This is a genomic window from Streptomyces adustus, assembly GCF_009377175.1.
In the GTDB taxonomy this organism is placed as follows: domain Bacteria; phylum Actinomycetota; class Actinomycetes; order Streptomycetales; family Streptomycetaceae; genus Streptomyces; species Streptomyces adustus.
Genome location: NZ_VJZD01000045.1, coordinates 1 through 48231, shown reverse-complemented (window position 1 = coordinate 48231; position 48231 = coordinate 1). Strand labels below are relative to the sequence as shown.

The following is a 48231-nucleotide window of genomic DNA, read 5'->3' as shown; positions in this document are numbered from 1 at the left end:
GCCCCCGCCACCGCGACGACCGGACGCCCCGCCTCCGTGCACGCTCTCGCCGTCATCGCCGTACGGGAGCGTCCGCTGGTACTCACCGCTGGCGCCGACGGCCGGCCCCGCGCCTTCGATCTGCGCGAAGGCACCCCCTGCGGACCGGCGTTCACCCCCGCGACCACGCCGGTGCAGGCCCTGGCGACCACGTTCCTCGACGACGGACCGGTCCTCGTGTCGGCGGGCACCGACGGCCTGCTGAACCTGTGGGACGTGGAGAGCGGCGCGCGTCGGGGCCTGCCACTGGCCGGGCACGTCGGCGGGGTCAACGCGCTGGCCTGCACGACGGTGGGCGAACGACCGGCCGTACTGTCATGCGGCGACGACGGCAGCCTGCGCTCATGGGACCTGGCGACGGGACTCCCGCTCGCCCCGCCCGTGCAGGCCCATCAGGGCTGGGCCACCGCGCTGTCCTGCACCATGACCGACGACGGCGTTCCGCTCGCCGTCACAGGAGGGCAGGACGGCGCCGTACGCCTGTGGGACCTGTCGGACCCGCAGCACATACGGGGGTACGGGGACCCGCTGCCTGCCGTCGGCGGGGTGAACGCGCTCGCCTGTGGTGCGGGACCGGACGGACCCCTGGTGGTCTCGGCGGACGACGGCGCCGTCCGCGTCTGGAGTCCGACAGCGCAGGACGCCGTCGTCAGCATCGGTGTGCCGGGCGCGGTGCAGTCGTTGCTGGCGTGCGGCGACCGGTTGGTTCTGGGATGCGAGTGGGAGATCGTCGTGCTGCGCCGCGTCGGCTGACCTCCGGAGACCGCAGGGACGCGATCAGCGCACGCGGGCCAGTTCGGCAGCCACCTCGGGCACGGCCAGGTAGCGCGTCGCCTTGTGGGAGGCGACCAGGCCCAGGCTCACCTCATGATGGGCGTCGATGCCCGGGAACGCGGCGGGCAGGTCGCGGGGGATCGCCACGACGTCCCCGATGTCGGCGATGTTCACCCACCGTCTCACGCCCGGCGGTCGCTGCCCGATCCGCTCCTCGTTGCCCGGTCCCAGGGACAGGCGGTCGCGGATCGCCCCGGGCAGGCCCAGCGGCGAACCCAGCGTGATCAGCAGATCGAGCTCCACCGGACGGTGCCACAAGGTCTCGTAGGCGACCACGCTGCCCAGCGAGTGCGCGATCAGCGCCCTGGGTCGTCGGCGCTCCAGGACCGCGCTGAGCTCGTCTCGCACGTTCGCACGCCGCTGCGAGGCGGGATGGTCCAGGTATGTATCGGCCTCTCGGCAGAACAACACCACCACCCGTCTGGCCAGGTCGCCGTGACGGCGGGCGATCCACTCGGCGATCTGGCGCACCGGCAGCCCGGCCCGGCCCATGAGGACCTCGTCGGGGGCGCCGAGCGCTGCTGCCCAGTCCGCGAGCATCTGCCGGCCTGTCGCCCCCAGGAGTTCCGGGTCCTCGGCCGTCGCTCCCTGAGCCGTGCCCAGATGCAGCAGATGCGCGTAGTAGGCGGCTTCAAGGCCGCCTTGCTCGTAGGAACGGCCGTCGTAATCGGTGCCCAGTGCCGCACCCCATTCGGCGGCCAGCGCCTGCGCGGCCCCTTCCGCGCTCCCGGCCTGCGCAAGGTAGCGGTAGCAGCGGATCCCGTGAATGCCGACGATCATCGAACCCCCGGACAACGCTCGCCTGACCTCGTGGGGTCCAGCGTAGGACAGCAACTACCGCTCCATCGGCAGAATTTGATTCTCGACCGGCGATCTCGGGCGCCCGAGAAAACCGCCGGCACGCTGGGACCATCGCCATCCATCTTGAATGCTGAGATGGTTATGTCCACCATGTGATTACCCTCTTGGGATGGGTCCCGCGTTCTGCCACGATCCCTATCAACCAGGTAGGAAAACTAGGAATCGGGGGGTGGCCGTGGGAGCGCTCAGCTGCGCAGACCGGGTGCTGTCCGTGCTGACTTCGCGTCGTCACATCGACTTCGCCCGTACGTCCAGCGCCATCTGTCGGACCGTCTGAGACCTCAACGCGTCATGCCACACCTCCTTGATCGCCCCTCCTTCCCTGAGAGGACACCTCCGTGTCTGCCGCAAGACCGCTTACGACTCTGCGCACCCTCGCCGTCATGGCCACGCTTCCGCTCCTGCTCACCGCATGCGGCTACGGCTCCGCATCGACCGACGACAGCAAGCAGGCCCCGGCTGCCGCGGCAGGCGCCAAGAAGCTCTCCGCCGACGAAGTGAAGATCGGCTACTTCCCCAACCTGACGCACGCCACCGCTCTGGTCGGCGTCCAGGAGGGCCTGTTCCAGAAGGAGCTCGGCGGCACCACGATCAAGGCCTCGACCTTCAACGCCGGCCCGTCCGAGATCGAGGCGCTCAACGCCGGTTCCATCGACATCGGCTGGATCGGCCCCTCCCCCGCCATCAACGGCTACACCAAGTCGGGCGGCAAAAACCTGCGGATCATCGGCGGTTCCGCCTCCGGCGGCGTGAAGCTGGTCGTCAACCCGAAGAAGATCAAGTCCCTGGACGACGTCAAGGGCAAGAAGATCGCCACGCCTCAGCTCGGCAACACCCAGGATGTCGCGTTCCTCAACTGGATCGCGGACCAGGGGTGGAAGGTGGACGCCGAGAGCGGCAAGGGCGACGTCTCCGTCGTCCGCACCGACAACAAGATCACCCCGGACGCCTACAAGTCCGGCTCCATCGACGGCGCCTGGGTTCCTGAGCCGACCGCCTCGAAGCTGGTTGCCGAAGGCGCCAAGGTGCTGCTCGACGAGTCGACGCTGTGGCCCGACAACAAGTTCGTGATCACGAACATCATCGTGTCGCAGAAGTTCCTGAAGGAACACCCGGATGTCGTCGAGGCCGTCCTGCGCGGCTCGGTGAAGACGAACGCGTGGATCAACGCCAACCCCGAGAAGGCGAAGACCTCCGCCAACTCTGCGCTGGAGAAGCTGTCCGGCAAGGCGCTGCCCGCCGACGTCATCGACCCGGCCTGGAAGTCCGTCACGTTCCTCGACGACCCGCTGGCCTCCACCCTCAACAGCGAGGCCGAGCACGCGGTCAAGGCCGGTCTGCTGGACAAGCCCGACCTGAAGGGCATCTACGACCTCGCACCGCTCAACAAGGTCCTCAAGGCCGAGGGCAAGACCGCGGTCGACGACGCCGGTCTCGGCGCCAAGTAACGACCACCGGTCCCGACGAGTTCCCAGGAGGTGACGACCATGGCCGCCACATTCACCAGCACGGTCGAGGACACCACGGCGGTGACGTACGCCGCCCGTATCGAGCACGTCTCGAAGTCCTTCCCCGTCCGGGGCACGCCCGGCGGATCGCAGCTCGTGCTGGACGACATCACGCTCGATGTCGCACCGGGCGAGTTCGTCACCCTCCTGGGGGCCTCGGGCTGTGGCAAGTCCACCCTGCTGAACCTGGTCGCGGGACTGGACCGGCCGTCCGCCGGCTCGATCGGCACGGACGGCCGGCCCGCCCTGATGTTCCAGGAGCACGCCCTGTTCCCGTGGCTGACCGCGGGCAAGAACATCGAGCTCGCGCTGAAACTGCGCGGGGTCGCCAAGCCGGAGCGCCGTCAGGAGGCGGAACGGCTGCTGGGACTCGTACGGCTGGAAGGCGCGTACGGCAAGCGGGTGCACGAGCTGTCGGGCGGCATGCGCCAGCGCGTCGCGCTGGCCCGGGCGCTGGCCCAGGACAGCCGACTGCTGCTGATGGACGAGCCGTTCGCGGCGCTGGACGCCATCACCCGGGACGTCCTGCACGATGAACTGACGCGCATCTGGCAGGAGACGGGACTGTCGGTGCTGTTCGTGACGCACAACGTGCGTGAGGCGGTACGACTGGCCCAGCGCGTCGTGTTGCTGTCCTCGCGGCCGGGGCGGATCGCCCGGGAGTGGACGGTCGGCATTCCGCAGCCGCGCCGCATCGAGGACAGCGCGGTCGCCGAGCTGTCCGTCGAGATCACCGAAGAACTGCGTGGGGAGATCCGCCGCCATGGCCAGCACTGACACCGGCGCCGACACCGAGAAGGACGGCGCCACGGCACTCGGGGACCGCCGGACGTCGAGTGATCTCGCGGGAGTGGAGGCCGGGCTCGACGCCCTGGACTCCGTGCAGGCCGGTGGTCCTGCGCCGCTGCGCGAGACGCTGATACGCAAGGTCCTGCCCCCCGTCACCGCCGTGGCACTGGTGCTGGTCGTCTGGCAGGTGCTGGTGTGGGCGCACGTCGCCCCCGACTACAAGCTGCCCGCGCCCTCCGACGTGTGGGGCGAGGTGCACGACGCCTGGACCCAGGGCACGCTGCTCGGCTACATCTGGACCAGCGTCTCGCGCGGTCTGCTCGGCTTCCTGCTGGCGCTCGCCATCGGTACGCCACTCGGCCTGCTGGTCGCCCGGGTGGCGTTCGTCCGGGCGGCCATCGGTCCCATCCTGTCGGGCCTGCAATCGTTGCCGTCGGTGGCCTGGGTGCCGCCCGCGGTGATCTGGCTGGGCCTCAACGACTCGATGATGTACGCCGTGATCCTGCTCGGCGCGGTCCCGTCCATCGCCAACGGCCTGGTCGCGGGCATCGACCAGATCCCGCCGCTGTTCCTGCGGGCCGGCCGGACGATGGGCGCGACCGGTCTGCGCGAGGCGCGGCACATCGTGATGCCGGGGGCGCTGCCCGGCTATCTGGCGGGACTCAAGCAGGGCTGGGCGTTCTCCTGGCGGTCACTGATGGCCGCCGAGATCATCGCCTCCTCACCTGATCTGGGCGTCGGCCTGGGCCAGTTGCTGGAGAACGGGCGCAACAACTCCAGCATGTCGCAGGTGTTCCTGGCCATCTTCCTGATCCTGCTCGTCGGCATCGCCATCGACCTGCTGATCTTCAGCCCGCTGGAGCGGTGGGTACTGCGCAGCCGTGGCCTGCTGGTCACCCGCTGAGCGAACGGATCACGAGCGACACGGAGTGCGCGCCCGACCCGTCGGCCACGCGCACTCGGCACCGGCCCGCACAGGCGTCATCGCCGCACGCGGGCCGGTTTCGTCGTGTGCGCAGGAGGCGGGTTCTGCCGACGTCGGGGCGCGGGTGAATCGGGTGAGCGTGATCGCGGTACAGAAAGTGCCGCCGAGATTGATCTCGGTGGGCCGGCACCCGACCTGTCGTGGCGCCGTCGCGGCAGGCGTCACGACAGCTCGGGTGCGCTCTCCCGGGCGGGATCCTCGGATGCCGGGTGGTCCGGACCGCCGTTCGGAGCGGCGGCACGCAGCGCCGCTTCGACCCGGCGGTTGCTGGTCATGGATGCCGTGACGGCCGTCATCGTCAAGAGGAGGCCGGCGGCGGCGTAGAGCGGGGTGCGGATGTCGTAGGTGGTGGCCAGCCAGCCGCCGAGGAAGGCCCCGACGGGCGCGGCACACATGGCCAGCATGCGGGAGGTGGAGGCGACGCGGCCCATCAGGTGGCCCGGGACTATCGCCTGCCGGAGGGAGGGCCCGAGCACCATCGTGGCGCCCATGCCGGCCCCGCAGACGGCGAGCGCCAGCCCGGCCACGTACGGGTTCGGGGCAGCGGCCAGGCCCAGGATGGCAAGCCCTTCGACGGCGGCCGTACAGGTCAGCGCGGTGCCGGTGCCGAGTCGTCGGCCGAGGTAGGAGGCGATGCCCGCACCGAGCAGGCCGCCGGTGGCCTCCGCCGTGAGGAGCAGACCGAAGCCATAGGTGTCGATGCCGAGGCGGTCGTGCGCGAAGAGGGCGAGGACGGTCTCCACAGCGAGGAAGGCGACGTTCCCGACCGCCGGGCGCAGCGCCAGCCCGAGCAGCACCCGGTCCCGGAAGACGTACGAGGCCCCGGCCCGCGCCTGCCGAAGCAGCGACTCGCGGACCTCCGGCACGGGCCGGGGCATGGCGGGCAGCGTACGTACGAGCAGCGCGGAGAGCAGGAACGACACCGCGTCGGTGAGCAGCGGAACCGCCCGCCCGAGCGCGAGCAGCGCACTGCCCGCAGGTGGCCCCGCGAAACCGGACATGGCGGTCTGGGCGCCGCGCAAGCGGGAGTTGGCGCGCTCCAGGAGTGCGGGGTCGCGGCGGAGCAGCTCCGGCAGATAGGCCGTGGCGGCCGTATCGAAGAAGAGTTGGCCGAGGCCGAGCAGGAAGGCGACGGCCGCGAGCAGCGCGACGCTCAGCACGTCGAGCGCTGCCGCCGCCGCGGGTATCGCGAGCAGCACCGCACGTGCCGTGTCCGCGACCCACATCGTGCGTCGGCGATCCCAGCGGTCCACCAGCGCACCGCCGAGCACCCCGAAGAGCAGCCACGGCAGCGTCCCGGCGGCGGTGACGACGGCGAGCGCCATCGGATCCCGCGTCAACGTCAGCGCGATCAGCGGCAGCGCGGCATGCGTTACCCCGTCGCCGAGCGAGGAGATGGTCTGCGCGGTCCACAGCCGTCCGAACCCGGTCGGCAACTTCCGGCTGTCCGAGGTCACTTGGCGCCCTCCTCGGCCTGTCGGCGCGGTGCCGGGTGGAACAGGGCGAAGACGAGTGACGCGTCCGGCAGCGACGGATCGGACAGCGCCTGGTACTCGTCCGCCAGTTCCTGCAACCGCGCTCCCAGCTGGGCGAACTGCTCCTCGGTGAGCCGCAGATGCGCCATCCGTACGTGCCGCTCGCCAGCTGCGGGCGCTGCTTCCAGGTCCGCCACCGCGTGCCGCATCAGCACATCCGGCCCTCCCTCGCCCGGATCCGGCAACACGATCGACCGCGCGGCCATCGCGTAGTACCGCTCGGTGACTCCCCGGACCTTTCGCGTCCGTACCACCTTCACCAGGCCGGCCCGCTCCAGCAGCCGTACGTGATAGCTGGAACTGCCCTTCGCAAGGCCCACCCGCTCGGCGAGCTGCGTGATCGTCGCAGGCTCGAAGCGGAGCGCGGCCATGATCCGGTGACGCGTGAGATTGGAGACGGCGCGCAACTGTTCGTCAGTGGTGACGTGAAACGTCTCGGGAACATCATCGGCAGGCATGCAAGCAATGGTCAACAGTTCTTGACCATTGCGCAAGGGGATTCGCGCGGACTCCCGGAATCCGCTGTCCGCCCCGGCCGTTCCATCGCCTCGATCACCAGGTTCCTCGGCGCTTCCCCGGGCACCCGTCGCGGGCAGGCCGCGGCCCTGGCAGATCTTCCCGTCCGTACGACGAAACCCCAGGTCAGATGGACATCTGGTCATGTGTCAGGTGGCGCAACACTCCGGCAACACCGCTTTCCCTACCAGATAGGTATGGTCCGAAGCATGTCACCCGCCGACCGTGTCCGAGACCGCGCCGACCAGGGCGCGAGCACCGTCGCCGCCCACCGTGCGCGGCGGCGGCTGCGTGCGGACCGGGCACGCCAGCTCGCCGACCTGATCCGCCACCAGCTCCTGGCCGGGAGGTTCCCGGACGGCGCGCTTCCGCACGAGACGACCCTCGCCGCGGACTACCGCGCCTCGCGCAACACCGTTCGCCAAGCCCTCGACCTGCTGCGCGCGGAGGGCCTGGTCGAACGCCTCCCCGGCGTCGGCACGGTCGTCGTGGCCCAGAAGTTCCCCCACGGACTCGACCGTCTGATGGGCCTCGCGGAAACCCTGCGCGAACACGGCCAGGTCACCAACGAGGTCCGCACCGTGGGCCCGGTCCCCGCCCCGTCCCCGGTGGCCGACCGCCTGCACGTCCCACCCGGCACCGACGTCCTGTACATCGAACGTCTGCGTCGGCTGAACGGCCTGCCCCTGTCCCTCGACCTCACGTACATCCCGCTCGACATCGGCGCCGCCCTGCTCGGCGAGGACCTGGAGAACACGGACATCTTCCGGCTCCTGGAGACGCTCACCGGCACCCCTCTCGGTCATGCCGAGATCAGCCTGGAGGCGGTGAACGCCGACGCCCACTCCGCCGCCGTACTTCAGGCACCGCGCGGTGCGGCCGTGCTGATGCTGGAACGTCTCACGTACCTCGCCGACGGGCGGCCCGTCGACCTGGAATTCATCCGCTTCCGCGGCGACCGCATCTCGATGAGCGGTCTGCTGCACCGCTCCCTGTAAACACCCTGCTCGCGCACCTACCTGGAGACAGCCATGCCCTTGGCGCCCCAGCGGGCCGACGTGCCCGTGACCATCGACGAGTCGAAGTGCATCGACGGCTGCACGCTCTGCGTGGACATGTGCCCGCTGGACTCCCTCGCCATCGACGACAGCAGCGGCAAGGCGTACATGCACGTCGACGAGTGCTGGTACTGCGGCCCGTGCGCGGCCCGCTGCCCCACCGGAGCCGTCACGGTCAACATGCCATACCTGCTGCGGTGAAAGGCCGAACTCCCATGAAACGCATCGCACTTGCCGCAGCCGCCGGCCTGCTGCTGGCACCGCTGACCGCCTGCGGCGGCGACGCGGCGGGCGCTGACGGCTCCACCGTCACGGTCACCGTCGGCTACCAGTCCAAGACCATCAACACGGTCACCGCGGGCACCCTCCTGCGCTCGCTCGGCTACTTCGAGAAGCAGCTGAACTCCCTCGGCGACGGCCGGACTTACAAGGTCGACTGGCAGGACTACGCCACCGGCGCCCCCATCACCGCCCAGATGACCGCGGGGAAGATCGACATCGGTTCGATGGGCGACTTCCCGCTGCTCATCAACGCCGCCCGAGGCAAGCAGCTGAACCGCCCCACCCATCTGGTCTCCGTCACCGGCTACAACCTGCGCGGCGGCCTCAACACCATCGTCACCGCACCCGACTCCAAGCTCACCTCCCTGAAGGACCTCAAGGGCAAGAAGGTCTCCACGAGCGTCGGCTCCGCCGCCGACGGCACCCTCGTACGGGCCTTGCAGCGCGCCGGCATCGACCCGAACGACGGCATCGACAAGCTCAACCAGCAGCCCGCCGTGGGCGCTTCGGCCCTGGCCGCGGGCAGCGCGGACGCCCTCTCGCAGTTCGTCGCCTGGCCGGGCCTGCTCACCTACCAGGGCAGGGCGAAGGCCCTCTACGACGGCGCCCAGCTGAACCTGCCCACCTTCCACGGCGTCACCGCCCGCGAGGACTTCGCCAAGAACCGTCCGGCCGTGCTGGAGGCCTTCCTCAAGGCACAGGCCGAGGCCACGGACTACCTCGACACCCATCCCGTGGCCGCCGCCGAGAGGGTCGCCAAGGCCACCGGCCTGCCCGCCGAGGTCGTCTACCTCTACAACGGCGCCCACGGCATCTCCACCTTCGACCCGGCCGTCAAGCCGCAGCTCGTCTCCGCACTGAAGCAGGACGTGTCGGTCCTGAAGGCGGCCGAGCTGACCGGCGACATCGACGTGGACTCCTTCGTCGACGACCACTACGTGAAGAAGGCCCTCGGGGCGTCGTACGCGAAGCAGCTCGCCGCCGTCCCGCCCGCCGCCGCGAGCGAGACATGGCCCAAGGGCGCCCAGGAGACCAAGGCCTTCGCGTCCCCGGCCAAGCTGCTGGCTTACGTCGCCGCGCACCCCGGCGGCATCCGCGCCGCCTACGTGCCTGACGCCACCACCGGCACCCTGTGGTTCGCCGACAAGGCGCTCTGGGTGGCCGACGGCGACAAGCTCGTACCGTTCGTCGCCCCGGCGACCGCGCAGGCGTATGTCTTCGCGCACGCCGGTGCCCGTGTGATCACCTACGCCGAAGCCCTGGAGCGTGCCGCATGAGCCGGCCCGCGCCGCGAACGGGCCGCAATCGGCGACCATTCAAGCCGATCGGCCGGTACGCGCTGCGGGTGGGCGCCGTCGCGGCCGCCCTCGGCCTGTGGCAGCTGCTGACCGTCCTGGACGTCGACCTGTGGCTGCGCTTCTCGCAGTTCCCCACGGTCACCGACGTGGCCGACGCCTTCGCCGACCGCCTCAGCGGGGCGGACTACTGGAGGGACCTCACCGACAGCCTGACCCGCATCGTCACCGGATTCCTGCTGGCGGCCGTGCTGGGCGTGGCGGTCGGCGTGCTCGTGGCCCGCTCTCGGCCGGCCGAGGACCTGCTGGGCCCCCTGCTGGAAATGGTCCGTCCGATCCCGGCGATCGCCCTGGTGCCGGTGGCGATCCTGCTCTTCCCCTCCAACGAACAGGGCATCGTCTTCATCACGTTCACCGCGGCCTTCTTCCCGGTCCTGGTCTCCACCCGGCACTCCGTGCGGGCGCTGATCCCCGTATGGGAGGAGGCCGTCCTCACGATGGGCGGCGGCCGGTGGCACATTCTCGGCTCGGTCGTCCTGCCGGGCGCGCTGCCCGGCATCTTCGGCGGTCTGTCGGTCGGCATCGGCGTCTCGTGGATCTGCGTGATCTCCGCCGAGATGATCTCCGGTCAGTACGGCGTCGGCTACCGCACCTGGCAGGACTACACGATCGTCTACTACCCCGGCGTCTTCGTCGGCATGGTCACGATCGGCGCCCTGGGCTGGCTCACCTCCACGGCCGTCGAGCTGGTGGGCCGCCGTCTGACCCGCTGGCTGCCTCGCACGTCGTACATCCCCGCAGCCCGGCCGACCACGCCGCGCACGCCCGCGCACGCCCGCCGGGCCCCCGCCGCCGTACGCACCGCACAGCCCTCCGACACCGAGGAGGCACGCGATGAGCACCTCGTCTGAGACCAAGCCCGAACTGCGTACGGTGGACCGGGCGCCGTCGTCCCCACGCGGTACCCGGCTCACCCTCCACGCCACAACGCTCGGCCGCCCCCACGCCCCCGTCCTGGCCGACGTCGACCTGGACATCGCGCGCGGAGAGATCCTCACCGTCGTCGGCCCCTCCGGATGCGGCAAGTCGACCCTGCTGCGCAGCCTGGCGGGCCTGCTGCCCCCGCTGGCCGGAGAGATCGACCAGGACGGGCACCGTCTGGCCGGCCCGTCCGCCGAACGCGCCCTGATCTTCCAGGAGGACGCCCTCCTGCCCTGGCGCACCCTGCGCGCCAACGTCGAACTGCCGCTCGCCATCCGCCGCGTCCCGCGCTCCCGACGCCGCGTCGAGGCCGAGGAGTGGCTGACCCGGGTCGGACTCGCCGACCACGCGAGCCAGTTGCCCCACCGCGTCTCCGGCGGACAGCGCCAGCGCGCCCAGTTGGCCCGCGCCCTGGCCGGGCATCCGCGCGCCGTCCTCATGGACGAGCCGTTCGGCGCCCTCGACGCCCAGACCCGGGCCGGCATGCAGGACCTGCTGGTCGAGGTGCTGCGGGGCACGGGCGCGACCGTCGTCTTCGTCACCCACGACGTGGACGAGGCCCTCTTCCTCGGCGACCGCGTGGCCCTGCTCGGCGCCGGCCGCCTGCTCGCCGTGAGGGACGTACCGCACCCGCGCGAGCGCACGGCCCACGACGACGCGGCCCGCGTGGCCCTGCGCCGCGACGTCCTCACCTCGCTCGGCACGTGAAAGGCACCCCGGTGAACCCTCGCGCGAACACCTCCTCCCAGACCCTCCCGATCCCCGCCCTCACCGATGCCGAGGAACTGACCTGCGACGTCCTCGTCATCGGCGGCGGCACCGCCGGCACCATGGCGGCCCTGACCGCCGCCGAGCACGGCGCGAGCGTCCTGCTGCTGGAGAAGGCGCACGTGCGCCACTCCGGCGCCCTCGCGATGGGCATGGACGGCGTCAACAACGCCGTCATCCCCGGCCGCGCCGAACCCGACGACTACGTCGCCGAGATCACCCGCGCCAACGACGGCATCGTCGACCAGTCCACCGTCCGCCAGACCGCCATCCGCGGCTTCGCCATGGTGCAGCGGCTGGAGTCGTACGGCGTGAAGTTCGAGAAGGACGAGCACGGCGCGTACGCGGTCCGCCAGGTCCACCGCTCCGGCTCCTACGTGCTGCCGATGCCGGAGGGCAAGGACGTCAAGAAGGTCCTGTACCGGCAGCTGCGGCGGCGCGAGATGCGCGAGCGGATCCGCATCGAGAACCGGGTGATGCCGGTGCGGGTGCTGACGGCGGGCGAGGGTGAGGACCGGCGGGCGGTGGGGGCGGTCGGCTTCAACACGCGCACGGGCGCGTTCGTGGTGGTCCGTGCGGGCGCCGTGATCCTGGCGACCGGCGCTTGCGGCCGGCTCGGACTGCCCGCCTCCGGCTACCTCTACGGCACCTACGAGAACCCCACCAACGCGGGCGACGGCTACGCCATGGCCTACCACGCAGGCGCCGAACTCACCGGCATCGAGTGCTTCCAGATCAACCCGCTGATCAAGGACTACAACGGCCCCGCCTGCGCCTACGTCGCCAACCCCTTCGGCGGCTACCAGGTGAACCGGCACGGGGAACGCTTCGTCGACTCCGACTACTGGTCCGGCCAGATGATGGCCGAGTTCGCAGCCGAGATCGCCGGCGACCGGGGCCCGGTCTATCTGAAGCTGAGCCACCTGCCGGAGGAGTCGATCTCGGCCCTGGAGTCCATCCTTCACTCCACCGAGCGCCCGACGCGAGGCACCTTCCATGCCGGCCGGGGCCATGACTACCGCACCCACGACGTCGAGATGCACATCTCGGAAATCGGCCTGTGCGGCGGCCACTCGGCCTCGGGCGTACGCGTAGACGACCATGCCCGTACGACCGTGCCGCGCCTGTACGCAGCCGGCGACCTGGCCTGCGTACCGCACAACTACATGATCGGCGCGTTCGTCTTCGGGGACCTGGCCGGAGCGGACGCGTCCCGGTACCGGGCCTACGAAGGCGAGTTGCCCGGCGACCAGTTGCGCGAGGCGCACGAGCTGATCTACCGCCCGCTGCACAACCCGGACGGTCCACCGCAGCCCCAGGTCGAGTACAAGTTGCGCCGCTTCGTCAACGACTACGTCGCCCCGCCGAAGTCCGGCACCCGTCTCTCCCTCGCTCTGGAAGCCTTCGAGCGGATGCGGGACGACATCGCCGCGATGGGCGCCCGCAGCCCGCACGAACTCATGCGCTGCGCCGAGGTCACCTTCATCCGCGACTGCGCGGAGATGGCCGCACGCGCCTCCCTGGCCCGCACCGAGTCCCGCTGGGGCCTCTACCACGACCGCATCGACCACCCCCGGCGTGACGACACGTCCTGGTTCCACCACCTCGATCTGCGCAAGTCCCCGTCCGGCGCCATGGAGTTCACGGCCCGCCCCGTGGCCGCCTACCTGGTCCCGGTCGACGGCTTCACCCCGGCCGGCGGCCCCTCCCGGCACCTGGGCGAGGTCCACGCCGAACAGGTGGCGACGGCAGGGGCCCGGGAAACGGCGCCGATGGCATTGCGGCAGGAACCCACCGCGGCCGACCCGGCCGACCACCCCCGGGCCGGCGCGGACGCGCAGGCCGCACCTCGCCTGCTCGAACTCCTCGCTCTCGCCGAGAACGAGCCTGATCTCTCCATGCTCGCCGCCTACTTGACGGACCCCGACGCCGGCGTGCGACGGATGGCCGTCACGGTCCTGACGGAGACCGTGCCGCCAGGCACGGGACCGGCACTGGCTTCGGCGCTCACCGATCCCGACGCAGGCGTCCGCGCCGCCGCAGTCGCCTCACTGCGCGAACTGGCCGAGACACTGCCACCGGAACCGGCCCTGCGCGACGGCCTCGCCGCCGCCCTGTCCGCGGCCGACCCGGCCGTGCGTGCCGCCGCACTGGACGTGCTGCGCGCCCTGCGGCTCGGTGACGCCGAGCTGTTCGCGCTCTCCCTGTCGGATGGCGACATCGCCGTACGCATCGCGGCCGTCCGCGCGCTGGTGTCGGTCGACGCCGGCGTCGAGGTGGCCCGCGCAGCGACCGTCGAGCCCTCCCGCGAGGTCCGCGTCACGATCGCCAAGGCCCTCGCCGCCATGGACACAGGCTCGGACATCGCCCGCTCGGCCCTCGCCGCGCTCGTCGACGATCCCGACGCCCTGGTGCGGGGGGCGGCCTACGAGGCTCTGGGCACGACGGGCTGCCCGCCGGCCCTGGCCACCCGCGCCGAGGCGGCCCTGTCGGACCCGGCCTGGCAGGTCCGGGCCGGCGCCGCCACCGCGCTGTCCGCCGCAGCCTCCGACCTGGCCGTCCCGGCCCTCGCCAAGGCCCTCACCGACCTCAACGCCGACGTCCGCAAGGCCGCCGTACTGGCCCTGACCCGGCACCGCGCCATCGAGGACGCCCGAGCCGCCCTGGCCACCGCGACGACGGACTCGGACGCGGACGTCAGGGCCTATGCGGCGCGGACGCTGTGAAGATCAACGGGCGCAAGCGGGATACGGCGACCATGCCGACGACCGCGAGGCCTGGGCCCTCGACCGCCTCAGACTCACCCTGCCTGTCGGTCGAGGGCAGCCGCTGGAACCGCTCCTGAGGTCCGTACCCCGATCAGCTCCCGCCGACGAACCCGTTACGGACGAAACCAAGGTCGACGGGCGTCGCCGGTGCACCGACTTTCCGTACGTCAGCGAGCAGCTCGGGCAGCTGTGGCGGCCACAACGGCTCACGGCCACCGGACAGATCAGCCGGCGACCACCATCGCCACCGCAGAATCCTGTCTGCGGCATGCGCGGCAACAAGGTCGCCGGCTGGATCCCGGCGGGGACCATGCGTGAGGAAGATGTGCTCGTGCTGGCGAACCCGCACTCCAGCCCTGGTGAAGTCGTGTTCCCACAGGCACAGCAGGGTGCCGTCGATCTCCACGTCGGTCCATCCGGTCTCCTCGCGCAACTCGCGCTCAGCGGCCTGCAGTGGCGATTCGCCCGGATCCAGTCCGCCGCCGGGCATCGCCCAGTGAACGCCGACCTCCTCGTTGTCGTACCGGAACATGAAGACCGATCCTGCCGGGTCCAGGACCGCGACTCTGGCTGCTCGTCTGGGTGTCCGCATCGAGCCAGCCTGCCAGTGCCGAACACCACTGTCGATCATGCCTGCGGCCGGGCATTCGGAGGGTTTCCCTACCCGAGCACGCGATGAGCGATCCACCCGCAGCAGGCCGTCGAGGCCCGCGGCGCGTTCCTCACCCGGCGCCGCCCGAGCCGCCGACAACTATGACGACAAAGAGGTTCGCATCGACCGTCTCACTGGATCGGAGGGGGATGCAGTCCGGACAGAGGAAACCGAGCGTCTGCGACTGCGCACTATCCAGGCCGGCCGGCTCGGTGTCCTGCTCGCGTCGCTCACCGGGCCTCGGTCAGGGATTCGTCCAGGCCTCGGGGTCCTCCGCGAGGCTCAGGACCTCGTCGGGCAGCTTGGCCGTGGCCACGTGGGCCAGGGTGACCTCGCCGAGGATCTTGCGGACGTTGGCGCGTGCGGCGATCCACAGCGGCAGCAGCGACTCCGCGGGACCGCTGTAGGACAGCTCGGGTGGGCGCACTCCGCGCACCGAGACCAAGGGGCCGTCCGCGACACGGATGACGTCGGCGATGGCGATCGACTCCGCCGGGCGGGCGAGCCGGTAGCCGCCGTTGCCGCCCCGCTGGCTGACCACGAGACCGCCCCGGCGCAGGTCGCCGAGGATGCCCTCCAGGAATTTGTGCGGGATGCCCTGCGCCGCGGCGATCGCCTCGGCCTTGAGCGAGGCCTCGCTGCCTGCTGCGGCCAGCTCCAGCGCCGCCCGCACCGCATAGTCCGCCCGCGCCGAGATCCGCATGGCGCCATTATCCCTCACTGTTGTGCCAGCCCTCGCACCGGTCGCCCCTGGTCAGGCGGGAAGGGCGAAGGGCGGGTGCGCGCCGTTGAGGAAGTAGTCGCCCACCTCGCGCAGTCTGTGGGCGACCGGCTCGCGCAGGGTGTGGGTGCGGGCATTGCGCCAGAACCGGTCGAAGCCGTGCCGCGCGGAGGCGGCATCGGCGCCGATGACGTCCAGGGCACGCGTGGTGATCTCCTGCGCCGCCCGGGAGGCGGCCGACTCGGCCACGCTCGCGAGGACGGCGATCTCCGCGCACTCCTCGAAGTCGAGATCCTCGCCTCGTACGAGGCCGTGCACCAGGGCATCCACCGCCTGCTCGGCGAGGGCGGACGCGGCACGTGCGACGACCGTGAGCTCGCCGTACACGGTCAGCGCGTGCGGATCTTGCGGCGGGCTGTCCGGCCAGGGCTGAGGCGAGAAAGGCTGCCAGGAGGACCGCATGCCCCTTCCACACTCACGCACCTCGGCCAGCAGGCCTTCTGCCACGCCCAGACAGAACTGGACGGAGACCAGTCGCGCGGTCGGCGCGGCCAGAGAGGCGAAAGGTGACAGGACGCTCTCGTCCGGCGAGAGGGTGCCGAGCACGTCGTCGGCCGCGACCAGCACGGACTCGAACTCCACGCCGCCACCGGCAGCCAGTCGCTGGCCGAAGGAGTCCCCGCCGCTGCCGCCCACGACGCCTGGGCGGGCCGGGTCGACCAGGACGGCCCACGGCTCACCCGTGCCGTACCTGGCGGCTCGGACCACCAGCCGGTCGGCGATCCCGACTCCGGTGGCATACCTCTGGTAGCCGTTGAGCAGATAGCCGCCCGAGGTGGGGGTCAGGATGAGGGGAGGTTCATGGGAGGCGATACCGCCTCCCCAGCACCACTGCCCCGCCGTCGACTCCCGATCGATGCGGGCGGCACGGGCGCGGTCGGCGAAGAACCGGGCGCTGCGGGACAGGAAGTAGTGGTTGCCCAGCAGGTGGCCGATGGCGCCGTCGGCCGCGGCGACAGTCCTGATGACCGCGTAAGCCGTGCGCCAGTCCGCGCCGCCTCCCCCGAGATCGGCCGGCGCCGACAGGGTCAGCAGTCCCGACTCGCGCAACCGCGCCACCTCGTCGAGCGGTGCCTTGGCGGCCTGTTCACGCTCGGCCGCGTCCGTGGCCAGGTCGTCCGCGATCTCACGGGCGATGTGCAGCCAGTCGGCCTGTTCGGTTGCCGTGTCGGTCACCTCGTCCGCCTTCACCGGTATGCCCTCGCCCGCTTCATGCGGCTGCGGCTGTCGCTGCAGCTCGGTGCTGTGGTCATGGCGTCTTCCTTCAGGGCGGGGGGCCGAGGACGACGCGGTGCCCGGCGAGGCGGCGTGGGGGTGCAGCGATGCGTCGGCTTCATCATCCTCACCCTCCTCTTCGACCACCGTCAACAGTTTCCCTAGTAATCCGATAGGAAAACTATGAAAGCTGTCGCGTTCCGGCTGATTCACGCTCCCGGATGGCGAGTTCCCGCTGGCCGGCAACCGAGTGGCCGTCACTGACCCGGGCCCTGCCGCCGCGCCGTGGAGGCGTGCACCGAGCATGGCGTCGCCGGAAGGCTCCAAGAGCCTGCCGCGGTCGCGCAGTTCCGGAACGACGAGGTCGACGTAGGTGCCCGAGGCAGTGGCGCAGACGAGGTTGAAGCCGTCCACGTCGGTCTCCTCGGCCTAGGCCCTGTTCGCAGGCGACCGCCGCCTGGAAGTCCACCGTCGCGGGACCGATGCCGCGGCTTCAACGAACCAGCTGTGCCACGTAGTTGGGGATGCACGCAGCCGCGATGCGCGCCCGGGACCTGGCCGGTCGCGGGCGCGTGTCGGCTCTCGGCTCTGTTCAGACCCGAAGGGGTGCGGCATCGCGGGCGGGCAGTTCGAGTCCGAGGTTCTCGCGGAGCGTGGTGCCGGTGTAGTCGGCGGCGACGATCTTTCGCCTGCGCAACTCGTGCAGAAGGCCGTTGACCACGAAGTCGTGCTCGCGTGGGTCTCCGAGACCGCCCAGCGAGATCACGTCCAGAACGCCTGCGCGGAATCGTTCCTCGACGGCGTCGGCGAGTTGCTCCGGCGTCCCGGCGGCGGCCCAGTGCCCGGTGTCCTGCGCCGCGATGATGAGCTCCCGCAGGGTATGGCCCTGCCGCGCGTAGCCGGTGAAGATGTCGACCCTGCCGCGGCGGCGGTTCACCGCCGCCACGTCGGGCAGCAGGCTCTCCGGCAGCGCCGCGTCGAGCGGGAGCTCCGACAGGTCGACTCCGCCGCCGAGCATGTCGGCCAGCTGGGCACGGCCGCGTTCGAAGTCGATCGACTCCCGCCTCTCGCGTACGAGCCGCTTCGCCTCCGCTTCGGTGGCGCCGTACGTGGCGTGGAGCGAGCTGAAGATGAGCGGCAGTCCGTCGCCCCGTCCCAGGGTCCGGGCCTGGTCGCGGATCTTCCGGGTGAAGTCCAGCGCGTGGTCGAGGGTGGGCAGCGACGTGAACACGATCTCCGCGTAGCGGGCGCCCAGCGCGGTCCCCGCCGCGGACTGACCGGCCTGTATCTGGACCGGGCGTCGTTGCGCCAGCGGCGGGATGTTCAGCGGACCCGTCACGCTGAAGAACCGGCCGGAGTGGTGGATCGGATGCACCCGGTCGCGGTGCAGCACCGCCTTGCCGTCCGCACCGACCGTCAGGGCGCCGGGTTCCCAGCTGTCCCACAGTGCGTTGACCACGTCGAGTGTCTCCGCGGCGCGCGCGTAACGTTCCTCGGGGCTGGGCAGTTCGCCGGCGCCGAAGTTCTCCTCGCCGACCGAGGAGGTCACCAGGTTCCAGGCGGCCCGCCCGTTGCTGACGTGATCGAGGGTGCCGAAGAGCCGGGCCAGGTTGAACGGGTGATGGAAGGTGCTCGACACCGTCGCGATCAGACCGATGCGCGAGGTCACCTGGCTCAGCGCCGAGACGAAGACCAGCGGCTCCTGCGAGCCGATCGCCCCCTGAGCGTCGAACCTGAGCAGATCGGCGGTGAACAGGGCGTCGAACCGGGCTGCCTCGGCGAGCTTCGCCACCCGCACGGCAGTGTCCAGAGTGGATCGGGTCGGGTCGATCGCCAGGTCGTACGTCTCGGACACGCCACCGGCTCCGGTCACGGTCTTGAGTGTTCTGGGCTGCTTCGCGCTCACTGCTCGTCCATTCTCGTCGATGCGGGCGGCATGCCCGGGGCGGCATACGCGGACATCCGGGGCTGTCCGGAGGGGCGCTGTCAGGGATGGGTGAACACCCGGATATGCGGGATCAGACCCGGCCGGGCGTCACAGGTACGCAGAAGGCTGTCGGCAGGACGCCGAAGGGCAGGGTCAGCGACAGAGCGCGGCGTGGGTCCGGCACAGGTCGATGTGCCGTCGCATCGTCCGGACCGGCGGCACAGCCGCGACCGGTCCGGCCTGCGATGCCCCCACCCTGACTCCCATCGGCCCTGGCCCAAGTACCCGGCACTGCGCGGATCACGGCCGTGGCCGCCGCGGCTTCCACACGCCGGATCGCGCAGCACGACGATTGATCAACGACCTCATGATGTGCGACTGGAGCACAGGGCCGCAAGGCCGCCTTCCGCGCGAGCGAGGTGCCGGACCCGCAGCTGTCCGGCGACCACGCCACTCCTGGAACGCTTGCGCCGAGTGGCAGAGGCCCGGCTCAGGCAGCCCCGCCGCCTGCGGCTCCGCCTTTTCTTCGCCGCCGCCCAACTCGTCACCACCGGCCACCGCCGCATCCTCCGCCTCGCCGGACGCCGGCCCTGGACCGACGTGATCACCGACGCCCTGGACCGGCTCCACGCCCTCCCGAACCACGGATGACCAGCGCCTTCCCATCCCCGCGAGCAGAACGAGCCCACCGGAGCCGTGGAACCCGGCGCCCACCCGACGTGACAGCCGGGCGCTCAACCTGCCCAAAGTCCGAAATCACCATCAAGACTCACCACAAAGGCCCCGTAGGCTGACGGGGCCTCATGATCGATCGAGGCTTATAGGTGAGAAACCAACTAGTTTTCAACGGTTCGGTTGTTCCGGATCTGTTGGATGCGAGAAACGGGGAAAATTCTTGTTCCGCCGATTACTCTCCGCAGTAGTGGTGATGGCCGGACTGGCAGCGGCACTTGTCGTTCCGGCCGCCGCCACCGATTTCCCTGCGGCCACCACGCCCTTGATCAGCTGGAACATGCAGGGGTCCGATAACCAGGCAGCCACCGGCAGTAAGTGGACCAACACGGTCCATCGGCTGGCGTTGCAGGTGCCGATCCTGATGCTTCAGGAGGTCGGCCCGCAGCCGCCTGAGAACAGCGTCCAGCAGCCCAACCAGACCTTCACCACAACCGACAGCCAGGGCGCCACGCATCAGTACACCGTGCTGCACTCGACGTGGATCGTCGGCAGCGGTTACCGCAACACCATCCCGACCCGTGAGGTCTACTTCCTGCAGTCCGACGACGACGCGACCAACCCGCGCCGGATCGGCGGCCGGGTCAACAACGCGCTCGTCCTGACCGAGGCGCCCGACGAGCTGATCGTCGTCGGCAACCCGGTCGACGCCGGCCGGAACGCGCTCGGTGCGCGGTTCGGCAACGAGTGGTACTTCACCATGCACGGCCTGTCCGGCGGTGGCGGTGACTCCGGGGCGATGCTGGACGCCATCGACGACCAGATCGAGCTCCTCGGGAACCAGCGTGGCGTCACCTACCACGCCACGGTCGGTGGCGACTTCAACGTCGAGCCGCGGATCCTCGCCAACCGGGACAGCTTCCCTCCGACCATGCGGATCAACAGCTCGGGTCTGGGGACCCACCAGAACGGTGGTGAGCTGGACTACTTCGTCAGCACCCACACCAACCAGGCGCCGACGGTCACGGTCCGGCCCGAGGGCAACTCCGACCACCGGCCGGTCCAGTCCGGCCAGCTCAACGCGGCCGGGACCGACCCGTCGCCCAACCCCAGCCCGTCGCCCAGCGCCAACCCGGCGATCGACGAGCTCCGGGTGATGCCGACCGGTGACGGGATCACGGCCGGTGTGCACAGCACCGACGACGGTGGCTTCCGGGACTACCTGAAGTCCATCCTGAAGGGCCTGACCGCCATTGCGGTGGTCGGTGGCACGGTGGCCGGTTTCATCTTCAAGCGCACGGACTTCGTCGGTGACCTGAAGAACGGCAAGCGCGGCGACCCCGACCACATGGGGTTCGACGGCAAGGGAATCGACGACATCAAGGCCCAGTCGATCCCCGCGTTGCAGACGCTGCGGCCGAACATGATGACCCTGGTCGCGGGCACGGCCGACCTGGCCGGCGGCGCCGACGGTACGGCGACGGCCGGGAAGATGCGGAGCTTCCTGGACGCGATCTACCGGGCCTCGCCGACGACCACGGTCCTGCTCGGGACCCTGCCGCCGTCGACGAACCCGACGTACCAGACCCGAATCGACGCCTACAACAGCGCGCTCCGCACGATGGCCTATGCCAGGATCAAGGACGGCGCGCGGCTGGTGCTGGTCGAGCTGGGCTCGGTCACCCCGCAGGACATCACCGACGAGATCTACCCGACCGACGTCGGCTACCAGAAGATCGCGGACGCCTTCGGCGAAGGCGCTCGGATCGCGGTCCTGCAGCACATGATCAGCGGCCGCTCGTACGCCTGGGAGCCGATCGGCAAGATCCGGGATGCCGCCGCGACCGGCTCGAAGATCGACTTCCCCGACCTGAACGGCGATGGCAAGGCCGACTACGTGGTGGTCGGTACGGACGGCAAGGTCACCGGCTGGCGCAACGACGACCCGCGCAAGGACGCGGTCTCGCTGGGCGACATCAGCCCGGCCGACCGCGGGAACAACCCGGCGCTGGTCTACTTCGCCGACCTGGACGGTGACGGCAAGGACGACTACATCCGGATCCTGCCGCCGGTCGACTCGCCGACCGGCATCCCGGCGATGCGGATGTCGCGGAACACCAGCAGTGGCGGCAAGATCAGCTGGGACAGCGCGACGATCGTCGCGAACAACCTCACCTACGAGCCGGAGCTGTACTTCACCGACCTCGACGGTGACGGCCGTGACGACCTGATCACGCTGGACCGGATGAGCTTCCCGACCGCCTGGCAGAACAAGGGCAAGGGAATGCCGACTCCGGGCGGCTGGGACAAGGTCGCGGGTTTCGCCACTCCCGGTGAGTCGCGCGGCGCGCAGGTCGCCTTCGCCGACATCACCGGTGACGGCAAGGCCGACACGGTCCGGGTCGAGTACACCACCGGTGAGGTCCGGGCCTGGCAGAACACCGGCGCTCCGTGGAGCGTCACCACCGGCTGGAAGTCGCTTGGCGTGATCCGCGCCGACGATCCGTTCCAGGGCACCTACGGGACCTTCGCCGACCTGAACGGCGACGGGATCGAGGACTTCGCCATGACCCGCTCCGGTACGACGGCGAAGACCGCCGTCAAGACCGTCAAGACCGCCGCCAAGGCGGCCGTGGCGAGTGGTGCCGGTGACATCGAGGGCTGGCTGGTGCCGAGCTACGGCGATGGCAGCCGCAGCGACGGCGGTGCCGGTGATCTCGGTGTCAACGGTGGTGTCGGTGACCCGATGGAGTCGCACCCCGGCGGCGACGACGGCGGTTCGCGGCCGGATGCGTCCGGCGACTGCCGGCCGGACGGTCTGGCGACCACGCCGGGCGTAGCGACGCCGTACTGCAAGGTCTACCAGAGTGACGGCCGGGAATGGCTCGGTCAGGGCCGGAGCCACCGGGTCGTGGGCTACTTCAACGGTGGCCGCACGGGCGCCGACGGCACGCCGCACTACCTGGTGAAGAACATCCCGTGGTCGAAGGTGACCCACCTCAACTACGCGTTCGCGTCGGTGGAGAACAACAAGATCAAGGTCGACTCGAACGCCACCCAGAAGGAGTGGCCCGGCGAGGTCGGCGCCGAGATGGATCCCTCGCTGCCCTACAAGGGGCACTTCAACCTGCTGACGAAGTACAAACGCCTGCACCCGCGGGTGAAGACGCTGATCTCGGTCGGCGGCTGGGCCGGTTCCCGTGGCTTCTACGCGATGACCACCAACGCCGACGGCTCGGTCAACCAGGGCGGGATCGACACGTTCTCGAGCTCGGTCGTGGACTTCCTGCGGACCTACGGGTTCGACGGTGTCGACATCGACTTCGAGTACCCCACGGTCCTCGAGGACACCGGCAATCCGACCGACTGGGCGGTGTCGAACCCGCGTCGCAAGGGTCTGCCCACGACGTACGCCGCGTTGATGAAGACACTGCGGGACTCGCTGAACCGGGCTTCGGTCGCGGACAACAAGTACTACCTGCTCACCTCGGCGTCGACGGCCTCCGGCTACCTGACCCGCGGGATGGCGAACCAGACCGCGCTGAAGTACCAGGACTTCACCAACCTGATGGCCTACGACTACCACGGCACCTGGAACGACGTCGTGGGTCCGAACGCGGCGCTGTTCGACGACGGCAAGGACCCGGAACTGACCGACCAGTACGCCACTCCGGAGTACGGGAAGATCGGTTACTTCAACACCAGTTGGGCGATGAAGTACATGCGCGGCGCCATGCAGGCCGGGCGCGTCAACATCGGTGTGCCCTACTACACGCGCGGCTGGCAGAACGTCACCGGCGGTACGAACGGTCTGTGGGGCAAGTCGCAGAAGTCGAGCGGCTGCGAGCCGGGTACGGGCGTCAAGCGGCCGTGTGGTGACGGTGCCTTCGGCATCGACAACATCTGGCACGACGAGACCAACAGCGGCAGCGAGCTCGGCTCCGGGACGAACCCGCTGTGGCACGCCAAGAACCTCGAGAAGAACATCACGCCGGTCTATGCGCGCAGCGTCGGGCTGACGCCGGAGACCGACATCACCGACCGGCGCACGGGCCAATACACCCGGTACTGGGACGACACCACGAAGACGTCGTGGCTGTGGAACGCCGAGAAGAAGGTGTTCCTGTCGACCGAGGACGAGCAGGGCATCGACGCGGTCACCGATCTGGTCAAGTCGACCGGTGCGGGCGGCGTGATGATGTGGGAGCTCGGCGGCGACTACTCCTGCCCGGCGGACGTCCAGCCGGACACCCCGTGCGGAATGGGGTACACGCTGACCACCCGGCTGAACGAGAAGCTGGGCAATATCGGCGCCTACGACAACAGTCTGCGCACCGGCAGCAGTGGTGTCGCGCCGACGGTGACCGCCAACCTGAGCGTCGAGCTGGTCAACTACCCGACCGCCACGGCGAACCTGTGGCCGTTGCAGCCGACCGTCCGGATCACCAACAACACCGGGCGCACGCTCGGCGGCGGCAAGGACACGAAGCTGTCGTTCGACATTCCGGCCTCGACGTCATGGCTGGTCAAGGACGGCAACTGGCAGACCGACGCCCAAGGTGGCCAGTGGAAGCTGACGCCCGGTACGACGCTCCACCGGATCAGCACGACGCTGGACTACTGCCAGATCATCCCGGCCGGGAAGTCGCTCGACCTGCCGATCATCTACTACCTCCCGATCACCGGTCCGGTGAACACGAGCCTGTCGATCGGCGGCACCGCGTACGCGCCGGTGACCGACAACCTCAAGGGACTCGGCACGGCGACCCCGCCGGCCGGCGGCTGTAGTGCCGGGAACTGGGACGCGACCAAGATCTACTCCCCGGCCAGCCAGCCGATCGAGCAGACCACGGTCAAGTACAACGGCAAGGTCTGGAAGGCCAAGTGGGAGACGAAGGGCAGTGCCCCGGGCACCGGGGCCGACGCCGACCACGAGCCCTGGAAGCTGATCGGCAACGCCAGCTGACCGTTCCCGGCCACCCAGCCTGACACTCCACGTCTTGATCAAATAAACGGAGAGTGCTTCCGACCTGCAACGACGGGACTTGTCCAAGGTCCTCTTGGCTGCACGGAAAGAAGCACTCTCCAGGCTCGCGACGGCTCTGGGCGGGGACCGCCTGTCCGATGTCGCCATGCCGTGGGCGGAGCCCCACGTGTTCGGCCGGGTGGCGTCCGACCCGGCGGTCTCGCGGCTCGTCGACGTCCTTGCCGCAGCAGGGCCGAAGGCGCTCACCGTGATTCGCACGGCGCGAACCGAAGTGCGCCGGCTGGTCCGGCTCTCCAAGCCGAGCCGGCGGCTGTCGTAATCCGTCGGAATGACCACCACCGACGCCATCCAGCAAGTGGAACCCCACGCCCACCCGACGCGGCAACCGGGCCTCAACCTTACCCAGCCCCGAAGAGACCCACTACACAGCCACAAAGTCCCCATCAGCAAGCTGCCGTTCGCGCATTTCTCCCCCAACCCGCATCTTCACGAAATAGTCTCATTACCCTGACAAGTGGGTCATGACGTCAGTGCGGTTACCAGTGGTTGCTCGGGGGGCTTCGTGAACATCCAGGATCTCGCTTTCGCCATGGAAGAGCGGCTCGACGCGTTCCAGACGAGTGGCGATCCTGCGGTGCTACGGGAGGCGGACGCGGAGAAGCTGGCCCATCAACTCTTCTACGCGATCGACTGGTTCGAGCCGTTCACCGGGACGCCGGCGGCGCGGGCGTTCAACGTCGCCGTGCTCCTGGCCGCCTTCCACTTCCACCGCTTCCAGGACGACGGCTCGCGGGAGGACGTGACGCGGGCCGTGTTCCTCTATCAACTGGTGTGCCAGACGGCCCCGGACCAGGTGCCCGATGTCGTGCTCGACTCCTTTCGGGAGCACGGCGACGAGGTGGGCGAAACGCTGTCCGAGAGCACACTCGCGGGGTACACCGCGCAGGGCATCAACCTGCTCAAAGAGGCGGAGACGACCGGCGTTCAGCGGCTACTGGACGACGCGGTCGAATGGTGTCTGTACGCAGCGCGTGCGAACCCGCGCCAGGACGTGGTGTGGGCGGAGTCGCTTGTCACGCTCGGAAACGTACTCACTCGCCGATACGAGTACACGGGTGACGAGAAGGATCTGGACCGAGCCTTGACGGTCACCGTGAGAGCGGCAGAGGTGATCCCCGAGGACGATCCATGCCGACTCAAGGCATGTTCCGGCTTCGGTCACATCGCGATCCGGATGTTCCGGCGCACCGGTGAGCTGCACATGCTCGATCTCGCCGTCAACGCGCTGCGCGAGGCCGCGTACGGTGCGCCCGACGACCACGAACACCGCGCCGCCTTCCTGACCAACCTCGGCACTGCCCTGAGCGAGCGGTACCGGCACGTCGGTGTCGTCGACGCGGCCGAGGAAGCGCTCGACGTGCGGACCGAGGCGGTGCGCATCACCCCGCCCGGACATCCGGACCTGCCGAGCCGACTGGTGAATCTGGCTGGTGCTCTCGCAACCCACACCGGACATGCCTCCGCCGAAGACGACCGGCACGACGCCGCCGTCACCCTGTTGCGCCAGACACTGCCGCTCGTGCCCGACGGCCATCCCGACCGGCCGGGCTGCCTGTACCTCCTGGCCGGCGTGCTGCGGGCACGGTTCACGCACAGCGGCGATGCCCGCGACCTGGCCGACGCCGTCGACGCGAGCCGGTCGGCCCTGCCGGCCGGTGCCGCGTCCGGCTACCGGCGGTCGGACCTGCTCAGAGGCCTTGCCGAGTCCCTGAGCGCCTACGCCAGACACTGCGCGAAGCCCCGTCTGCTGACCGAGGCTGCGACGATGCTGAAGAAGGCCGTCAGGCAGCTGGCCGACGACGATCCCGACCGCGCCGAGACCCTGACCGCGCTCGGGTTCGTGTTGCGGGACCGGTTCACCGCCGAAGGAAGGACAGCCGACCGCGAGCGGGCTCTTGCAGCCCTGCGTGAGGCCTCCGCGGTCCCGACCGCACCGGCTCAAGCCCGTGCGCTGGCGGCCGTCGGCGCAGCGGATATCGCCGCCGGGGCACAGGACTTCACCGGAGCGACGGCGTTCTACGCCCTTGCTCTCGAGCAGCTGGAGCTGACCGCATGGCGTGGCCTGGAACGTCCTGACCGAGAACGTCTGATCGCGAACTTCCCGAGCCTGGTCGCGGACGCCACAGCCTGCGCGGTGCGCGCCGGGCAGGAACAACGCGCGGTGGAGCTCGCCGAACAGGGCCGGGGCATCCTGCTCGCCCAGGCCCTGGAGACCCGCACCGACCATCAGGTACTGCGCGCCCGGGCCCCGGAACTCACCGACCGGCTCAGTCAGGTCCTCGACGAACTGGAGCGGCTGTCCGACAGCCCGCCGGGCCGGACCGCCGGGGACACGGCACAGCGCCGGCAGGCACACGAACGGCGGTCGGCCCTTGCCCGGCAGAGGGAGGAACTGCTCACCGAGATCCGCGCCCTGCCGGGGCACGACCGGTTCCTACGGCCACCGTCCTTCGCCACGCTGCTGGCGGCCGCCACACGCGGCCCCGTAGTGCTGCTCACCGCGAGCACGTACGGCTGCTGCGCCCTCGTCCTGACCAAGGCCGGCGTGCGGGTGGTGCCGCTCGACTTGGATGTCCGGGAACTGGCCGGTCAGGCGGTCGTCTTCCTGCACGCTCTCAACGGTGAACCGTCGCCGCTGGAGGCGCACATGACGGTCGTGGCCACGCTGGCCTGGCTGTGGAAGGCCGTCGCCGAGCCGGTGCTGGACGCGTTGGGCTACAGCCGACCGGTCGGCCCCAGCAGCAGGTGGCCCCGCTTGTGGTGGTGCCCCACCGGCCTCTTCACTCTTTTCCCGCTGCACGCCGCAGGGAACCACTCCCCCGCCCAAGACGGCACGGACGCCGTCCTGGACCGGGTCATCTCCTCCTACACCCCGACTCTGCGCGTGCTGCTCCACACCGGCCAGCGCCCAGGGCCGCCGGCCGGAGAACCGACCCGCGGCCTCATCGTGTCCCTCCCGTCCACTCCCGGCTTGCCGGATCTGCCCGCCGCCGAGGACGAAACCCGGGCCTTGCAGCGGCGCTACCCGCACGCCCGGCTTCTCACCGGCCCCGACGCGACCACATCAGCGGTCGCAGGGGCGCTCACTGAATGCTCCTGGGCGCATTTCGCGTGTCACGGCTCGCAGGACATCTCCCATCCGTCGCACGGCGCGCTCCTGCTGCACGACGGCCCCTTGATGCTGTGGGACATCGCGGCCCTCCGGCTCCCTCACGCGGAACTCGCTTTCCTGTCCGCCTGCGAAACATCCCGCGGCGGTGTCGTCCTGGCGGACGAGGCGATCACGCTGGCCGCCGCCGTTCAACTCGCCGGCTTCCGGCATGTCGTCGGCACACTGTGGTCGATCAACGATGCCCAGGCACCGGCCGTCGCCAACCGCGTGTACGACAACCTGTCGTGCCAGAACACCCGTGATCCGGCGGCGGCCCTGCACGGCGCAGTGCGGGCGGTACGGGCCGAGTGTCCACAGGCGATCCTGAACTGGTCGCCCTACGTCCATGTGGGTCCGTGAGCGACATGCGCCGTCAAAGGTCTGCACAGGTGAGATGCGCGATGTCGTCCGCGAGGAGACTCTCCGGCTTTTCGGACTGCTCGCGGCGGGTGGTATCGCCTCGGTCGAGGCGCTCGCCCGGCGGAAGTGATCGGCCATACTGTCGGGTTCGTGTCCAGAGGGAGACTGCCGCGACATGGAGTGCCGCAAGGCAGTGCACGGCAGGGTTACCGACGTGGACGAACGCCTGGACTCCGCCGCGCCTGCGTGTTCCTGAGACAGCGTCAGACGCCCCTGTCAGGGCACGGCGGCCGTCCGGCTGCACCACGGTCGCCGCTGGGGCCCGCCGTTCAACCGGGGCGGGCCCCATCGGGTTTCACGCCTTGTGTCGCACGAATTGAAGGTGGACCAGCGCCTCGCCCGCGCGTGGTGCCCGGGCCCACGACCGGGTGGTGAAGGTGTGCAACCTGCCCTGGGTGAGGGCGAAGCGGGGCAGACAGAGGCCGTATTCGGTGTGCAGGGCCTGCAAGGCGCGCAGCTCGCCGTCACCCTCGGGCTCGTCCGGACGGAACAACTGTGCGGGGTCGAGGACTTCGGGAATCACGCCGGAGCGCTCGATCTGGGTGCCCCGCACGGTGAACGCATAGACCTCCTCGCCGTGTTCGGCCACCGACAGGTGGAACGCGGCCGGGCCGCCGCCAGGGAACGGCGTTCGTGTGTCACGCCAGACCACTACCGCCCGACCAGCGGACGAGGCCACCGCGGCAGGAGAGACGAACCGGTCGCCCAGGCGGCGGCTGCGGTGGCCGTCGAAGGCGAAGGCCCACCCTGAGGCGGTGCGGCCGACGGCAACCAACGCCCGGTCCTCCCAGGGCTGAACGCCTTCCCGCGCACGGGCCCTGGACGCCTCCCAGGAAGCGACGCGCATGTCCGCGGGCCGACCCAGTTCCGCATCCTCCTCGCCGATCAGGGCGGGCAGCTGGGCGGGATCGACTCCTTCGGCCCAGACGCAGCAGTAGCCGTCGCGGCGCTGCCCGTTCGCCGTCGGCTCGGTCAGCCAGGCAAGGCCGGGCGGGTCGAGATCGGGCACCGGCTCGGGCGTGCGGCCCGTCTGCCCGGCGCGCGGCGTCGCGAGGACCTCTCGTCCGCGCTCCGGTGTGACCAGCGCTCCCAGGAACGGGTCGGCGAGCAGGCCCACCGGCGCGATCAGCAAAGGACCGGGCGCCTGCCACCGCGGGAGCGCGTCGCGCAGCACCCGCCACGCGGCGTCCGTCGACCCCCAACGGGCCAGTTCCCGGGCCTCGGCGACCGCCCGCCCCCACGGCCCGGGGGGCGCGTAGCGGTGGACGCCCTCCCGTATCGCGCCCAACGTGTCCTCAGCCGTTTTGCGGTCCACCCCGCGGGCGGCCATCATCGTCAGCCATCGGCCGTCCTCGTCCCCGGGCCGCCGGTTCTCCCCCGCCCGCTCCAGTGCCTGTACAGGCAGGATCTCGGCAAGGTAGCAGGGGTCGGCCGCCAGCCGGCCGTAGTCCCGGGGCCTGCGCGGATCCAGCCAATTGCGGAGCTGGTCCAGCAGGACGGCACTGCGCGGCCGCCCGAAGGACCGCGCCTCCTCCAGCAGGGGCAAGGCCTGTTCGTAGCGTCCGCGCAGGGCCAGCACACGAGCGCGCTCCACATGGGCGTCCTGGGCGCGGGTGGTCGCGTTCACGAAGTCGGGCCGCTCCACCCGGTCCCCGTGGAAACTGCGGTACATGGCTTCCATGTAGGCGCGAAACGACGGGTACCGGTCCGGGAACTCCCCGCTCCAGCCCTTGTACACATACAGCGCCCACTCCCCGTCCTCGTCGCAGTCGCCCGGGTCGAGCAGGGCATACGACATGTCGGAGTCCGTCTCCAGCCGCAGCGCCCGCTCCCACATCCCCGCCAGCCGGACATCCTCCTCCCGCGGATCGTCGCCCAGGCCCTCCTGGTACATCGCGGTCATGCCGTACGGATCCCGGAACCAGTCGATGTCCGCGGCGCCGCCGAGCTGATAGACCCCGGCCGTCTGGTCCACGTGCCAGCCGTCGCTCACCGCCAGGAACTCGCGGTACGAAGGCGGCAGCCGCCGCCCCAGCCGCTGCTCCGCCTCAGCAATCGCCGCTGCGTCCGCCCCCGGGGCGCCCAGGCATACCGCGTTCTGCCCGTCGTCCGCGTCCTCGCCCGCACGCGGCACCCACTCCGCCTGCCAACGCCGCAAAAAATCATCCCAGTTGAAGGGTTCGCCGCTCATGACCGGATACTGTCACCCACCACCGACACCCCACCCTGCCCGCCGACCTTGGCGGTGGTTCCAGGTCTCCCGCCGCGGAGGTTACGTCCATCCCTCCAGGGCGAGCATGGGGCCGTACTCCGTGGTAATCCACGTGGCTATCTCCTGCACATCAGGGTTGCCGCTGGTACGAGCACGTTCGGCGAGGCGGGCGAGCATGGGCCAGGCCTGTAGGTGGACGAGGAGCTCCGCCCACCTGGCGTAGTAGTCGTCGTCGGTGTCCTGCAACGCCTGGAGCTTCGTGTTGAAGAGTGCCTCGAGGGCAGCAATCAGCTGGGGCCGTGGAATATTTGCGATGGCATGTCGCGCGTCTGGTAGGTAGCGGACGGTCATTGCCATCTCCACCAGGACCGGCAGAAGGGCAACGTCGGCGACGAAGTCTTTCGCGTAGGTCAGGGCTGCGTGTTCGTTCTCAGTGTGGTGCTCTGCAAGCGCCTTGCGCAGCACGGTTGTGGCGTCCTGCGACCGTTTGTAGAACTCGAAGCGCTGCCGCTGCATCTCTCGATGGGCCTCGACGTATGCAGTCCACAGCGTCAGATCATCGGACGACTCCACACGCTTCTCTCTCACTTGGTCGGCTGTGGCATTCAGCCTCTCAAACCAGGGACGCGAGCTGAGAGCCATGTGCCGTGATAGCCGCGAGCCTGGATCTCCAGGAACAAGTGTGTCCCGCCGCCCTGGCCTTGGGCTTCGGTGAAGCGGGCAAAGCCGCCGCCGGTGCGATCCGGCCGGCATCCATCTCGCAGCCGTCACGCCACGGCGGGGCCGGCCAAAACCGGCGGACGCCGGGTGAGAAGACGATCACTCTCCGGGAAGGACACGCCGACGGACGGAAGGCGCTCGGGCACCGAAGACTGACGGGCCGACCCCGCCACCAATCATGTTGATGCATACTAATCGCTGTTGCAAGTCATTCGCAATAAAGGCATAAGGTGTCCCCGGACGACCACTCACCCGGAAAGGGGACGTGCCTGATGGGCACCTACGCGCTTCCCGACCTGCCCTACGACTACGCCGCGCTGGAGCCGGCCATCACCGGGCAGATCCTGGAACTGCACCACGCCAAGCACCACGCCGCCTATGTCAAGGCAGCCAACGACACCCTCGAACAGCTCGCCGAGATCCGTGACAAGGACCGGATCACGCCCACCACACTGGTCGGGCTGGAGAAGACCTATGCCTTCAACCTCTCCGGCCACGTCCTGCACTCGATCTTCTGGCAAAACCTCTCCCCCGACGGCGGCGACCGCCCCGACGGCCCTCTCGCCGACGCCATCGACGAACACTTCGGCGGCTTCGAGCAGTTCAAGAAGCAGCTGACAGTCGCGACCGCCTCCGTCCAGGGCTCCGGCTGGGGCGTGCTCGCCTGGGAACCCCTCGGCAAGCGCCTGATCGTCGAGCAGGTCTACGACCACCACGGCAACGTCGGCCAGGGCAGCACCCCGCTGCTGGTCTTCGACGCCTGGGAGCACGCCTACTACCTCCAGTACAAGAACGTCCGCCCCGACTACGTCGACAAGCTCTGGGACCTGGTCAACTGGGAAGACGTCATCACCCGGTTCACCAAGGCAGTCGGCACCTGACCGACAGCACGTACCGCCACCGGCCGGGACGCCCCAGCGGCTCCCGGCCCATCCACGACGTCGATCACCAGGCAACGACCGGCGATCTTCACACACCGTGGATGCACATCCCAGACAGCCGTCACCTGCACCGGGAGGCGTTTTGCCTTTCTTCGACACGGCCGAGGCCATACGAGCCTGGATCCAAGGCTGGACCGTCTCGCGGGGCACGGCCGATCCCGTCCCCACTCCATGGGGCTTCACCGTCGACGTCGGCCTCCCCGGGCACGTCGTGCGACACGTACTGTCAGCCGCCGACGAAACAGCCGTCCGCGAGATCACCGAGAACACCACAGCACCCGGCGTATGGCTGAAAACTCCCACACCGCCGGAAACACTCGAACGCTGGCTGGGGCCCGGCTGGAGCCTGGCCGGCGGACCCGGCTTCCTCATGTCCGCTCCACCGAACGCCACCCATGCCGAGGCCCCACCAGCGACCCCCGACGGCTACCGACTGGACACCTGGAACCGGGCCGGCGTGGCCCGCACCCTGATCCGCACCGCCGACGGCGCTTTCGCCGCGCGCGGTCAAGTCGCCGTCACCGGCTTCGGCTTCGTCGTCGATCAGGTCGAAACCGACCCCGCACATCAACGCCGGGGTCTGGGACGGCTGGTGATGCGCACACTCGCCGACATCGCAGCCGGACAAGGAGCCACGGCAGGCGTGCTGGTCGCGACCCCGCAGGGCCGGGCCCTCTATGAGACGGCAGGATGGCACGTACTGGCCCCGCTGACCGGCGCCGTACGAAGCTGAGGCCGCCCGATACGGTCGGAGCCTGCGGCGCATCGTCGACAAAGAAGACCGGGCCGAGCGCCTGCGAGCCCAGACTGGCCGAGGAGCGGCCCAGCCGCTGGGGAACGGCTGACCCGGCGCTCATCCGGAAGCGTCGTCAGGGTGGGCGGCGGTGATCACGTAGGTCATGCCAGACCATACCGGCGCCCTGGCCGAGTCACCGTGCAACCGCCCCCGGGAGGCTCACCCAGCCCGGGCGGACTCCCCGGTCCGAGCTCGGGTGCCGGCGTGATGGTCTCGGCAACGGGCCGCAGATCCCACCACAAACAGAACAATGATCCTGTTAGCATCCCTCACAAAAGGAGCCGCGATTCTTTTTGTGGGAGGTGTGGTGCCTCGGCTGACCGACGCGCGCAAGGAACTCCGGCGTACGCAGATCGCCGACGCCGCCGTCCGCTGCTTCAGCCGTAACGGCCTGGAGCGGACCTCGATCGCCGACATCAGCGCCGAGTCCGGCCTCTCGACCGGCTCGATCTACTCGCACTACCGCAACAAGGCCGACCTGGTCCGGGCTGCCGCCTGCGAGGTGCTCGCCAAGCGTGCCGACGTCCTCCGCGAGTACGCCGCGCTCGACGCCCCGCCCGACCCCGACGAACTGCTCGCCCGTCTGACCGCCGCGATCGACCCCGCCGAGGCTCGGGTCGGCGTGCAGACCTGGGGCGAGGCGACCACCGACCCGGACATCCGCGACATCGTCGTCGACACGACCGACCGGATGCGCGCGATGCTGCACGACTGCGTCACGGCCTGGCTCATCAAGGTCAAGCACCACGAGCCGGCCCCGGCCCGGGAGCGCGCCGCCCCGATCGCCCACCGGGTCATGGCGCTCTACCAGGCCGAACTGCTGTACGCCGCCTTGCGAACACCGACCGAGGAGACAGCGTCATGACCACCCAGACCGCTGCGTTAGCCGACCGCACCGTTTCCCGGATCGGCTACGGCGCCATGCAGCTCGAGCGCCTGCACGACCGTCGCGACGAGGCTGTCGCGCTGCTGCGCCGCGCGGTCGAGCTCGGCGTAGACCACGTGGACACTGCCGAGTTCTACGGCTTCGGATTCGTCAACGACGTGATCCGCGAGGTACTGCACCCCGAGGACGACGTCCTGGTCGTCACGAAAGTGGGAGCTGACCCCAACCCCGGCGGGCACCTGCCGCTGCGTCTGGCCCAGCGGCCCGAGCAGCTGCGCGCCAGCGTCGAGAACAACCTGCGCAGCCTGGGCGTCGACCGGCTCGCGGTCGTCAACCTGCGGCGCCTGGACACCGGCCCCGGGCTGCGCCCCGAGGGGGACCAGGTCGTCGACCTCGACGACCAGCTCGCGGTGATGACCGCCCTGCGCGACGAGGGCAAGATCGCCGCGATCGGCCTGAGCAGCGTCACCCTCGACGGCCTGCGCCGCGCCCTGCCCGCCGACGTCGTCTGCGTCCAGAACGCCTACAGTCTCGTTTCCCGCGACGACGAGGACATGCTGCAGCTGTGCGCGGCCGAGGACATCGCCTGGGTGCCCTTCTTCCCGCTCGGCGGGGCCTTCCCCAACCTGCCCAAAGCAACCGACGAGCCGACGGTCCACGCCGTGGCCGAGTCCCTGGGCGTCACACCCTCCCAGGTCGGTCTCGCCTGGCTGCTGCACCATGCCCCGAACGTCCTGCTCATCCCCGGCACCGCAAACACCGCCCACCTGGAAGCCAACATCGCGGTCAGCGGGATCACTCTCGACGCCGAGACCCTCGCCCGCCTCGATGGCATCGAGTCCCGTTCCAACGACGTCGCCATCGGCTGACCGGACCCAGCGCGGCCACGTCCCCGGCACATACCTGACCACCCGTCAGACCACGCCCGGAAACCCCGCTCTATCCGACATCGAGGACGGATCATGAAGGCCATCATCTACCGCGACAACGGCACCCCCGACGTTCTCCGGTTCGTCGACCGTGACCTGCCCGAGCCCGGCCCCGGCGAGGTTCGCGTACGGGTCGCCGTGTCCGGCGTCAACCCCACCGACTGGCAGGCGCGCTCGGGCGCCGGCCATCCCAAGCATTTCCTGGAGGTCACCCCGCACCTCGACGGCGCCGGCACGATCGACGCCGTCGGTGAGGGTGTCGACCAGACCAGGGTCGGTCAGCGCGTCTGGCTGTTCATGGCCGCCGCCGGGCGGCCTACCGGCACCGCCGCCGAGTTCACCGTCGTGCCCGCCGCGCAGGCCGTGCCGCTGCCCGACGAGGCCGGCTTCGACATCGGCGCCTCGCTGGGCGTCCCCGCGCTGACCGCGCACCGCGCGCTCACCGTCGCCGAGGACGGGCCGCGTCGGCTGCGGCCCGGGGCGCTCGACGGGAAGGTGGTGCTCGCCGCGGGCGGGGCCGGAGCGGTCGGACACGCGGTGATCCAGCTCGCCCGATGGGCCGGCGCCACCGTGATCAGCACGGTCAGCAGCCCGGAGAAGGCCCGCCTGGCCACCGCCGCCGGAGCCCACCATGTGATCAACTATCGCGAGGGCGACCCGGCCGCGGACATCCGCAAGATCACCCCGGACGGCGTCGACATCATTGCCGAGGTGGCGCTCGGCGCGAACCTCGCCCTGGACCTTGCCGTCCTGCGAACCCGCGGCACGATCTCCACGTACGCCAACGACGGTGACCTACCGGTCGAACTGAACGTACTTCAGAACATGGTGCTCAACGCACGTTTCCAGTTCCTGATCCTCTTCCTGGCCGGTCCGGAGGCACGCGCCGCGGCCGCCCAGGACGTCGCCGCCGCAGTGCGCGACGGCGCGCTGCCGGTCGGCGAGGAGCACGGACTGCCGCTGATCCGCTTCCCCCTCGACCGCACCGCCGACGCGCATCGAACGGTCGAGAGCCGCGCGGTCGGCAAGGTCTTGGTGGACATCCCGGTCTGACGTCCAGTCGGCCACCACACGATCGCCACCTCCCCAGGCCAGGTGAGGGCCGTGCTCCCGTGCTGTGAACCTCCGTCCGCTGATCAAGTTCGAGGTGGCCTTCGGTTCCGGCCGACAGTCCGTCCCGCCATCACCTGCGTGGCGACCGTGGCAGCCGCGGCCAATGCCAGGCCCTGCACGACGTCGCGGGGACGGGCCGGGCGCAGCACCCCGGCCCGCCGCAGACGGCCGCGGGCCCAGAGCGTGAAGGGAATGACCACCACAGGAGAGGTGGCCGAGCCCGGCGTGTATCCGCGGACCACGGCGGCCTGCGCCAGATGCACCAGACCATGCAGCCCGAATCCGTTGAGGGCCGCCTGATAGAAGGCAGAGCGCCCGCCGGTGCGATACCCGTCGGCCGCCGCTGCGGCCACCACGACGGCCATCCCGGCGACGGCGGTCGCGAACTCACGCTCGTCGATGGACTCCAGATGCCGCCATATCCGATCCGGTACCCGCGGAAACCTTCCCCGCAATTCGGGCACTTGAGAACGCGCCCACCGCGGCACCAGAACGACTTCCTCCGCATCGTGCGCTGCCCACGCAGCCAGCAACCCGAAGGTCACACCCGCACCGACGTCACTCCGCCCGCCCTCATGTCCGCTCATGGACAGGCAGTCTCGCAGCGGCCCCACACATAGCTACTGCGTTTCTGGGATTCGGTAGACGGAGACGTGAGAGCGCGACTCGGCGGTGAATGCCGCGCCGGTCCAGTCCGCATGCCTCGCTTCCAGCTCGAATCCGGCCAACTGTGCCATAAGGTCCAGTTCGGCCGGCCAGATGTAGCGGTGCGGGCTGCGGAACAGTTTGGCCTGCGTGGTGTCGTCGAATCGGAAGTGGTGCGATACGACGTACTGATGCAGGACGTCGTAGGTGTCCAAACCGATATAGCCGGGTTCGGTTTGCCAGACGGTTGCCGTCTGGCCCGGTGGGAGTTTGCGCAGTTCGGGTACCCAGAGCTCGATTACGAATCGGCCACCGGGCACGAGGTGGCGGGCAGCGTTGCGGAAGCACTCGACCTGCTCTGCCTGGTGGAGCAAATTGGAGATCGTGTTGTAGACGAGGTAGACCAGTGTGTACTGGCCCGGTGCGACAGTGGTCGCCATGTCGCCCATGATTACGGGGATCGTCGCCTCGTCCACCTTGGCGCGCAGTCGCTCCACCATCGGCAGCGACAACTCGATGCCGGTGACAGAGACTCCTCGTTCCGCAAGCGGAACGGCTACCCGGCCAGTTCCGATGGCGAACTCAAGCGCTGCCCCTTCCCCCGCGAGATGAGCGAGGCGGTCCACAGTCGGCTCCAAGACCTCAGGTGCGAACATGCCGGTTCCGGGCGTGTCATAGCGGTGAGCGGTATCGGCGTCCCAGATTTTCGCCTGCTGCATTCCGCCAACACTCGCCGCCGGACTGAGTGCTGTCCAACGATTTTTCGCCCAGCCCTCCAGAAGCGATCAGGAGCAGACGCTGATCGAGACACGACGGGACGAAGCCCCGTCGACCGAGGCAGGGCGGGCAGCGAGCATCACCGATGCTCGTCCGGGAGCTCAGCGCTCTGGTGAACGATGCTGTGGGCTACTGAACTTGATCAGGTGATGTCGGGCTGTTCGCCGGACGGCGTGCGGGTGGCTTCGGCAGTCCTGGTGGGGTGAGGTATCCGCAGGGCGGCGGTTCGACCGACGCCGGGAGGGCTGGGCGAGAGCGGATCCGGCTCCAGGCCGTGGCCGGCTTCGAGGTCGGCGAGAAGGCCCGCCTGGAGGGGGAGTTGGAGCGTGGCCCGCTGGCCCACGGGTGGGCTGACCAGTGCAGGGGACGTGAAACAGGCGGCCGATCATCGTCTTCACCCGGGCCAGCGTCCACCAGGCCGAACCGGAGGGCTTCGGCTGGAAGGACTACCGCAACCTCATCCTCCGCGCCCGCACACAGCTCGGCGGCCCGATCGTGCTCGTGTGGGGCAACCTGCACATGCACCTGGCCGCGCCGCTGCGGGAGTTCTTCCCGGCCAACGCCGCCTGGCTCACGGTGTTCCAACTACCGCCCTACGCCCCGAACCTCAACTCGCAGGAGGGCATCTGGTCGCCGGCCAAACGCGGCATCGGCAACCTCGCCGCCGCCGACCTCGACCAGATCACCCGCGCGGTGAAGCGCAAACTCAAGATGGCATTCGGCTCGGCCCGTCGTAGTCGCTCTCCAGCAGTTCCTCGGGAACCACCACATAGCCGAACTCGGCCAATGCACCCCTGAGTGTCCGGCTCAACCGTGCAGCGGGTTGCGGTCTCGCCACGGTCGTAGCCCCGCGGCCACTCCAGCCACCCCGGATCATCAAGCTCGCGCAGCAACGCCAGCAGATCCGCTTCGCTCTCGGTCATGCGCTCGTCCTGGCGCACCGGCTCGAGGCACCACCACGTCCACCGTTCCCCGACATCACTCACTCAAGTTCAGTAGTTAGCCGCCGCTAGCCGGTTGAGGACTTCTTTGGGAGTGAAGCTCCAGCCGACCAGGCGCGGCCCGCTCCAGTTGATGCCGATCACGAGTCCCTCCCGGGCGGCATCGGGCAGTACGAGATCACACCAGGTGTCCAAGGGCATCGACGCTCATCTCGTTCGGAATTCTTGAGCGGGACCGTCCACCATTTTGGTACGACGCACCAACTTGGATCGTTGTACCAAACGTGGCAGCATCAAGGTATGACGACGCGAGCGGGCCGGCCACGGCGGCGCAACCAGGTGCTCTCCCGGGAGCAGATCATTGACACTGCGGTCGCAATGCTCGATGCGGGCGGCGAGAGCGCGCTGACCATCCGGGCGCTGACCGAGCGGCTGTCCACCGGTTCGGGGGCGATCTACTACCACGTGGGCACCCGTGACGAACTGCTCGACACGGCGACGGAGACCGTGATCGGCGCGGCGCTGACGACCCGGCCCGCCGGGTCCGCAGCCGCGCCCGCGGGCGAAATCCGCGTGGTCGCGCTGGCGTTGTTCGACGCGATCGCCGCCCACCCGTGGCTCGCCACGCGCCTGACTCTCCAGATCGTCCGGAATCCGGTCGGTCCGGTGACGGTGGGGATCTTCGAGCGGATCGGCGGGCAGATGGACGCCCTGGGCGTTCCGCGGGCCTCCTGGTTCGACGCGGCCTCGACGCTCGTGCACTACATCCTCGGAGCCGTCAGCCAGAACGCCCGCATCGAGGGGGACACCTCGGGCATCGACCCCGCCGGAGATCGCGACGCGTTCGTCGACGAGGCGTCGGCGGCGTGGCAGGGGCTCGACCCGGAGGCCTACCCGTTCATGCACGCCGTCGTCGGCCAGCTGCGAGAGCACGACGACCGCGAGCAGTTCCTCACCGGCATCGCCGTCATCCTCGACGGCCTCGCACGTCTGCGCTGACCTGGCCGCTCCGGCCGGGTGACCTTGTCGTTCGCTTCCCGAAGGGACACCTTTCATGCATGACGTCGTGATCGCGGGCGGCGGCCCGGTCGGCCTGTTCCTGGCCGGCGAGTTGGCCCTGGCCGGCTGCTCGGTCGTGGTCCTTGAACGGGACCCGGGGACCGCCTCGCCGCTCAAGGCCCTCCCGCTCGGGCTGCGGGGTCTGAACGCCGGGTCGGCCGAGACCTTATACCGCCGCGGCCTGCTGGAAGCGATGGCGCAGGCTTCGGGAGTCGACCCGCAGAAGGTCGGCGCGGACCCGGAAGCGACCGAGGCGCCCAGCCCTCGCGAGCTGGGCCACTTCGCGGGCATGCCGCTCACCGCCGCCGACATCGACACCGCCGCTCTGCCGCCCCGGCTGCCCAGCCCGGCGATGGAGGGGTTCATGACGAGCCTGGAAGCGGCCGGATCGGTCTTGTGCGAGCGGGCCACCGCGCTCGGGGCCGAGATCATCCGGAATGTTCCCGTCACGGCCGTGGCACAGGATGCCGGATCCGTCCTCATCGCGGCAGGCGGCCAGGAGTACCAAGGGCGCTGGCTGGTGGGCTGCGACGGCGGGCGCAGCGCCGTACGTCGCCTCGCCGGCTTCGAGTTCGTGGGCACCGAGCCGCTGTTCACCGGCTACGTGGCCGAGGTCGCCTTCGCCGACCCCGGGCAGCTGCCGCTCGGGTTCCATCTGACGCCGAACGGCATGTATCTGCGTACGCCCTTCGATGGGCACGTGGGCATGATGGACTTCGACGGCGCCGCCTTCGACCGCTCCCGGCCTCTGACCCGTGAACACCTCCAGGCAGTCCTGCGCCGCATCAGCGGTACCGACGTGACGCTGAACGAGGTGCGTCTCGCCTCCACTTTCACCGACCGCGCGATGCAGACGACGACGTACCGCAAGGGGCGGGTGCTGCTCTCCGGCGACGCAGCGCACATCCACTCACCTCTGGGCGGCCAGGGCCTCAACCTCGGTATCGGCGACGCCGTGAACCTCGGCTGGAAACTCGCCGCCACCGTGCACGGCTGGGCGCCCGAGGGCCTGCTCGACACCTACACCACCGAGCGCCACCCCGTCGGCGCCGCCGTGCTGGACTGGTCCCGCGCCCAGGTCGCCACCATGAGGCCAGGCCCCAACGCCCCCGCACTGCGTCGGCTCGTCCACGACCTGATGCACACCGCCGACGGTACGACCCACGCGTACCGAAACACGTCGGGACTGTTCCACCACTACGACCTGGGCAGCGAACAGCCTTTCGTCGGCCGCACCGCCCCGGACTTCCGCTTCGACGACGGCACCCGGCTCGGCGAACTGCTGCGCCAAGGGCAGGCAGTGGTGCTCGACTTCAGTACCGACCGGGCGCTGCATGCCGCGGCCAAGGCGTGGGCGGGCCGGATCCGCTACGCGGCCGGCCCGGCACGCGACGACCTCGGGCTGGGTGCCGCACTGATCCGGCCCGACGGCGTCGTGGCCTGGACGGGCGAGCCCGCCCCGGTCCCAGACGTGTTCGGGCAGGCGGCTGCCCGGTGGTTCGGCGCGCCGCAGAGCTAGCACCGCGGGCAGGCAACGTCTGCCGCCCGTGCAGGAGCGGCGTCCGGTGCGTGCTCCGGGGATCGCCCGCCCGAAGGCTGCGGGCAGTGCCGGCCGGAAGTCCTCGTACGGGACGTACGCGGGCTTTCAGCCGGTACGGCGGTGGGGGCACCGCCCGGCCAAGTCGACACCGCAACCTGCCACGGGACGTTCCACACGCTCGGCTGGCTCATCCCGGCGACGCGACCGCCCTCGCACCGCTGCCCGCACACGCCACCCCCTTGCCGGCCCAAGCCCTGATCACGGCCGTGGAGGTGCAGCCGGAGACACCGGCCCAGGCCATCGCCGTCATCGGCGACTCCCGGGTCGACGGCATGGGGTCCACGCCCGGCACCGACCGGCGCTGGACGGACCGGCTCGCCGAACGTCTGGCGGCCCGACCCGGACCGGCGCTGTGTGGTCAGCCAGGGCGTCAGCGGCAACCGCATGCTCGCCGACGGCATCGGCACCGCCGCCCTCGCCCGCTTCGACCGCGACATCCTCGCAACACCCGGCCTCGGCCACGTCGTGATCGCCGTGGGCAACGACCTCTTCTTCTCCTTCGCCCCGCGCACCGAGGAGAGCGCTGGTTTCCTTTCGATGTTCCCCGGCCCATCCGCCGGCGTGGACGACATCATCGCCGCCCACCTCCAGCCGGCGGCACGCGCCCGCGCCCACGGCGTGCAGGTCCACGCCGCGACCATCGCCCCCTACGGCAGCTCCGAGATGTACTCAGCCGAGGGTGACAGGGCGCGCGAGCAGGTCAACGCGTGGATCCGCACGAGCGGCGCCTTCGACGGCGTACTCGACTTCGACGCCGTCTGGCGCGACCCCGCCGACCCCACCCACATCCGCAGCGACCTCTACATCGGAGACCACCTCCACGGCAGTGACGCGGGCTATGCCGCCCTCGCGGAATCCATCGACCTCTCCCTCTTCGACTGACCTTCGATCGAGGCGGCTCGCGGCCTTCTCGTGGGAAGCGGCGGCGCCCGGTACGTGCGGTGAGCGCGCGCCGGGCGCTGCGGCAAAGCCGTCGGAAAGCCCCGCCTCCCACTCCGGACAGGGTCGTTGATCAGAGACTTCCCTCAATGGCGGTACGCGGTTGTCGCGATCTCGACGAAGGATCGGATCAACGGGTTGGTGTCGCCCTCGTTCCACACCGCCACCACCCGGCTCGGCTTCATGTCGGTCAGCGGCACCACGGTCAGCTCCGCGGGCAGGTCATGTCCGAGCGGGGCCAGGCCGACCGTGCCGTTCCACAGCACCGCCTGCAAACATTCCTGGACGGCGCGCACCACTGGTCCCTCGCGTGGCCTGCCGCCGCTCCAGTACGACTGCCAGAGGGGATCGGTGTCCTGCGGGAACTGGAACCAGCGACGGCCGTCCAGCTCGGCCAGCCGCAGCCCGTCGCGACGGGCGAGTGGATCGTCGGCGCGCAGGACCACGCCGACCGGGTCGGTCCGTAGTTCACGCACCGTCAGGGCGGTCTCGTCGAACGGCGCGCGGGTCAGCGCGACGTCGACCAGCCCGGCGCGCAGCCCACAGGTCGGGTCGGTCAGATCGGTGTCGCGGACGCGGATGTCGGTGCCGGGGCGGTTTCGGCGGTAGGCGGCGGCGAGCCTGGCCACTCCCGGGTCGGTGCCGTCGCCCAGGATGCCGATGGTGATGCTCGCGGCGCCGACCGCCGCGCTCACCCGTACCCGCACCCGGTCAGCATGCTCCAGCAGGGCCCGCGCCTCGTCGAGCAGCACCGAGCCCACCGCGGTCAGGGTGACCCCCGTGGGCGAGCGGGTGAACAGCAGGGCCCCGACATCGGCCTCCAGCTGCTTGATCGCCCGGCTCAGCGGCGGCTGGCTCATGTGCAGTCGGGTGGCGGCCCGGCCGAAGTGGAGTTCCTCGGCGACCGCCACGAAGTAGCGCAAGGTCCTCAGCTCCACGCTGCAACGATACCCACGAGGTATCGACACCGCAGGACGGGTCTTGGACACCGGCCACTCCCCGGCGGTGAACTCGTGGGCATGACCGAAGAAGCGAAGTCCAGCGAGCCGCAGACCCGACCCGCTGTATCGGTGGTGGGTCCCGGCGACGGCGAGACGATCGTTCTGGGCACCACGCGGATGCGCGTACTGGAGGACGGCAGCCACACCGGACACCGCCTCGCCATCGCCGAATCCGTCCTCGCCCCGCACACCCAGGGACCGCCGCAGCACCGCCACGCCCGACACGACGAGGGCTTCTACATCCTCTCCGGCACCGTCCGGTTCACCGTCGGGGACGAGGACCACGACGCCGCCGCCGGCACGCTCGTCATGGTTCCGCCCGGTACCCCGCACACCTTCGCCAACCCCACAGACCAGCCCGCCGTCATGCTGAGCACGTTCACCCCCGACCTGTATGTGCAGTACTTCCGAGACCTCCAGGAGATCCTCGCCGACGGCCGGCCGCTGACACCACAGGCCAACATCGACGCGATGGGCCGCTACGCGACCGAGCCCGCCACCGACCTCGACTGACTGACCGATTCCCAACGACCTCTGGAACCGGCGGAGGCAGACGACGTCAGCCGCCCATTGCGGAATCGTCCTGCTGCCTCCACGGAGCAACGGGTCGCGGCCCGGCCCGAAACTGCGCTGTCAACCGGGGGTGGGGGCGCCAAAGCGCGCCAGGCAATGCCAGACCTTCTTGAGGGCCTGCGAGTCGTGATGCCCTGTGCGGGCGGCCCTGCCGATCGCCCACGGGTCCAGGCATCCATCGACCGCGATCCTGGCGCCCAGGTCGACATATTCCTGACCACGGTAGTCAGGGTGCTGCCGCAAACGCTCCACGGTCAGCCGGAACCCCGGATGCCATTCGACCGGGCACGGGAGCCGGCCGGCTGCCTCTTCCACGTCCGTGCCGCGGTAGCTGGGGTCCAGGACCAATGCCTCGACGTCCTTGTCGAATCCGACGGATCCGTGGATGTGAGCCTCAATGTGGCCGCCCAGGGCGTCCAGCCCGCCGGCCTCGGCCATACCGATGAGGGCGCAGCGGGACGCCACAGCGAAGGCCGAGGGTTGCGTCGAGCTGTCCGGGTAGCAGAAGGTCGCGCGTTCGAGGGTGTCCGTGGTGAGCCGGAAATACGAGGAACCGAACCGGGGTGCCCCGCCGACGGGCGAGTCCTGGTAGTTCAGGGCCCCGTAGACCGGGCGTTCCTCCATGGGGGCGTGATCGTACGCGCCGCCGAAGATGCGGCTCTCCCACCGCCACCGGTCTCCGCCTGGACAGGCAGTCAGGCCACCGTTGCTGGTGCCGGTCACGAACTGTGAGTAATAGACGCCGTCTTCCGCCATCTGGAGAAGAAGGAGCCGATCACCCGCCATACGGTCGGGGTGAAAGTTCATGGTGAGCTTCAGCCCGGAGGCAAGAGCGGCTCCGGTCGCCCGGTCTGCCACGTACCGCAGGGCCGCGCGCTGAGGTGACCAGGCAGCGCCAACAACCATCTACGCAGTGTGCACGAACGCCGACACCCGCCACACACGAATTTCCGGCCCAGGCCTGCCTTCCTCTCCCGCCGCGCCTACTGCTCCCCGTCGACCTCCGACCCACGACAGCCGATCCCGGCACCGAGGCGAGCAGCCCCGCGGCAGCTTCGACCTCCGCCGGCTCGCGGCGGGCCGCTCGATGCGGCCCCGATACACGTCGTAGCCGACGACGCGGTGGTCCACCTCGGAGGCGCGCACGGCGGGCGGCACTCCGCCACGTAGCCTTGGCCTGCGACAACAACATCCGCGACGACTCCAATATGGGTAAGGAGCACCGCTGTGCCCCTGGTTTCTGTGGTGATGCCGGTACACAATTCGGCGGCCACGCTCGGGCCCTCGGTCCGGTCGGTGCTTGCGCAGACCCACCCCGATCTCGAACTGCTGATCACCGACGACGCGTCCTCGGACGACTCGATGGATCTGCTGAAGGAACTGGCCCGGCAGGACGAGCGGGTCCTGCCGGAGGCAGCAGCTCGGCAGGGTGGCGCGGCCCAGGCCCGCAATCTGGCCATCGCGCGGGCGAGGGGCGACTACATCGCCTTCCTCGACAGCGACGACATGTGGCTCCCGACGAAACTGGAAAAGCAGCTTGCTTTCGCCGCGACGGCCGGAACGCCCCTCACATTCACCTCGTACTACAAGATGGACGCCCTGTACGCGGGCGAGGCCGCCGACTTCGTCCCGAACGGGCGTGTGGTGCGGGCGCCGGCGCACGTGGACTACAGCGCGATGCTGGTCCAGGACCACATCGGGGCCCTGACCGCCATGTACGACCGCAGGGTGGTCGGCACGAAGCTGATGCCGGACATGCCGAAAAGGCAGGACTACGCGCTCTGGTTGTCGATCATGCGGGACGGGACTCCCGCGCGGGCGCTGCAAGAACCGTTGGCGGTGTACCGGGCGCAGCGGGCCGGGTCGCTCTCGTCGAACAAGCTGTCGCTCGTCCCGTACAACTGGAACCTCTACCGCCGGCACGAACACCTCTCGGTACTCCGATCGGCTCGGGCTCTCGGCGGGGCGGCATGGCACTCGATGCGGAAGTCGCGGATTTAGCACCCGTTCACGAGCACGGGGCGATCGGTGTGTCGGTTGCGGGAGGGCCCGACGGGGGCCGCCCCGTGGGCGGACTCCTGACGGCACCGCCATGGACCACCCGCAAACGCCCCAGCCTGTAGACGGTCAAGGGGACAGGGCCCGGCCCGGCCGAGCAAGTGCTGCATGCCGTCCGGGGTGGCCTCTCCAGCCCACTCGGCGATGCTCCGGCAGGTCTTGCGCGGGAGGCCCGACAGCAGCCCCGCAGGGGCTTCGTCATGACCTGCCGCCAGTGCAAGATCGTCAGTATGCGCACGCCGGTGATCAGCGGTGGCCCCGGCCTTCGCGCAGCCGAGCGGTGAGAAAGCTCAAGGGCTATGTCTGGAGGTCGCGCTGGTACCAAGTGCCTGACTTGCCGCCGAGAGCAGCCGGGGCGGCCGGGCCAACCGGGACGAACCCGGCCTTGGTCAGGACTTTCCGCGACGCGACGTTGTCGTCGGAGGTGGCCGCTCGCAGGTTGCGCAGCCCGTGCCGCGCCGCCGCGATCCGGCACAGCTCCCGGACGGTCGCGGTCGCCACACCCCGGCCGGCGGCCTGCTCCGCGACCCGATAGCCGAGTCTGGCAGTGCCGTTCTCCAAGTCGTACAGGTTGAACCGGCCCAGGACCGAGCCGTCATCGGCGACGAGGACGTAGAAGGCGCAGACGTCGGCCTCCTGCTCGGCCAGCGCGGCGCTGTACCGGTCCGGGAACTGGTCGAAGAACTCGTCGCCGCGGTCGGAGATCGAGGCGGCGAAGTAGGTGCGGTTCGCCAGCTCGAAGTCCAGGACCGCCGAGGCGTGGTCGGCATGCAGCCGCTTCAGCTCGGGCATTGCCCGACCCTACCCAGATCGTGCGCCGGGGCCACCTGAGTTTCCGTCAGTGGCAGACAGCTCCAAGGCCAGGACACATGACAATCCACGGCTGGAGTATCTCGCCGCCGCCAGCCACTGGCAGATCACCCGGGCCATGAAGCGCGGCCTCGAGTGGATCCGGTGCCGCCCCGACCTGGTCGACGGCCGCCTCGCCACCGCCGAACCCCCGAGTTCCCGAACTGCTGAGCGATAATCTGCCACCATGTGCATATCGACAGGTGAGGCCGCGTTCTCCGGCACGATCGTGTACTGCGGGAGGCAGCACCACCCGTTGCATGGTCTGATCCACGTCCTGGGCTACCAGAACACCGCCGTCAATCTGGCGGACGGACCGAACGCCATGCTGTTGCACCTGCCCACCAGACAGCTCACCCCCAGGCACTTTCTCTCCGCCGGTCGCACCGGCGACGTTCTGCGCCGCATGGTCGCCGCTGTGGAACCCGTCGCCGTCGGAGCCGACGACATCGAGTGGATGAGCGCGGAACCGCAGGTGGAGATCTTCGACCACGATGTCTACACGGTGCTCCTGGCCACCGACCCCACCGCAATCCCCGCCGCGCTGCGGCAAGTTCCGCTGCACCGCCGACCGAACCTCGACCCGGACCTCCTGCGCTTCTACGCCGACCACTTTCCTGACCACACCGTCGCCGTGTGCTGCTTCGACAACGCCGACGCCGAACGTGCCAAGCCCTTGCTGCTGTGGTACCCGCCGCTCGACCCAGACCAGTTGACCGTGCCGGCCCTGGACAGCCACACCGGAGCGGCACCGGACCTCGACGCCACCGTGCCCGTGGACCACTGGATCCTGCTCTCCACCGACCAAGCCCCCGACGGCTGGGGCGAACCCGTCGACTACCCCGGGAACATGCGTCACAGCCTGCGTTCCTTCCTTCCCGACGCCGTTGCGGGCCGCTACTACGGCGAAGGGCAGAGCTTGCTCAACGGGGACTTCACCATCAGTCACCGGAACCTTCTCGCCGGGGACCTCGACCGCATCGAGCGCCTGCAACCCACTCGCCACTGACAGGGCAGGACGACCGGGCTGCCGCACGTCGGCCGAACCCGACATCACCCGATCAAGTCGGCCGGCGCGACGGCGGCGGCCACGATCCGTCAGCCTGCCGTAGAGGGCCTTCTGCAACACCCTGCAAAGGCATGTGCCCTCCACCGGGCATACGTGCCGCTGACAACTTCCGTGCATTGCACGGTAATTGACGTCACGGAAGCAAGGCTGCTTCACTGAGGTGGTGGCTGAGCCACTCAACCAGTGAGCCGCTACACCATCCGACTGAGTCTGGGGAGATCCTCCGTGGCCGTCGATAGCCTTCCACGCCGAAGCGTGGTCGACCTGCTCGAAGCACGGCTGCGTGAGGCCATTCTGGGCGGCACGCACAAGCCCGGTTCCCTGCTGCCCCCCGAGCGGGAGCTGGCGGCCGGACACGGTGTCACGCGCACCACCGACGCCCCGGACCCCGACTCGATCCAGCTCGCCGACGTGGAGGTGCACAGGGAGCTGGCGCGTGCGACCGGCAACCGGGTGTACGTACTCCTCACCAACACGTTGCTGAATGCCTACCTCCCCCTGCGGACGACGCCGCAGGCCCCGTTCGAGGACGCGACACAGGCGTGGAAACGGCTCGCGCCGGTGGTACACGCGGTCGTCGACCGGCAGGGCGAGGACGCACAGCGCGCGGCCGAGGCGTATCTGCGGGGCACCGAGAAGATCATGCTGAATTCACTGGAGCACGACCGCCGAAGTTCGGCCGTCGACAATTCCGGCTAGTCCGGACTCATTCGACCGCGCGGCTCATTCGACGGCACGGTCCGTTCGACGCGAGGCTCGGCGTCAGTCGACACAGCTGTCATAGCCACCTGTTCATGCACTGATTCTACGCGCGTCATGTGTCATGAACGAGTCATTCAACTCCGTCCTGACGCCGGCTCTGCCGGCCGGTACCGGGTGCGCAGCCCTGACACCACCACCGGCTGCCGGGGAGACCCGATAGCCGAGTCTGGCAGTGCCGTTCTCCAAGTCGTACAGGTTGAACCGGCCCAGGACCGAGCCGTCATCGGCGACGAGGACGTAGAAGGCGCAGACGTCGGCCTCCTGCTCGGCCAGCGCG

39 protein-coding genes and 5 pseudogenes are annotated in these 48231 nt (G+C 69.8%); 27 read left to right on the top strand and 17 right to left on the bottom strand.

Going from position 1 to position 48231, the window contains the following annotated elements:
* Positions 1–792, top strand: a 792-nt coding sequence (locus tag FNH09_RS14060; RefSeq protein ID WP_476691267.1) for a WD40 repeat domain-containing protein, incomplete at its 5' end; no start/stop codon positions are given.
* Between the two features lie 24 nt (positions 793–816).
* Here the strand turns inward: FNH09_RS14060 and FNH09_RS14055 are convergent.
* Complete coding sequence (locus tag FNH09_RS14055) at positions 817–1653, bottom strand: alpha/beta hydrolase family protein (protein ID WP_152887697.1); 837 nt, start codon at positions 1651–1653, stop codon at positions 817–819.
* 464 nt (positions 1654–2117) lie between these two features.
* Between FNH09_RS14055 and FNH09_RS14050 the strand changes: the two genes are divergently transcribed.
* The 3 genes from FNH09_RS14050 to FNH09_RS14040 are packed head-to-tail and all read left to right on the top strand — an operon-like array spanning position 2118 to position 4935.
* Entirely contained in the window at positions 2118–3182 is a 1065-nt protein-coding gene (locus tag FNH09_RS14050) for an aliphatic sulfonate ABC transporter substrate-binding protein (protein WP_152887695.1), read from the top strand.
* 39 nt (positions 3183–3221) lie between these two features.
* Positions 3222–4019: an ABC transporter ATP-binding protein gene (locus tag FNH09_RS14045; protein ID WP_152887693.1), complete on the top strand. Its 798-nt coding sequence runs from the start codon at positions 3222–3224 to the stop codon at positions 4017–4019.
* The gene (locus tag FNH09_RS14040) at positions 4006–4935 is read left to right on the top strand and encodes an ABC transporter permease (protein WP_152887691.1); all 930 of its coding nucleotides are present in this window, start codon (positions 4006–4008) and stop codon (positions 4933–4935) included. Before FNH09_RS14045 ends, FNH09_RS14040 begins: the two co-directional genes overlap by 14 nt.
* A 242-nt stretch (positions 4936–5177) precedes the next feature.
* Here the strand turns inward: FNH09_RS14040 and FNH09_RS14035 are convergent, their stop codons facing one another.
* Positions 5178–6473: an MFS transporter gene (locus tag FNH09_RS14035; protein ID WP_338017567.1), complete on the bottom strand. Its 1296-nt coding sequence runs from the start codon at positions 6471–6473 to the stop codon at positions 5178–5180.
* Positions 6470–7009 (bottom strand): ArsR/SmtB family transcription factor, encoded by a 540-nt coding sequence (locus tag FNH09_RS14030; protein ID WP_152887689.1) that lies wholly within the window; start codon positions 7007–7009, stop codon positions 6470–6472. Before FNH09_RS14030 ends, FNH09_RS14035 begins: the two co-directional genes overlap by 4 nt.
* Before the next feature lie 267 nt (positions 7010–7276).
* On the opposite strand from FNH09_RS14030, the gene FNH09_RS14025 reads away from it, so the two are divergent.
* The 6 genes from FNH09_RS14025 to FNH09_RS14000 are packed head-to-tail and all read left to right on the top strand — an operon-like array spanning position 7277 to position 14177.
* Positions 7277–8065 (top strand): GntR family transcriptional regulator, encoded by a 789-nt coding sequence (locus tag FNH09_RS14025; protein WP_152887687.1) that lies wholly within the window; start codon positions 7277–7279, stop codon positions 8063–8065.
* 33 nt (positions 8066–8098) lie between these two features.
* Positions 8099–8326, top strand: coding sequence for a 4Fe-4S dicluster domain-containing protein (locus FNH09_RS14020; protein ID WP_016437651.1), 228 nt, complete (start codon positions 8099–8101; stop codon positions 8324–8326).
* A gap of 14 nt (positions 8327–8340) precedes the next feature.
* Positions 8341–9684 carry an ABC transporter substrate-binding protein gene (locus FNH09_RS14015; RefSeq protein WP_152887685.1) on the top strand — a complete coding sequence of 448 codons (1344 nt, stop codon included), beginning with the start codon at positions 8341–8343 and terminating at the stop codon, positions 9682–9684.
* Positions 9681–10613, top strand: coding sequence for an ABC transporter permease (locus FNH09_RS14010; RefSeq protein WP_152887683.1), 933 nt, complete (start codon positions 9681–9683; stop codon positions 10611–10613). The genes FNH09_RS14015 and FNH09_RS14010 overlap by 4 nt, the downstream gene beginning before the upstream one ends.
* Positions 10597–11391 carry an ABC transporter ATP-binding protein gene (locus FNH09_RS14005; RefSeq protein WP_152887680.1) on the top strand — a complete coding sequence of 265 codons (795 nt, stop codon included), beginning with the start codon at positions 10597–10599 and terminating at the stop codon, positions 11389–11391. The genes FNH09_RS14010 and FNH09_RS14005 overlap by 17 nt, the downstream gene beginning before the upstream one ends.
* Before the next feature lie 11 nt (positions 11392–11402).
* A complete protein-coding gene (locus FNH09_RS14000; protein WP_162468558.1) occupies positions 11403–14177 on the top strand; it encodes a fumarate reductase/succinate dehydrogenase flavoprotein subunit in 2775 nt (924 codons plus the stop codon).
* 133 nt (positions 14178–14310) lie between these two features.
* On the opposite strand, the gene FNH09_RS13995 is transcribed toward FNH09_RS14000, so the two are convergent.
* From FNH09_RS13995 to FNH09_RS13980, 4 genes are all read right to left on the bottom strand, one after another.
* Positions 14311–14811: an NUDIX hydrolase gene (locus FNH09_RS13995; RefSeq protein WP_152887707.1), complete on the bottom strand. Its 501-nt coding sequence runs from the start codon at positions 14809–14811 to the stop codon at positions 14311–14313.
* A gap of 304 nt (positions 14812–15115) precedes the next feature.
* Entirely contained in the window at positions 15116–15574 is a 459-nt protein-coding gene (locus FNH09_RS13990; RefSeq protein WP_152887678.1) for an RrF2 family transcriptional regulator, read from the bottom strand.
* 51 nt (positions 15575–15625) lie between these two features.
* The gene (locus FNH09_RS13985; protein ID WP_338017566.1) at positions 15626–16828 is read right to left on the bottom strand and encodes an acyl-CoA dehydrogenase family protein; all 1203 of its coding nucleotides are present in this window, start codon (positions 16826–16828) and stop codon (positions 15626–15628) included.
* Between the two features lie 631 nt (positions 16829–17459).
* Positions 17460–18740: an NtaA/DmoA family FMN-dependent monooxygenase gene (locus tag FNH09_RS13980; protein WP_338017565.1), complete on the bottom strand. Its 1281-nt coding sequence runs from the start codon at positions 18738–18740 to the stop codon at positions 17460–17462.
* A 534-nt stretch (positions 18741–19274) separates the two neighbouring features.
* On the opposite strand from FNH09_RS13980, the pseudogene FNH09_RS13975 reads away from it, so the two are divergent.
* Positions 19275–19445: pseudogene (locus FNH09_RS13975) on the top strand (IS1380 family transposase); the annotation flags it as partial.
* A 192-nt stretch (positions 19446–19637) separates the two neighbouring features.
* On the opposite strand, the gene FNH09_RS47065 reads toward FNH09_RS13975, so the two are convergent.
* Positions 19638–19808: a hypothetical protein gene (locus tag FNH09_RS47065; protein ID WP_162468556.1), complete on the bottom strand. Its 171-nt coding sequence runs from the start codon at positions 19806–19808 to the stop codon at positions 19638–19640.
* On the opposite strand from FNH09_RS47065, the gene FNH09_RS13970 reads away from it, so the two are divergent.
* The 3 genes and pseudogenes from FNH09_RS13970 (at position 19807) to FNH09_RS49475 (ending at position 28024) form a co-directional block, all read left to right on the top strand.
* Positions 19807–24432: a glycosyl hydrolase family 18 protein gene (locus tag FNH09_RS13970; protein ID WP_162468555.1), complete on the top strand. Its 4626-nt coding sequence runs from the start codon at positions 19807–19809 to the stop codon at positions 24430–24432. The genes FNH09_RS47065 and FNH09_RS13970 overlap by 2 nt on opposite strands.
* Positions 24433–24556: 124 nt before the next feature.
* Positions 24557–24730: pseudogene (locus FNH09_RS13965) on the top strand (IS1380 family transposase); the annotation flags it as partial.
* Positions 24731–25015: 285 nt separating this feature from the next.
* A complete protein-coding gene (locus tag FNH09_RS49475; RefSeq protein WP_152887672.1) occupies positions 25016–28024 on the top strand; it encodes a CHAT domain-containing protein in 3009 nt (1002 codons plus the stop codon).
* A 355-nt stretch (positions 28025–28379) separates the two neighbouring features.
* Here the strand turns inward: FNH09_RS49475 and FNH09_RS13955 are convergent, their stop codons facing one another.
* Positions 28380–30275 carry an SMI1/KNR4 family protein gene (locus FNH09_RS13955; protein ID WP_152887670.1) on the bottom strand — a complete coding sequence of 632 codons (1896 nt, stop codon included), beginning with the start codon at positions 30273–30275 and terminating at the stop codon, positions 28380–28382.
* Between the two features lie 81 nt (positions 30276–30356).
* Positions 30357–30938 (bottom strand): hypothetical protein, encoded by a 582-nt coding sequence (locus tag FNH09_RS13950; protein ID WP_152887668.1) that lies wholly within the window; start codon positions 30936–30938, stop codon positions 30357–30359.
* A 350-nt stretch (positions 30939–31288) separates the two neighbouring features.
* Here FNH09_RS13950 and FNH09_RS13945 point away from each other — a divergent pair, with 350 nt between their 5' ends.
* The 5 genes from FNH09_RS13945 to FNH09_RS13925 all read left to right on the top strand — a co-directional run bounded on the left by FNH09_RS13945 (position 31289) and on the right by FNH09_RS13925 (position 35621).
* On the top strand, positions 31289–31897 hold the full coding sequence (locus tag FNH09_RS13945; RefSeq protein ID WP_152887666.1) for a superoxide dismutase: 609 nt from the start codon (positions 31289–31291) through the stop codon (positions 31895–31897).
* Positions 31898–32039: 142 nt separating this feature from the next.
* On the top strand, positions 32040–32690 hold the full coding sequence (locus FNH09_RS13940; RefSeq protein WP_152887664.1) for a GNAT family N-acetyltransferase: 651 nt from the start codon (positions 32040–32042) through the stop codon (positions 32688–32690).
* Between the two features lie 370 nt (positions 32691–33060).
* A complete protein-coding gene (locus FNH09_RS13935) occupies positions 33061–33618 on the top strand; it encodes a TetR family transcriptional regulator (RefSeq protein ID WP_162468554.1) in 558 nt (185 codons plus the stop codon).
* Entirely contained in the window at positions 33615–34508 is an 894-nt protein-coding gene (locus FNH09_RS13930) for an aldo/keto reductase (protein WP_152887660.1), read from the top strand. Before FNH09_RS13935 ends, FNH09_RS13930 begins: the two co-directional genes overlap by 4 nt.
* Positions 34509–34601: 93 nt before the next feature.
* On the top strand, positions 34602–35621 hold the full coding sequence (locus FNH09_RS13925; protein ID WP_152887658.1) for an NADPH:quinone reductase: 1020 nt from the start codon (positions 34602–34604) through the stop codon (positions 35619–35621).
* A gap of 83 nt (positions 35622–35704) precedes the next feature.
* Here FNH09_RS13925 and FNH09_RS13920 read toward each other — a convergent pair whose 3' ends face one another.
* Positions 35705–36268: an HXXEE domain-containing protein gene (locus FNH09_RS13920; RefSeq protein WP_152887656.1), complete on the bottom strand. Its 564-nt coding sequence runs from the start codon at positions 36266–36268 to the stop codon at positions 35705–35707.
* Between the two features lie 33 nt (positions 36269–36301).
* Positions 36302–37045, bottom strand: coding sequence for a class I SAM-dependent DNA methyltransferase (locus tag FNH09_RS13915; protein ID WP_152887654.1), 744 nt, complete (start codon positions 37043–37045; stop codon positions 36302–36304).
* A gap of 478 nt (positions 37046–37523) precedes the next feature.
* On the opposite strand from FNH09_RS13915, the pseudogene FNH09_RS50400 reads away from it, so the two are divergent.
* Positions 37524–37814 (top strand): annotated as a pseudogene (locus FNH09_RS50400) (transposase); the annotation flags it as partial.
* Between the two features lie 281 nt (positions 37815–38095).
* Here FNH09_RS50400 and FNH09_RS46690 read toward each other — a convergent pair.
* Positions 38096–38245: a DUF2750 domain-containing protein gene (locus tag FNH09_RS46690; RefSeq protein ID WP_156110817.1), complete on the bottom strand. Its 150-nt coding sequence runs from the start codon at positions 38243–38245 to the stop codon at positions 38096–38098.
* Positions 38246–38344: 99 nt separating this feature from the next.
* Here FNH09_RS46690 and FNH09_RS13900 point away from each other — a divergent pair, with 99 nt between their 5' ends.
* From FNH09_RS13900 to FNH09_RS13890, 3 genes and pseudogenes are all read left to right on the top strand, one after another.
* The gene (locus FNH09_RS13900; protein ID WP_152887652.1) at positions 38345–39043 is read left to right on the top strand and encodes a TetR/AcrR family transcriptional regulator; all 699 of its coding nucleotides are present in this window, start codon (positions 38345–38347) and stop codon (positions 39041–39043) included.
* A 55-nt stretch (positions 39044–39098) separates the two neighbouring features.
* Positions 39099–40622 (top strand): FAD-dependent monooxygenase, encoded by a 1524-nt coding sequence (locus FNH09_RS13895; RefSeq protein ID WP_152887650.1) that lies wholly within the window; start codon positions 39099–39101, stop codon positions 40620–40622.
* A 411-nt stretch (positions 40623–41033) separates the two neighbouring features.
* A pseudogene (locus FNH09_RS13890) lies at positions 41034–41585 on the top strand (GDSL-type esterase/lipase family protein); the annotation flags it as partial.
* Between the two features lie 143 nt (positions 41586–41728).
* On the opposite strand, the gene FNH09_RS13885 reads toward FNH09_RS13890, so the two are convergent.
* Positions 41729–42580, bottom strand: a complete 852-nt coding sequence (locus tag FNH09_RS13885) for a LysR family transcriptional regulator (RefSeq protein WP_338017564.1) — start codon at positions 42578–42580, stop codon at positions 41729–41731.
* Between the two features lie 81 nt (positions 42581–42661).
* On the opposite strand from FNH09_RS13885, the gene FNH09_RS13880 reads away from it, so the two are divergent.
* On the top strand, positions 42662–43156 hold the full coding sequence (locus FNH09_RS13880; RefSeq protein WP_152887648.1) for a cupin domain-containing protein: 495 nt from the start codon (positions 42662–42664) through the stop codon (positions 43154–43156).
* A 120-nt stretch (positions 43157–43276) separates the two neighbouring features.
* Here FNH09_RS13880 and FNH09_RS13875 read toward each other — a convergent pair whose 3' ends face one another.
* Positions 43277–44023: a DUF3626 domain-containing protein gene (locus FNH09_RS13875; RefSeq protein WP_152887646.1), complete on the bottom strand. Its 747-nt coding sequence runs from the start codon at positions 44021–44023 to the stop codon at positions 43277–43279.
* A 420-nt stretch (positions 44024–44443) separates the two neighbouring features.
* On the opposite strand from FNH09_RS13875, the gene FNH09_RS13870 reads away from it, so the two are divergent.
* The gene (locus FNH09_RS13870; protein ID WP_162468552.1) at positions 44444–45217 is read left to right on the top strand and encodes a glycosyltransferase; all 774 of its coding nucleotides are present in this window, start codon (positions 44444–44446) and stop codon (positions 45215–45217) included.
* A 354-nt stretch (positions 45218–45571) separates the two neighbouring features.
* Here FNH09_RS13870 and FNH09_RS13865 read toward each other — a convergent pair whose 3' ends face one another.
* Complete coding sequence (locus tag FNH09_RS13865; RefSeq protein ID WP_152887643.1) at positions 45572–46066, bottom strand: GNAT family N-acetyltransferase; 495 nt, start codon at positions 46064–46066, stop codon at positions 45572–45574.
* A gap of 244 nt (positions 46067–46310) precedes the next feature.
* On the opposite strand from FNH09_RS13865, the gene FNH09_RS13855 reads away from it, so the two are divergent.
* Both FNH09_RS13855 and FNH09_RS13850 read left to right on the top strand, forming a co-directional pair.
* Positions 46311–47132 carry a hypothetical protein gene (locus FNH09_RS13855; RefSeq protein ID WP_152887639.1) on the top strand — a complete coding sequence of 274 codons (822 nt, stop codon included), beginning with the start codon at positions 46311–46313 and terminating at the stop codon, positions 47130–47132.
* Between the two features lie 285 nt (positions 47133–47417).
* Entirely contained in the window at positions 47418–47891 is a 474-nt protein-coding gene (locus tag FNH09_RS13850; protein ID WP_162468551.1) for an FCD domain-containing protein, read from the top strand.
* A gap of 93 nt (positions 47892–47984) precedes the next feature.
* Here FNH09_RS13850 and FNH09_RS48470 read toward each other — a convergent pair.
* Positions 47985–48231, bottom strand: a pseudogene (locus tag FNH09_RS48470) (hypothetical protein); the annotation flags it as partial.

Bases quoted from the DNA above. Each gene is read 5' to 3' on its own strand.
- FNH09_RS14055 (WP_152887697.1), bottom strand. From the start codon at position 1,653: ATGATCGTCGGCATTCACGGGATCCGCTGCTACCGCTACCTTGCGCAG.
- FNH09_RS14050 (WP_152887695.1), top strand. From the start codon at position 2,118: ATGGCCACGCTTCCGCTCCTGCTCACCGCATGCGGCTACGGCTCCGCA.
- FNH09_RS14045 (WP_152887693.1), top strand. From the start codon at position 3,222: ATGGCCGCCACATTCACCAGCACGGTCGAGGACACCACGGCGGTGACG.
- FNH09_RS14040 (WP_152887691.1), top strand. From the start codon at position 4,006: ATGGCCAGCACTGACACCGGCGCCGACACCGAGAAGGACGGCGCCACG.
- FNH09_RS14030 (WP_152887689.1), bottom strand. From the start codon at position 7,009: ATGCCTGCCGATGATGTTCCCGAGACGTTTCACGTCACCACTGACGAA.
- FNH09_RS14025 (WP_152887687.1), top strand. From the start codon at position 7,277: ATGTCACCCGCCGACCGTGTCCGAGACCGCGCCGACCAGGGCGCGAGC.
- FNH09_RS14020 (WP_016437651.1), top strand. From the start codon at position 8,099: ATGCCCTTGGCGCCCCAGCGGGCCGACGTGCCCGTGACCATCGACGAG.
- FNH09_RS14015 (WP_152887685.1), top strand. From the start codon at position 8,341: ATGAAACGCATCGCACTTGCCGCAGCCGCCGGCCTGCTGCTGGCACCG.
- FNH09_RS14010 (WP_152887683.1), top strand. From the start codon at position 9,681: ATGAGCCGGCCCGCGCCGCGAACGGGCCGCAATCGGCGACCATTCAAG.
- FNH09_RS14005 (WP_152887680.1), top strand. From the start codon at position 10,597: ATGAGCACCTCGTCTGAGACCAAGCCCGAACTGCGTACGGTGGACCGG.
- FNH09_RS13995 (WP_152887707.1), bottom strand. From the start codon at position 14,811: ATGCGGACACCCAGACGAGCAGCCAGAGTCGCGGTCCTGGACCCGGCA.
- FNH09_RS13990 (WP_152887678.1), bottom strand. From the start codon at position 15,574: ATGCGGATCTCGGCGCGGGCGGACTATGCGGTGCGGGCGGCGCTGGAG.
- FNH09_RS13970 (WP_162468555.1), top strand. From the start codon at position 19,807: ATGCAGGGGTCCGATAACCAGGCAGCCACCGGCAGTAAGTGGACCAAC.
- FNH09_RS47065 (WP_162468556.1), bottom strand. From the start codon at position 19,808: ATGTTCCAGCTGATCAAGGGCGTGGTGGCCGCAGGGAAATCGGTGGCG.
- FNH09_RS13955 (WP_152887670.1), bottom strand. From the start codon at position 30,275: ATGAGCGGCGAACCCTTCAACTGGGATGATTTTTTGCGGCGTTGGCAG.
- FNH09_RS13950 (WP_152887668.1), bottom strand. From the start codon at position 30,938: ATGGCTCTCAGCTCGCGTCCCTGGTTTGAGAGGCTGAATGCCACAGCC.
- FNH09_RS13945 (WP_152887666.1), top strand. From the start codon at position 31,289: ATGGGCACCTACGCGCTTCCCGACCTGCCCTACGACTACGCCGCGCTG.
- FNH09_RS13930 (WP_152887660.1), top strand. From the start codon at position 33,615: ATGACCACCCAGACCGCTGCGTTAGCCGACCGCACCGTTTCCCGGATC.
- FNH09_RS13925 (WP_152887658.1), top strand. From the start codon at position 34,602: ATGAAGGCCATCATCTACCGCGACAACGGCACCCCCGACGTTCTCCGG.
- FNH09_RS13920 (WP_152887656.1), bottom strand. From the start codon at position 36,268: ATGAGCGGACATGAGGGCGGGCGGAGTGACGTCGGTGCGGGTGTGACC.
- FNH09_RS13915 (WP_152887654.1), bottom strand. From the start codon at position 37,045: ATGCAGCAGGCGAAAATCTGGGACGCCGATACCGCTCACCGCTATGAC.
- FNH09_RS46690 (WP_156110817.1), bottom strand. From the start codon at position 38,245: ATGCCCTTGGACACCTGGTGTGATCTCGTACTGCCCGATGCCGCCCGG.
- FNH09_RS13900 (WP_152887652.1), top strand. From the start codon at position 38,345: ATGACGACGCGAGCGGGCCGGCCACGGCGGCGCAACCAGGTGCTCTCC.
- FNH09_RS13895 (WP_152887650.1), top strand. From the start codon at position 39,099: ATGCATGACGTCGTGATCGCGGGCGGCGGCCCGGTCGGCCTGTTCCTG.
- FNH09_RS13880 (WP_152887648.1), top strand. From the start codon at position 42,662: ATGACCGAAGAAGCGAAGTCCAGCGAGCCGCAGACCCGACCCGCTGTA.
- FNH09_RS13875 (WP_152887646.1), bottom strand. From the start codon at position 44,023: ATGAACTTTCACCCCGACCGTATGGCGGGTGATCGGCTCCTTCTTCTC.
- FNH09_RS13865 (WP_152887643.1), bottom strand. From the start codon at position 46,066: ATGCCCGAGCTGAAGCGGCTGCATGCCGACCACGCCTCGGCGGTCCTG.
- FNH09_RS13855 (WP_152887639.1), top strand. From the start codon at position 46,311: ATGTGCATATCGACAGGTGAGGCCGCGTTCTCCGGCACGATCGTGTAC.